Source organism: Duganella sp. Root336D2, assembly GCF_001425005.1.
GTDB lineage: Bacteria > Pseudomonadota > Gammaproteobacteria > Burkholderiales > Burkholderiaceae_D > Rugamonas.
Genome location: NZ_LMDB01000035.1, coordinates 277861 through 334222 on the forward strand (window position 1 = coordinate 277861; position 56362 = coordinate 334222).

Annotated in this window: 53 protein-coding genes, 3 tRNA genes and 1 riboswitch (2 of these 57 running past the window's edge); of the genes, 39 read left to right on the plus strand and 17 right to left on the minus strand. The window is 61.9% G+C overall.

Annotation, left to right across the window (positions count from 1 at the left end; genetic code table 11):
• Positions 1-788, minus strand: partial view of a serine hydroxymethyltransferase gene (gene glyA / locus ASD07_RS21825; RefSeq protein ID WP_055935124.1) — the 5' portion only. 457 nt of this gene lie to the left of the window's left edge; 788 of the gene's 1245 nt are visible here — the first part of the coding sequence; its start codon is at positions 786-788; the stop codon falls past the left edge of the window.
• 81 nt (positions 789-869) lie between these two features.
• Positions 870-982, minus strand: a riboswitch (ZMP/ZTP riboswitch).
• A gap of 269 nt (positions 983-1251) precedes the next feature.
• Between glyA and ASD07_RS21830 the strand changes: the two genes are divergently transcribed.
• From ASD07_RS21830 to ASD07_RS21885, 12 genes are all read left to right on the plus strand, one after another.
• A complete protein-coding gene (locus tag ASD07_RS21830) occupies positions 1252-1995 on the plus strand; it encodes an SDR family NAD(P)-dependent oxidoreductase (protein WP_055935126.1) in 744 nt (247 codons plus the stop codon).
• 119 nt (positions 1996-2114) lie between these two features.
• On the plus strand, positions 2115-2513 hold the full coding sequence (gene ybgC, locus ASD07_RS21835; RefSeq protein WP_055935129.1) for a tol-pal system-associated acyl-CoA thioesterase: 399 nt from the start codon (positions 2115-2117) through the stop codon (positions 2511-2513).
• 18 nt (positions 2514-2531) lie between these two features.
• Positions 2532-3221, plus strand: coding sequence for a protein TolQ (gene tolQ / locus ASD07_RS21840; RefSeq protein WP_055935132.1), 690 nt, complete (start codon positions 2532-2534; stop codon positions 3219-3221).
• Positions 3222-3236: 15 nt separating this feature from the next.
• Positions 3237-3677 (plus strand): ExbD/TolR family protein, encoded by a 441-nt coding sequence (locus ASD07_RS21845; protein ID WP_055935135.1) that lies wholly within the window; start codon positions 3237-3239, stop codon positions 3675-3677.
• Positions 3678-3686: 9 nt separating this feature from the next.
• A complete protein-coding gene (locus ASD07_RS21850; RefSeq protein WP_082507511.1) occupies positions 3687-4538 on the plus strand; it encodes a cell envelope integrity protein TolA in 852 nt (283 codons plus the stop codon).
• On the plus strand, positions 4538-5803 hold the full coding sequence (gene tolB / locus ASD07_RS21855; protein WP_055935140.1) for a Tol-Pal system beta propeller repeat protein TolB: 1266 nt from the start codon (positions 4538-4540) through the stop codon (positions 5801-5803). Before ASD07_RS21850 ends, tolB begins: the two co-directional genes overlap by 1 nt.
• A gap of 55 nt (positions 5804-5858) precedes the next feature.
• The gene (pal, locus tag ASD07_RS21860; protein WP_055935143.1) at positions 5859-6383 is read left to right on the plus strand and encodes a peptidoglycan-associated lipoprotein Pal; all 525 of its coding nucleotides are present in this window, start codon (positions 5859-5861) and stop codon (positions 6381-6383) included.
• An 88-nt stretch (positions 6384-6471) separates the two neighbouring features.
• Positions 6472-7224 carry a tol-pal system protein YbgF gene (ybgF, locus tag ASD07_RS21865; protein ID WP_055935145.1) on the plus strand — a complete coding sequence of 251 codons (753 nt, stop codon included), beginning with the start codon at positions 6472-6474 and terminating at the stop codon, positions 7222-7224.
• Positions 7225-7288: 64 nt separating this feature from the next.
• Positions 7289-7364, plus strand: a tRNA-Lys gene (locus ASD07_RS21870).
• 17 nt (positions 7365-7381) lie between these two features.
• Positions 7382-7457 (plus strand) — tRNA-Lys (locus tag ASD07_RS21875).
• Between the two features lie 391 nt (positions 7458-7848).
• Positions 7849-8970, plus strand: coding sequence for a hypothetical protein (locus ASD07_RS21880; protein WP_055935148.1), 1122 nt, complete (start codon positions 7849-7851; stop codon positions 8968-8970).
• A gap of 14 nt (positions 8971-8984) precedes the next feature.
• Positions 8985-9767, plus strand: coding sequence for an N-acetylmuramidase domain-containing protein (locus ASD07_RS21885; protein ID WP_082507499.1), 783 nt, complete (start codon positions 8985-8987; stop codon positions 9765-9767).
• Here the strand turns inward: ASD07_RS21885 and ASD07_RS21890 are convergent.
• Positions 9764-10162 carry a RidA family protein gene (locus ASD07_RS21890; protein ID WP_055935153.1) on the minus strand — a complete coding sequence of 133 codons (399 nt, stop codon included), beginning with the start codon at positions 10160-10162 and terminating at the stop codon, positions 9764-9766. The two genes, ASD07_RS21885 and ASD07_RS21890, sit on opposite strands and share 4 nt — an antisense overlap.
• Before the next feature lie 119 nt (positions 10163-10281).
• Here ASD07_RS21890 and ASD07_RS21895 point away from each other — a divergent pair, with 119 nt between their 5' ends.
• A complete protein-coding gene (locus ASD07_RS21895; protein ID WP_055935156.1) occupies positions 10282-11187 on the plus strand; it encodes a LysR family transcriptional regulator in 906 nt (301 codons plus the stop codon).
• Here the strand turns inward: ASD07_RS21895 and ASD07_RS21900 are convergent.
• The gene (locus ASD07_RS21900; protein WP_156398132.1) at positions 11173-12228 is read right to left on the minus strand and encodes a hypothetical protein; all 1056 of its coding nucleotides are present in this window, start codon (positions 12226-12228) and stop codon (positions 11173-11175) included. The two genes, ASD07_RS21895 and ASD07_RS21900, sit on opposite strands and share 15 nt — an antisense overlap.
• Before the next feature lie 93 nt (positions 12229-12321).
• Here ASD07_RS21900 and ASD07_RS21905 point away from each other — a divergent pair, with 93 nt between their 5' ends.
• From ASD07_RS21905 to ASD07_RS21920, 3 genes are read left to right on the plus strand one after another with little or no spacing between them, the layout of a single operon-like run.
• Positions 12322-14274, plus strand: a complete 1953-nt coding sequence (locus tag ASD07_RS21905; RefSeq protein ID WP_055935404.1) for a phosphatase PAP2 family protein — start codon at positions 12322-12324, stop codon at positions 14272-14274.
• A gap of 32 nt (positions 14275-14306) precedes the next feature.
• On the plus strand, positions 14307-15116 hold the full coding sequence (locus ASD07_RS21915; RefSeq protein ID WP_082507500.1) for a helix-turn-helix domain-containing protein: 810 nt from the start codon (positions 14307-14309) through the stop codon (positions 15114-15116).
• 31 nt (positions 15117-15147) lie between these two features.
• Entirely contained in the window at positions 15148-15462 is a 315-nt protein-coding gene (locus ASD07_RS21920) for a putative quinol monooxygenase (RefSeq protein WP_055935168.1), read from the plus strand.
• A gap of 61 nt (positions 15463-15523) precedes the next feature.
• On the opposite strand, the gene ASD07_RS21925 is transcribed toward ASD07_RS21920, so the two are convergent.
• Positions 15524-16294 (minus strand): ABC transporter substrate-binding protein, encoded by a 771-nt coding sequence (locus ASD07_RS21925; protein WP_055935171.1) that lies wholly within the window; start codon positions 16292-16294, stop codon positions 15524-15526.
• A gap of 255 nt (positions 16295-16549) precedes the next feature.
• On the opposite strand from ASD07_RS21925, the gene ASD07_RS31865 reads away from it, so the two are divergent.
• Positions 16550-17347 carry an energy transducer TonB gene (locus ASD07_RS31865; RefSeq protein WP_229207247.1) on the plus strand — a complete coding sequence of 266 codons (798 nt, stop codon included), beginning with the start codon at positions 16550-16552 and terminating at the stop codon, positions 17345-17347.
• 6 nt (positions 17348-17353) lie between these two features.
• Here ASD07_RS31865 and ASD07_RS21935 read toward each other — a convergent pair whose 3' ends face one another.
• Together ASD07_RS21935 and ASD07_RS21940 are read right to left on the minus strand one after the other, a co-directional pair.
• Positions 17354-18430, minus strand: coding sequence for an acyltransferase (locus ASD07_RS21935; protein WP_055935173.1), 1077 nt, complete (start codon positions 18428-18430; stop codon positions 17354-17356).
• A gap of 92 nt (positions 18431-18522) precedes the next feature.
• Entirely contained in the window at positions 18523-19749 is a 1227-nt protein-coding gene (locus ASD07_RS21940) for a GNAT family N-acetyltransferase (protein WP_055935177.1), read from the minus strand.
• 154 nt (positions 19750-19903) lie between these two features.
• Between ASD07_RS21940 and ASD07_RS21945 the strand changes: the two genes are divergently transcribed.
• The 4 genes from ASD07_RS21945 (at position 19904) to ASD07_RS21960 (ending at position 28068) form a co-directional block, all read left to right on the plus strand.
• A complete protein-coding gene (locus ASD07_RS21945; protein WP_082507513.1) occupies positions 19904-20911 on the plus strand; it encodes a LysR family transcriptional regulator in 1008 nt (335 codons plus the stop codon).
• A 69-nt stretch (positions 20912-20980) separates the two neighbouring features.
• On the plus strand, positions 20981-22939 hold the full coding sequence (locus ASD07_RS21950; RefSeq protein WP_055935180.1) for a glycoside hydrolase family 97 protein: 1959 nt from the start codon (positions 20981-20983) through the stop codon (positions 22937-22939).
• A 10-nt stretch (positions 22940-22949) separates the two neighbouring features.
• Positions 22950-24965, plus strand: coding sequence for a hypothetical protein (locus tag ASD07_RS21955; RefSeq protein ID WP_055935183.1), 2016 nt, complete (start codon positions 22950-22952; stop codon positions 24963-24965).
• Positions 24966-25080: 115 nt separating this feature from the next.
• The gene (locus ASD07_RS21960; protein ID WP_055935187.1) at positions 25081-28068 is read left to right on the plus strand and encodes a TonB-dependent receptor; all 2988 of its coding nucleotides are present in this window, start codon (positions 25081-25083) and stop codon (positions 28066-28068) included.
• A gap of 1 nt (position 28069) precedes the next feature.
• Here ASD07_RS21960 and ASD07_RS21965 read toward each other — a convergent pair whose 3' ends face one another.
• The gene (locus ASD07_RS21965; protein WP_055935190.1) at positions 28070-29218 is read right to left on the minus strand and encodes a glycerophosphodiester phosphodiesterase; all 1149 of its coding nucleotides are present in this window, start codon (positions 29216-29218) and stop codon (positions 28070-28072) included.
• A 122-nt stretch (positions 29219-29340) separates the two neighbouring features.
• On the opposite strand from ASD07_RS21965, the gene ASD07_RS21970 reads away from it, so the two are divergent.
• From ASD07_RS21970 to ASD07_RS21985, 4 genes are read left to right on the plus strand one after another with little or no spacing between them, the layout of a single operon-like run.
• Positions 29341-29766, plus strand: a complete 426-nt coding sequence (locus ASD07_RS21970) for a MarR family winged helix-turn-helix transcriptional regulator (protein ID WP_055935193.1) — start codon at positions 29341-29343, stop codon at positions 29764-29766.
• Between the two features lie 56 nt (positions 29767-29822).
• Positions 29823-30032, plus strand: a complete 210-nt coding sequence (locus ASD07_RS21975) for a YtcA family lipoprotein (protein WP_229207249.1) — start codon at positions 29823-29825, stop codon at positions 30030-30032.
• A gap of 8 nt (positions 30033-30040) precedes the next feature.
• Positions 30041-31066 (plus strand): multidrug transporter subunit MdtN, encoded by a 1026-nt coding sequence (mdtN, locus tag ASD07_RS21980; protein ID WP_055935200.1) that lies wholly within the window; start codon positions 30041-30043, stop codon positions 31064-31066.
• A gap of 5 nt (positions 31067-31071) precedes the next feature.
• On the plus strand, positions 31072-32790 hold the full coding sequence (locus ASD07_RS21985) for an FUSC family protein (RefSeq protein WP_156398133.1): 1719 nt from the start codon (positions 31072-31074) through the stop codon (positions 32788-32790).
• A 5-nt stretch (positions 32791-32795) separates the two neighbouring features.
• Here the strand turns inward: ASD07_RS21985 and ASD07_RS21990 are convergent, their stop codons facing one another.
• Positions 32796-33443 (minus strand): pentapeptide repeat-containing protein, encoded by a 648-nt coding sequence (locus ASD07_RS21990; protein WP_229207250.1) that lies wholly within the window; start codon positions 33441-33443, stop codon positions 32796-32798.
• Positions 33444-33450: 7 nt separating this feature from the next.
• Positions 33451-33666, minus strand: a complete 216-nt coding sequence (locus ASD07_RS21995; protein WP_055935207.1) for a hypothetical protein — start codon at positions 33664-33666, stop codon at positions 33451-33453.
• Between the two features lie 105 nt (positions 33667-33771).
• Here ASD07_RS21995 and ASD07_RS22000 point away from each other — a divergent pair.
• Both ASD07_RS22000 and ASD07_RS22005 read left to right on the plus strand, forming a co-directional pair.
• Positions 33772-33847 (plus strand) — tRNA-Lys (locus ASD07_RS22000).
• Between the two features lie 51 nt (positions 33848-33898).
• The gene (locus ASD07_RS22005) at positions 33899-34585 is read left to right on the plus strand and encodes a YjjG family noncanonical pyrimidine nucleotidase (RefSeq protein ID WP_055935209.1); all 687 of its coding nucleotides are present in this window, start codon (positions 33899-33901) and stop codon (positions 34583-34585) included.
• Here ASD07_RS22005 and ASD07_RS22010 read toward each other — a convergent pair.
• A complete protein-coding gene (locus tag ASD07_RS22010) occupies positions 34582-37320 on the minus strand; it encodes a TonB-dependent receptor (protein ID WP_055935211.1) in 2739 nt (912 codons plus the stop codon). The two genes, ASD07_RS22005 and ASD07_RS22010, sit on opposite strands and share 4 nt — an antisense overlap.
• Before the next feature lie 138 nt (positions 37321-37458).
• Here ASD07_RS22010 and ASD07_RS22015 point away from each other — a divergent pair, with 138 nt between their 5' ends.
• Entirely contained in the window at positions 37459-37761 is a 303-nt protein-coding gene (locus ASD07_RS22015) for a YciI-like protein (protein WP_055935213.1), read from the plus strand.
• Positions 37762-37843: 82 nt separating this feature from the next.
• On the opposite strand, the gene ASD07_RS22020 is transcribed toward ASD07_RS22015, so the two are convergent.
• From ASD07_RS22020 to ASD07_RS22030, 3 genes are read right to left on the minus strand one after another with little or no spacing between them, the layout of a single operon-like run.
• Positions 37844-39298, minus strand: a complete 1455-nt coding sequence (locus tag ASD07_RS22020) for an MDR family MFS transporter (protein ID WP_229207252.1) — start codon at positions 39296-39298, stop codon at positions 37844-37846.
• Positions 39295-39753, minus strand: a complete 459-nt coding sequence (locus tag ASD07_RS22025) for a MarR family winged helix-turn-helix transcriptional regulator (RefSeq protein WP_055935215.1) — start codon at positions 39751-39753, stop codon at positions 39295-39297. Before ASD07_RS22025 ends, ASD07_RS22020 begins: the two co-directional genes overlap by 4 nt.
• A gap of 20 nt (positions 39754-39773) precedes the next feature.
• Complete coding sequence (locus ASD07_RS22030; protein WP_055935217.1) at positions 39774-40166, minus strand: hypothetical protein; 393 nt, start codon at positions 40164-40166, stop codon at positions 39774-39776.
• A gap of 68 nt (positions 40167-40234) precedes the next feature.
• Here ASD07_RS22030 and ASD07_RS22035 point away from each other — a divergent pair, with 68 nt between their 5' ends.
• Together ASD07_RS22035 and ASD07_RS22040 are read left to right on the plus strand one after the other, a co-directional pair.
• On the plus strand, positions 40235-41302 hold the full coding sequence (locus ASD07_RS22035; RefSeq protein WP_055935219.1) for an aromatic ring-hydroxylating dioxygenase subunit alpha: 1068 nt from the start codon (positions 40235-40237) through the stop codon (positions 41300-41302).
• Entirely contained in the window at positions 41286-42620 is a 1335-nt protein-coding gene (locus tag ASD07_RS22040) for an APC family permease (RefSeq protein ID WP_055935221.1), read from the plus strand. The genes ASD07_RS22035 and ASD07_RS22040 overlap by 17 nt, the downstream gene beginning before the upstream one ends.
• On the opposite strand, the gene ASD07_RS22045 is transcribed toward ASD07_RS22040, so the two are convergent.
• Positions 42532-43647 carry a sterol desaturase family protein gene (locus ASD07_RS22045; protein ID WP_055935223.1) on the minus strand — a complete coding sequence of 372 codons (1116 nt, stop codon included), beginning with the start codon at positions 43645-43647 and terminating at the stop codon, positions 42532-42534. The genes ASD07_RS22040 and ASD07_RS22045 overlap by 89 nt on opposite strands.
• Positions 43637-45250 carry a hypothetical protein gene (locus tag ASD07_RS22050; RefSeq protein ID WP_156398134.1) on the minus strand — a complete coding sequence of 538 codons (1614 nt, stop codon included), beginning with the start codon at positions 45248-45250 and terminating at the stop codon, positions 43637-43639. Before ASD07_RS22050 ends, ASD07_RS22045 begins: the two co-directional genes overlap by 11 nt.
• Positions 45251-45346: 96 nt before the next feature.
• Here ASD07_RS22050 and ASD07_RS22055 point away from each other — a divergent pair, with 96 nt between their 5' ends.
• The 4 genes from ASD07_RS22055 (at position 45347) to ASD07_RS30385 (ending at position 48015) form a co-directional block, all read left to right on the plus strand.
• Positions 45347-45952, plus strand: a complete 606-nt coding sequence (locus tag ASD07_RS22055) for a YigZ family protein (RefSeq protein ID WP_055935227.1) — start codon at positions 45347-45349, stop codon at positions 45950-45952.
• A 66-nt stretch (positions 45953-46018) separates the two neighbouring features.
• The gene (locus ASD07_RS22060; RefSeq protein WP_055935229.1) at positions 46019-46939 is read left to right on the plus strand and encodes a sensor domain-containing diguanylate cyclase; all 921 of its coding nucleotides are present in this window, start codon (positions 46019-46021) and stop codon (positions 46937-46939) included.
• A 58-nt stretch (positions 46940-46997) separates the two neighbouring features.
• On the plus strand, positions 46998-47735 hold the full coding sequence (locus ASD07_RS22065; protein ID WP_055935231.1) for a hypothetical protein: 738 nt from the start codon (positions 46998-47000) through the stop codon (positions 47733-47735).
• An 82-nt stretch (positions 47736-47817) separates the two neighbouring features.
• Positions 47818-48015 carry a DUF2970 domain-containing protein gene (locus tag ASD07_RS30385; protein WP_057246021.1) on the plus strand — a complete coding sequence of 66 codons (198 nt, stop codon included), beginning with the start codon at positions 47818-47820 and terminating at the stop codon, positions 48013-48015.
• Here the strand turns inward: ASD07_RS30385 and ASD07_RS32240 are convergent.
• Entirely contained in the window at positions 47934-49133 is a 1200-nt protein-coding gene (locus ASD07_RS32240) for a methyl-accepting chemotaxis protein (protein ID WP_307145104.1), read from the minus strand. The two genes, ASD07_RS30385 and ASD07_RS32240, sit on opposite strands and share 82 nt — an antisense overlap.
• 13 nt (positions 49134-49146) lie before the next feature.
• Positions 49147-49563, minus strand: a complete 417-nt coding sequence (locus ASD07_RS31875; RefSeq protein WP_162246594.1) for an MCP four helix bundle domain-containing protein — start codon at positions 49561-49563, stop codon at positions 49147-49149.
• Between the two features lie 107 nt (positions 49564-49670).
• Between ASD07_RS31875 and ASD07_RS22080 the strand changes: the two genes are divergently transcribed.
• From ASD07_RS22080 to ASD07_RS22100, 5 genes are all read left to right on the plus strand, one after another.
• Entirely contained in the window at positions 49671-51068 is a 1398-nt protein-coding gene (locus tag ASD07_RS22080; protein WP_055935237.1) for an L-cystine transporter, read from the plus strand.
• Positions 51069-51941: 873 nt separating this feature from the next.
• Positions 51942-52478, plus strand: a complete 537-nt coding sequence (locus tag ASD07_RS22085) for a GNAT family N-acetyltransferase (protein ID WP_055935410.1) — start codon at positions 51942-51944, stop codon at positions 52476-52478.
• 127 nt (positions 52479-52605) lie between these two features.
• Positions 52606-53058 (plus strand): hypothetical protein, encoded by a 453-nt coding sequence (locus tag ASD07_RS22090; protein ID WP_055935238.1) that lies wholly within the window; start codon positions 52606-52608, stop codon positions 53056-53058.
• A gap of 295 nt (positions 53059-53353) precedes the next feature.
• Entirely contained in the window at positions 53354-53923 is a 570-nt protein-coding gene (locus ASD07_RS22095; protein ID WP_162246595.1) for a PEP-CTERM sorting domain-containing protein, read from the plus strand.
• Positions 53924-53953: 30 nt separating this feature from the next.
• On the plus strand, positions 53954-56362 hold the 5' portion of the coding sequence (locus ASD07_RS22100; RefSeq protein ID WP_055935242.1) for a pectinesterase family protein. The gene runs 1128 nt beyond the window's last position; 2409 of the gene's 3537 nt are visible here — the first part of the coding sequence; the start codon lies at positions 53954-53956; its stop codon lies off the right edge, out of view.

Here is a 56362-nt window from a genome sequence, read left to right on the forward strand (position 1 = left end):
ATCAGCGGACCGCCCTGGATGCCAGGGAAGATCGCGGAGTTGATGATCTTTTCGTGTTCGGCTTTCATCAGGATGATGCCGCCACGTGGGCCGCGCAGGGACTTGTGGGTAGTCGAAGTCACGAAGTCAGCGTGCGGCACCGGGTTCGGGTACAGGCCAGCGGCGATCAGCCCGGCGTAGTGAGCCATGTCGACCATGAAGTAGGCGCCAACGGCCTTGGCTACTTTAGCGAAACGCTCGAAGTCGATCTTCTTGGAGAAGGCCGAAGCGCCGGCGATGATCAGCTTAGGCTTGTGTTCTTTCGCCAGGGCTTCCATTGCGTCGTAGTCGATATCTTCTTCAGCGGTCAGGCCGTAGGAAACAACGTTGAACCATTTGCCGGACATGTTCAGCGCCATGCCGTGGGTCAGGTGGCCGCCTTCTGCCAGCGACATGCCCATGATGGTGTCGCCTGGTTTCAGGACAGCGAAGAACACGCCCTGGTTAGCCTGGGAACCGGAGTTAGGCTGCACGTTGGCCGCTTCAGCGCCGAACAGCTGCTTCACGCGGTCGATGGCCAGTTGCTCGACGACGTCCACGTACTCGCAGCCACCGTAGTAGCGCTTGCCTGGGTAGCCTTCGGCATATTTGTTGGTGAGCTGGGAGCCCTGGGCTTCCATTACGGCTGGCGAAGTGTAGTTCTCGGAGGCGATCAGCTCGATGTGGTCGTGCTGGCGCTTGTTCTCGTTCTGGATAGCGGCAAACAGCTCCGCGTCAACGTTGGCGAGGGTGTGATCTTTTGCGAACATGAAATTACTCCAGTTTTTAAGGCAGATTGGATCGAATCGGGAGCCAAAAAATGACAGGGCAGCCGAAACGCACGTTTCCATCGTGGCTGCCCAGGCGAACGGCTGATTGATGTATCTCACGTTCCCCGGTGGTTGCCCACCTCTCACCAGCAGCGCAAGCGCCAGCTAGTTTTTCGCCAGTTACGTGAGACCGTAATGGAGTCAGGATTGTATGTTAAGTGGCAAATAACGGCAACGGTTGTGCCGGTTTCGCCGAAATCCGGCGAAATCCGGTGCCAGGTCTGTCATTTGGACATGGACGCACGACCTTTGACTTTGCGCAATTCGCGAATTTGCTCGTTTTCCCGTATTGAGAAAGCTCAGACGTTAGCGCTAGCTGTCCGAATGACAGACCTGGCACCGAATTTCGCTGGTTTACCGGTTTGGCGTTAGAATCCCCAAAGTTAATAATGGGAGTTCGACCATGATCGTGTTAGTTACCGGTTCAACCGCTGGTTTTGGCGCCGCGATGGCGCGTGTTTTCGTCAAGAACGGCCACAAGGTGATCGCCGCTGGCCGCCGTGCCGAGCGCCTGGAAGCCCTGGCCAGCGAATTGGGTCCGAACTTATTGCCAGTTAAGCTGGACGTGACCGATAAGGCTGCGATCCATGCCGCAATGGCCTCCCTGCCCGCTGATTGGAAGGAAATCGACGTCCTTATTAATAATGCGGGCCTGGCCCTCGGCATCAAAGGTGCCCACGAAGCGGATCTGGAAGACTGGGAAACCATGATCGCCACCAACTGCACCGGCTTGGTCACCATCACCCGCGCCTTGCTCCCTGGCATGGTCGAGCGTGGCCGCGGCACCATCATCAACCTGGGCTCGGTGGCCGGCGCCTATCCTTACCCGGGCGGCAATGTCTACGGCGCCACCAAGGCGTTCGTCGAACAGTTCACGCTTAACCTGCGTGCCGACCTGATCGGTACCGGTGTGCGCGCTACCAATATCGCGCCTGGCCTGTGCGGTGGCACCGAATTCTCCAACGTGCGCCTGAAAGACGATGCGGCAGCGGCCAAAGTCTACGAGGGCACCGCCCCGCTGACCGCGGAAGATATCGCCGACACGGCTTTCTGGATTGCAACATTGCCGCAACACATTAATGTAAATTCCATCGAACTGATGCCAACCTGTCAAGGATTCTCTCCATTCGCGATCAAACGCGGCTAAAATGCCGCCGCATATAAGGGAAAACCGTAAGCAATTGTTACCAGATTGTGCAAAATACGATACCGCTGATTCATTTGGCGTAAAATGTTGCCGATTCTCACTTAGTAGCTCTTCTATCTATGTCGTCTGAGTTCACCTGGGAGGTCCGCGTCTATTACGAAGACACGGATGCCGGCGGAATTGTCTATTACGCGAACTATTTGAAGTTCTTCGAGCGCGCGCGCACCGAGTGGTTGCGCTCCCTCGGAGTTAACCAGGACAGCCTCCTGCGCGAACACGACGCCATGTTTGTTGTCAAAAATGTCAGTGCGGACTACCACGCGCCGGCACGACTGGACGATGTAATAAAATTGACGCTTCGTATTGATAAACTGGGCCGCGCTTCGATCCAGTTTGTACAGGAGGCGTGGTGCGGCGACCGCCTTTTAAATACTGCCCACGTTAAAGTTGGCTGTGTCGACTCGGCCCTGCGCCCTCGCGCCGTGCCGGATGCCGTTGCGGCCCGCATGCGCGCATAATAATTAGATTGAGAAACAATGAACGTCACCCAAGACCTTTCCTTCATCGCCCTCATCACCAACGCACACCTGATCGTTCAGTTGATCATGGCGCTGCTGCTTGCGGTTTCCGTTATCAGCTGGACCTACATTTTCAAGAAGCTGTTTGATGTGCGCAGTGCGCGCAATCAGACCGTCGAATTCGAAAAGACTTTCTGGGCAGGAGGCAACCTGCACGCCCTGCACGCCAGCGCTGGCAGCAACCGCGCCAGCAGCGGCGCCCTGGCCCGCATTTTCGAAGCCGGCATGGGTGAGTACATCAAGGGCAAGCAAGCTGCTGCCAGCAGCCGCGACATGAATATGGGCGACGTGCTGGATGGCGCCCGCCGCGCCATGCGCGCTGCTTTCCAGCGCGAGATGGATGCGCTGGAAGCGCACCTGGCCTTCCTGGCTTCGGTCGGTTCCGTCTCCCCTTACATCGGCCTGCTCGGTACCGTGTGGGGCATCATGAACGCCTTCCGCGGCCTGGCCAATGTGCAGCAGGCGACGCTGTCGGCTGTGGCGCCCGGTATTGCCGAAGCGCTGATCGCGACAGCTATCGGCCTGTTCGCTGCAATTCCGGCCGTGGTGGCGTACAACCGCTTCTCGCACGACATTGACCGTCTGGCGATCCGCTTCGAGAGCTTCGTTGAAGAGTTCTCGAACATCCTGCAGCGCCAGTCCCGTTAAAAGGCAAAACAGAAGATGGCATCCTCCTTCTCAAGTGGCCTGCGCGGCAGCCGCGGCGGCCGCAAACTGAAGTCCGAGATCAACGTCGTGCCTTACATCGACGTGATGCTCTGCCTGCTGATCATCTTCATGGTGATGCCGACTTCGAACAACCCGCAGTCGATCGACCTGCCGCACGCTGAAAAAGCGTCGCGTCCGCCGGATGCCTACATCCAGGTGCAGGTGAAGCCGAACGGCTCGCTGATGATCGGCATCGCCGGCAAATCTGCCGATGCGCCGGAAACCGAACCGAACCGCGAAGCCCTGGTGCGCAAGCTGCGCGCCTTGCACGAACAATATCCTGAGTACCCGGTGCTGATCGCCGGCGACAAGGAAAGCAAGTATGACGACGTGATCACACTGATTTCCGAAGCGAAGAAGTTGGGGATTAACCGCGTTGGCTTGGCAACGAAGTAAGGCATGGCAATGACGATGGCAGATGCAGGCGGACCGTACCGTGTGCCGAAGCGGCACGGCGGCACGCGCGCGTTTGCGCTCGCCGCGGTGATGCACGGCGTACTGTTTGCGTTCCTATGGGTTGGCATTCGATGGAACAATGACCCGGTCGGCGTTGATGCCGAGATCTGGGACATGACCACGCAGATGGCCGCACCGCAGGCGCCGCAACCGGAGCCGCAGCCAGAGCCTGAACCGGAACCGCCTGCGCGCACGCCGGAGCCACCTCCTCCTCCACCGGAAGTGGTGAAGCCAGTGCAACCGGATCCGGAAATCGCGCTGCAGAAGAAGAAAGAAAAAGAAAAGAAAGAAGCGGAAGAGAGGAAGCTGGTTGAGGCGAGGAAAAAACTCGAAGAAGAGAAAAAGCGCCTGGCCGACCTCGAGAAACAGGACAAGCTGAAGAAGCAGGAAGATGATAAAGCCAAAAAACTGGCGGAACTGAAAGAGAAGGAAAAGCTCGCCAAAGCCCGTGCCGCGGAAATGCAGCGCATCATGGGTTCGGCAGCTGCAGGCTCCACCGGAACTGCTGCACGTTCGACCGCGCCTAACCTGGACAAGGGCTACGTCTCGAAGCTGCGCACCAAGATCATGGGCCGCATCGATTATCCTGGCGCCAAGCAGGATATCGAAGCAAGGTTCATGGTCAGCCAGCTTCCTAGCGGCGAAGTCATGTCTGTTAAGAAAACAAAGAGCAGCGGCGTAGCTGCGTATGACACTGCGGTGGAGAATGCGATTTATAAGGCCTCGCCCCTGCCCAAGCGTGACGACGGCACGGTGGCGCGCGAGCTTGAACTCGTGTTCAATTTGAAGGACGTACCTTGATGAACAAAGCTAAATTGATGTTCGTAGTTGCCGGCACAGCGTTTGCGCTGTCGGCACAAGCGCAGTTGCGCGTCGAAATTTCCGGCGTTGGCAGCAACCAGATCCCGGTCGCCATCGGCCCATGCGCCGGCGAAGCCTCAGCCCCGGCCCAGATCTCGGAAATCGTCAAAGCCGACCTGACCCGCAGCGGCATGTTCAAGATCATTGACGCCACGCCGACCACCAACCTGATGCAGACTGAAGCGACCAGCTGGAAGGCGCGCGGCGCCGACGCGCTGGTAGCCTGCTCCGTGCAGCAGCTCGGCAACGGCCAGTTCGAAGTGCAGTACCGACTGATGTCGACGGTGCAGGGCAATGACCTGTCCGGCTTCCGCGCCCCGATGCCGAACCAGTACGGCCGCCTGGCAGCGCACAAGATCTCCGACGACGTGTATGAAAAGCTGACCGGCATCAAAGGCGTGTTCTCGACCCGCATCGCCTACGTGGTGCAGCAAGGCCGCCAGTACCGCCTCGAAGTGGCCGATGCCGACGGCGAAAACGTGATCCCTGCCCTGACTTCGACCGAGCCAATCATTTCGCCATCCTGGTCGCCGGACGGCACCAAGGTCGCCTACGTCTCGTTCGAGCAGCGCAAGCCGGTGGTCTATGTGCAGAACCTGGTGACCCGCCAGCGCACCGTCGTGGCCAATGAAAAGGGCAACAACTCCGCACCGGCCTGGTCGCCGGACGGCAAGCGCCTGGCCGTGGCCCTGTCCAAGACCGGCAACACGCAGATCTTTATTGTCAACGCCGACGGCAGCGGTATCCGCCGCCTGACCAATGGCAGCACCATCGACACCGAACCGCAATTCAGCGCCGACGGCCAGTCCGTCTTCTTTACCAGCGACCGCAGCGGCGGCCCGCAGATTTATCGCATGAGCGTCAACGGCGGCGAAGCCCAGCGCGTGACGTTCGGCAGCTCGTACAATATCAGCCCGCGCATTTCCGCTGACGGCAAGACGCTGGCTTATATTTCGCGGCGCGATGGCGGCGCCTTCCAGTTGTTCGTACTGGACCTGGAATCCCGCCAAGAGCAACGCCTGTCCGATACCACCAGCGACGATTCGCCAAGCTTCGCTCCGAATGGCAAGTACATCCTGTACGCCACTCAGAACGGCGGCCGCCGCTCGCTGGCGGTGGCATCGACAGACGGCCGGGTTAAGCAGCGCCTGAGTATTCAGGCGGGCAATATCAAGGAACCCACTTGGGGCCCTTTCATGAAGTGAAGAAGTAAAAGAAGTAAACGAGAAGTAGCACCTTTAACGACCAGGAGAAATAAAAATGCGTAACGTAAAACACGTAGCCTTCATCATCGGTACCGCCGCCCTGCTGGCAGCTTGCTCCACCCCACCAGCTCCACAGAAGCCAGTTGAAGTGGTTGAGAAGCCAGCCGAGCCAGTCAAGCAAGCTGACACCCGCGCAGTTGAGCCAGTCAAAGCAGAAGTTGACGAACTGGACATCCCAGGCGGCAAGCTGGCCAACCGTTCCGTGTACTTCGACTTCGACAGCTACGTTGTTAAAGCAGAAGGCCAGGACGTGGTGCAGAACCACGCTGCCTACCTGGGCAAAAACCAGCGCGCTATCCTGATCCAGGGTAACACCGACGAACGCGGCGGCTCCGAGTACAACCTGGCCCTGGGCCAGAAGCGTGCTGAAGCTGTGCGCAAGTCGATGGCAGCCCTGGGCGTGCCAGAAGGCCGCATGGAAGCCGTGTCCCTGGGCGAAGAAAAGCCTAAGGCTGAAGGCCACAACGAAGAAGCATGGTCGCAGAACCGCCGTGCTGACATCGTTTACAAAGCTAAGTAATTCGCTAGCTTAACAATGCCGCACAAGGGGCAGCGCGCAGTTTATACTGCGCCCTGCCCCGTTTCTTTTTTTGTGCAAGGAAGAAAAAATGAATTTCACTAAGTCTGCCCTGATGGCAGCCCTGTTCGCTGCCACCCTGCCCCTGACCGCATCCGCCGGCATCTTCGACGATGACGAAGCGCGCAAGGCCATCATGGACCTGAAGTCCAAGGTCGCCAAGCTGGAGGCGGACCTGAAAAACCTGATCGACACCAAGACCGACAAGAGCACCACGCTGGACATGATCTCGCAGCAGGACCAGTTGCGCGAAGAAGTTGCACGCCTGCGCGGCCAGACCGAAATCCTGCTGAACGAAATCCAGATCGCGCAAAAGCGCCAGAAGGACTTCTACACCGACCTCGACGCCCGCATGAAGAAGCTGGAGCCGCGCCAGGTGACCATCGACGGCCAGACCTCCTCGGTCAATATGGACGAACAGAACGCCTACGACAGCGCGATGGCGCAGTTCAAGAGCGGCGACTACAAAGGCGCAGCCAGCGCACTGGGCGACTTCGTGAAGCGCTTCGGCGCATCGGCCTATGCTCCGAACGCCCAATACTGGCTGGGTAATGCCCACTACGCCCAGGGCGACTGCAAGAACGCCATCAGCGCGCAGCAAGTCGTGGTGAAGACCTGGCCGGACAATGCCAAGGCCGCCGACGCCATGCTGAACATCGCCAGCTGCCAAACCGAGCTGAAGGCTGTCAATAATGCTAAAAAGACATTACAGGACCTGATCAAGAATTACCCGGGCACCCCTGCGGCAGCTACTGCCAAGGACCGCCTGAAATCCATCAAGTAAAAAGTGCAGGCGAGCATTTGACAGCTGGACCGCCCCAGCCTATAATCTCGCTTCTTCTTTCGACGGGTCGTTAGCTCAGTTGGTAGAGCAGCGGACTTTTAATCCGTTGGTCGCAGGTTCGAGCCCCGCACGGCCTACCATTCGAAATTAGAACCTTGGGTCGTTAGCTCAGTTGGTAGAGCAGCGGACTTTTAATCCGTTGGTCGCAGGTTCGAGCCCCGCACGGCCTACCAAGATACGCAATGAAGCCCACGAATTTCGATTCGTGGGCTTTTTTGTTTCTGGTCGCCCTCTGGTCTCGCTCAATTTGATCTCTGAGCCTTCCCAACCGCCAAACAATGAAGCGCTAACCTAGGCGTGGCAGCGATTTCCTTGATCCGCATGAGCAGTGCCGTGACATCGCGGGCTGTTTATCGGGGTAGTGTCAGCCTTAAATCAAGGGAAACCACTTCTCCCCGACGCTAGGGTTTGAGAAGCATCAACAAAGGCTGAATGAGTACATAAAAGCTGTCGCATTTCTGCGAAACCCTTCAATTTCCTTAACCACGTCAAGTCATCGGGAGTATTTTGAAAATATAAGCATCGGAATATTTCTGGAATTCTGCCGCCAGGGAGGGCTCTCAAATGAAAGCCGGTATTCTTCAGTGGTTCAAGGAATGGGAATGGTCGTTTCCGGCAGCCGCAATCTTTCTATGCGGCGCGACGACTCTGCTGGCCCAAACCAGCGATCTGGCGTTTGCCCAAAATTCAGCGGCAGTTCTGTTTGCCTACCTCACCGGAATGGCGATCATTGTCTGGGGCATTCATGCGTTCACCGGCAACCCCGAAGAACGCTCGGCATATGGCGTTAACTTTGCCTACTTCGTGATGGCGGTGTCACTGGCAGTGCTGATCTTGCCGCCAGTCATGCGAGCGGACGCCTTCGGCGGCGAGCCATTGGGCCTTGTGTCCGGATGCGTTGCAACGGAAGGTGCACACGCCACTCTTGCCTGCCCTCCTGAACAGGACGGCAAATCCAGAGCTTCAAATAATCAATGGCTGCTGAATATAGGTGGCACCTTATCCGGGCAGGCCGCAGGCTCCACGGCGGACATCGGAACCAGGGCAAACCGCGCCACGATAGCGGGCGGTATTGTCGTCCCATTGCCCTTCGTCGTTATCGCTTTGTTCGGCGGCGCCATCAGCCTTTCGCGCCGCATACCCGAACTGCAAAAGCGCGCCGAGGAATCCTACATAGCAACCCAGGATGCGCCGAAACTGACGCACGCCGAACTGCGCGAAAAGCTGCTATTCCAGATCGTTCAATATGTATCGGCACCGATGATAGCCATCGTCGCTTACCAGGCCATCAAGCCGGACAGCCAGTCATCGGCGGCTGCGCTTGCCTTCATATGCGGCTTTGGGTCGGAAACGGTGTTGCTGATGATCCGCGGCTTGGCCGACGGCTTGCGCCCGAAAGGAGCGACGCTTAGCTCGGCGCAGGACGTCGTTGCGGCCCCAGGCGAAATGGTGCTGCTGCGGATCACGGTGAATACCGAAGGACTGGATCCCGGCAGCCTGGCCATCACCGTTGACGGCAAGGCGGCGCAGGCGAATGAAGACGGGTTCCTTGAAGTTGAACTGGAAGCCGGCAAAGAGCACCTCATTATCGCCAACGCAAAACGCATGGGCCAGCTGGTTACCGATGAATTGCGCATGACGCCGCTCGTGACAGACGATGCGCGTCCATTTGCCCTTAACCCCTGAAGCGCGAGGCTGCGATGACTATTCCATTTAGCGGTGCGGGTGCACCTCTTACCCAGGCAGGCCTGGACTCTGTAGTCAAAACTGTCGGCTGCGATTTGCCATCCCTGTGGGCCGTTATGGCAGTGGAAACCAGGGGCTTTGGTTTTCTGCCGCTCACTCGCCAACCGAAGATTCTATTCGAACGCCATGTGTTTTATCGACTGACAAGCGGCGCCCACGGCAACAACGGCGACATCAGTTCTTCGAAATCCGGTGGTTACCTTGGCGGAGCGGCCGAATACGGACGTCTGGAGGCCGCTGCCAAGTTGAACCAGGAAGCGGCAATCGGAAGCGCATCATGGGGCTTAGGCCAGATCATGGGCTATCACGCGAAACGCCTCAAATACGCCAGCGCGATGGATATGGCGCAAGCATTCGGCAAGAGCGAAGACGAGCAAATTTTCGCGATGGGGAATTTCATTGCCTCCGAAAGTGCGCTGACGAAAGCACTGGTCACTGGGAATTGGCGCAAGGTAGCCTTCTACTACAACGGCTCAAACTACGCCAAGAATGAATATGATGCGAAGCTGGAATTCCATTATGAGAAGTTCAAGCAGCAAGGCTGCCCTGATGTAGAGGTGCGTGAAGCCCAAGCCCTGCTGACCTACCTGAAATACAATCCCAAGGGTATTGATGGCTTTTGGGGCGACAATTCAAAAAAAGCCCTTGCCAGCTTCCTGGTCAATGAGGGCATGCCTGCCGCAGCTGCCCCCGATGCGATTATCCTCGCGGCACTTCGTAAGAAGGCCGGCTTTTAATTCAGCCGGGGAATGCGGGCAATGACTTTGATCTCGAAGTCGAACCCCGCCAACCAGTTCACGCCGACAGCAGTCCAGTTCGGATACGGCGCAGCCGGGAAGATTTCGTCCTTGATCTTCAGGACCGTATCGAACTGCCTTGCCGGGTCCGTGTGAAAAGTCGTTACGTCAACGATGTCTTCCATCGCGCACCCGCCTGCCTCCAACGTCGCCTTCAGGTTTTCAAACGCCAGGTGTACCTGAGCCTCGAATTCAAGTTCCGGCGCGCCGTCCGGGCGGCTGCCGACCTGGCCCGACACGAACAGCAGATCCCCCGATCGGATCGCTGCCGAGTATTTATGGACAGCATAGAGTTCGTGCCGCCCGGCTGGGAAAATGGTTTCGCGCGTATTCATGGTGCATGCTCCTTTGCGTTGGTCAATGCGAGCACTATAGCCACGCCAATCATTCGGATAAACCGCAAAACGCCTGCTACACTGTTTGATAAAACCAAATTATTAGTGGGGGGGTTGCGATGGACAAGCTGGAAGGCATGCGGGCCTTCGTTCGCGTTGTTGAGGCCGGCAGCTTCACCAAGGCTGCCGAAACACTGGGCGTAAGCAAAACCACGGTCACCCAACTGGTGCAGCAGCTGGAAGCCGGCCTGCGCATCAAGCTGCTCAATAGGACGACCCGCAAAGTGAACGTGACGACGGCCGGCTCCGACTATTACGAGCGCGTCATTCGCCTGCTGGCCGAGCTGGAAGACATCGAAAACAATATACTCGGGGAATCCGCCGTGCCGCGCGGCCTGTTGCGGGTGGATGTTCCGAGCCCGTTTGCGAACATCATCTTGGTGCCGGCGCTGCCAGAATTCCACGCCCGATACCCGGAGGTCCAGCTTGATATCGGCGCCAGCGACCGCAAGGTCGACCTCATTGGCGACAATGTCGACTGCGTGGTGCGCGGTGGCGACATTGATGATGTATCGCTTGTTGCACGACGCGTCGCAGGCCTGCAGTTGGGCGTCTATGCTGCACCGTCATACCTGGCCCAGGCGGGAACTCCAACCTCCCCTGGCGACTTGCACGGAGCTGGCCACCGCATCGTCCACTACCGTTGGGCCAACGGTTTGCCGTACGCAATGGAAAAGTCCGGGGAGCGGGTCAAGATCGGTGGCCGCTATTTCCTGGCGATCGACGATGGCAATGCCTACCTCACAGCCGGGCTGGCCGGGCTTGGCGTGCTATGGCTGCCGCAGTACATGGCCAGGGAACACGTTGCCAGCGGCGCGCTGGTGCAGCTCTTCACGGACTGGCGTATCGAACCGATGCCGCTCCACATCGCCTATCCGCCGAATCGTTATGTTCGCAAACAGCTTCGCGTGTTCATTGACTGGATCATTGAACTGATGGCGCGGCACGAATTACAACGGCGTTAACCATCCGCTGTCTTTCAAAATCGCCGCAGGATTTTCAAGTTCAAGCAATTTCCGGATTGCCGCCCGCTTGTCCCGGGAGCGGTTCACATACGCTTCGGCGATCCGCATGCCGATCCAGTAGCCCGCTTCGCACGGCCAGCCTTCAGGAGCACTGCCGCAATTGACAAACCATCGCTTGAAACGCGGGCTGGCCACAGGGTTGCGCAAACTTTCGCTGTCGGCCTGAAGGAACTGGCGATCACGCTGGAACTCTTCCCATAACCACGATTCACGCTGGCGCGCCCACGCATCGCGGGCGGGCGTCGGAATTTCGCCAGTCACCAAGGTCGCCAGATAGTCTGCGACACCTTCCCTCAAAGCCTGGCTCAATAAAGGATCGGCGAGTGCCTGCGGCGTTTCGTCGCCCTGCCAGGTGTGCACCGTTTCGTGCGCAAAAAAACCACGCATCGTCGTACGGAATTGTTCGGGCGTCGTGCCCGGTGGGCAGGTCACCTCCAAGCCGATTACCTGCATGTCCGAACTGGCCGTACCTCCGGAATTCAATGCGCCGAACACGATTTCGATTGCGGGAAGTGACCGCTCGGGCAACAAGCCTGAAAAGGCCAGGTAGATCGCTTTGAGGTCGCTTCGAAGAGCCGGCAGGCGTGGCAAGCATTCCCGGATCGCATAGCGATAGGCCTCTGGGTTGGCTGCAACCTTGCGCGCCAGGCGCCCGGCGTCGACGATACGCATTGGGGTGAAGACCTTCACGCCGGGACCCGCGCGATCCAGGTATTCGCGCTGCAGGATTTCGGCCGCCGGGACGGCGTTTTCCTTCATCAGGTTCGCAAAGCGGCGGGCGTCATCGGCGCCAATATCGACCGTGAGCGGATCGACGGCGGCGGCAAATACAGCGCTGCTACACAGCGCGGCAACAGGGAAAAGTAAATGTCGGATCATCTTTTGAAGCAGGTACAAGCTGAAATATGGCGCGCAGGATAACACTTTGTCGAATTGAAAAGAAGTTTTACCAATACTGCTTTCGATATCGTGCGATGACATTTTCATTATCCGGCTTTCCAGCGGCCTGGCGTAACAGGTATGTCACAAGCGCTCTTTACCTTTGTGCGTTTCAACTATCGCACGGTAAACAACATGCAAATGCTTTCATCGCGTCGCAAGCTCCTGGCCTTGGGTATTGCACTGGCCTTGAGCGCCTGCGGCGGCGGCTCCTCCGAAGCGCCGCTGGAGATTCCTGCAGCACCAGCAGACCAGGGCGCGGCAGAAGTGGTGCCCCAGCCCACCGTCACTGCCTTTGTCGATACCATCGCCACCAACCAGCGCGGCGACGCCCGCTACGCCACGCTGTCCACCAATGCCGGCGTGCGCGTCCTCGGAGGCTTCCTCGAGATCTGGAGGCCGCTGACCGAAACAGTTGACGCCGGCGTCAGCGCGCCTGCTGCCGATGGCTTCCCGGCCGTAGTCCCCTCAACCTGGAGCGGTATACCGAACGACGGTACGCCCGACGGAAAAATAGTCAATGCCACCGTACACCTAGCGAACGTCGAATACGTCATCAAAGCCACTGCGAATCGCACACCGGAGCAAGCGCTGCTGGCCTATCTGGATGACCGGCGCGGCAAGGGCTACAGCGTGACCGACGGCATGGGCCCGCTAACCGATGCCTGGCGCAGCGCCGCCCAGCAAGTCACCAGCATTACTGGCGTTGCCAGCGATGCCACCAGCAAGCTGTATAACGACACCGGCAATAATACCGGCGTTGGCGGTAGCGCCAATGCTGACTTCGGCAGCGTGGTCGATCTGGTCAACCTGGTTGGCAATAACGCTTCGACCGAGCCGTCCAAGCGCTTCTACAAATACGCCCGTCCCTACCGCTGGAGCAGCGGGGTGCAGGTGCTGCCAACGCTGGTGCCGGCCAAGAGCAGCACCCCAGGCACCGATGGCGGATTCACCAGCGGCCACTCGGCCGAAGGCGTACGCGACGCAGTCGCCATGGCCTACGCAGTGCCGGAGCGCTTCCAGGAAATGCTAAGCCGTGGACTCGAACTGGGCGAATCGCGCATCCTGGCCGGCATGCATTCGCCACTGGACGTATTGAGCGGCCGTATCCTGGGCCAGGCCAGCGCCGTAGCAAACCTGGTGGCCCCCGTGAACGCGGCAAAAAAAACTGCTGCCCTCATCCAGGCACACGCCGCCTTGATGGCGGCCACCGGGACCAACGCCGACAACTTTGCCGCTTTCGCGCAATCCGGCAGCCTCGCCAACGACCGGTTCGCCGACTACGCGACCAACAAGGCCAATTACCTGCGTCGCCTTACTTATGGCTTCGCACCGATCGCTGCCACCAGGGCCGTTGCCGCGGTACCTAAAGGCGCCGAAGTGCTGCTGGAAACCCGCCAGCCCTACCTGAGCGACGCCCAGCGCCGGGTGGTACTGAAGACCACTGCACTGCCTTCGGGCTACCCGGTAATGGATGATGCGGAAGGCTGGGGCCGTTTGAACCTGTTTGCAGCGGCCGACGGCTATGGTGCCTTCAGCGGCAACGTGACCGTCGTCATGGATGCCGGCAAAGGCGGCTTCAACGCAGCAGACCGCTGGCGCAATGACATCAGTGGCAACGGAAAACTGGTCAAACAGGGCTCGGGCACATTGAAACTGGCCGGAGCAAATACCTGGAGCGGCGGCACCGAACTGAGCGCGGGAACACTGCAAGGCGATTCCACTGCCGCGTTCGGCACGGGCGACATGTACGTTCGTGGCGGCACGCTGGTGGTCAACGCTCCGGCTGCGCTGAAGCTGGCTGGCAAATATACCCAGCTAAGCGGTACCACCACGCTGGAACTGGACCTCGGCGGCGCGGCGCCGGGCAGCCAGGGCAGCCTGATCGTGGCATCCACCGCCACCATTGCCGGCGGCACGCTACGCGTGAAGTTCGCCAACGGCTACAAGCCCAAAGCCGGCGACGTACTGACCGTCATCACGGCAGCTAGCCTGAAGGGCAAGTTCTCCGCTATCGAGGTCGACGGCTTTGCGAACGTCACGCCAAACTACAGCGCCACAACTTTGACTCTGGCCATTGGAAGCTAAGCCGTCGGCCGGAATCGGGTAACATCGCCAGCATGCACCAACAATGCTGGCATCTTCGCCCGACCGCGCAACTGCGCCCCTTTATCGATCGCTACTGGGGTTGGGAGGGTAACCATCCCCTCCCTCCGCTGCTTCCACCCGGAACCGGTTCCGAGTGCATCTTCCATTACGGCACACCGTATCTCCTCGATGGCAGGCAGTCGCCGCGCGCAGTCATCCTCTCCCTGCGCACGCGCGCCATCGCCATCGAAGGAAATGGACCACTTGGTTTCGTCGCCGTGCGCTTTCGTGGCGGAAGCCTGCGCCATTTCTGCGGCCAATCGCTGGCGCAATTGCACGACCAGTATTGGCCGGCCCCGGCAATCTGGGGCGAAAGCACCGAGCATTTGTCCGACCGGCTAGCGCAAGCCATCGGTCCGGCCATGCGCGCTTCTGCGCTCGACCAGTTCTTCCTGGCGAGATTGGGTCAACATGAAGACCGCAGTGGACGTGGACTCGATGTCCTGCTCGACAAGCTGTATTACGCCCCCGGCACCGCCATTGAAACTTTGGCCGAGGAATCGGGCTGGACGCGCCGCCACTTCCAGCGCAAGTTCACCGACACCTACGGACTCGGTCCCAAACAGTTTGCGCGGATCGCCCGCCTTGGCCATACACTGCGCATGCTGGCGCTCTCCCCCGGCATGCCCGCACTCGATGCCGCCATGCGCATGGGCTACTTCGACCAGCCGCACTTTATCCACGAAACGCGCGCCCTGACTGGCCACACGCCGCAGGCGATCATCGCGGGCATGCGCGGAAAGTCCCATTTCTACAATCCGCCATCGAGGCCGATTGCGTAAGCTGGGGCACCATACTTTTTACGGAGCCGTCATGTATCTGCTTGCCACGCTGGAAGCCAACCCTCAGTCCCGCGCCGACCTGCTTGCCGCATTGGATCAGCTCGTGGCATATTCACGTACCGAGCCCGGAACACTGCAGTACGAAGTGCTGACGGACTTTCAAAACGAAAACCGGATCATCGTATTCGAACGCTACGCCGATGCAGCCGCCATGCAGGCGCACCTGGAAAGCGCGCCCTTGCAGGCCCTGGTCGCCAACTTCGGGCACTATCTAAGCGTGCCGCCCTCGCTGGTGCGCATGGCCCGGTTCAATGGTTTCCTGCGCGAGGGCGGCAACGACCATTAATACCTGCAAGAACCGTCCCCGCAAGCATAGCATCGCAAAAAATCCCGTGGCCCGCCGGGCACTAAGGCTGCGGGCCAAGGTACTGTTTCACGAGCGTGTCGTATGTACCGTTGGCACGGAGGTTTTTCAAGCCGGCGTTGAATGCATCGCGCACACGGACATCGCGAAACACTGCCCTGCGCGGGCTTTCGGGGAAAATCCTGTGGAAGGACACCGCCTGCCCTGCATTGATTTGCGGTTCGAGCTTTTCGGAAAAATAGCGGAAGATCATGCGGTCGCCAATCACAACGTCTACCCTGCCGGTGAAAAGAAGCTTGTTCTGTGTGATCTGGGCCGGCACCTCCCTGTAGTCCGAATGGCCGCTGGCAACCAGGCCAAAGCGGTCCCCCAGCACCATACTGGCATTTTGGAATGCCGCCACCGAATAATTGGCCAAATCCTCAATCTGCTGGATCTTCAGATTGCGGCGGGTGAGTGTGGTCGCGACGTTCTGGTAGACGATGTAATTGTCTGTGAAGTAGTCCTGGCCGCCAATTCCCTCGCTGATAGACAGCAACCCATCAAGTTGGCCTGCGCGCAGCATCGCCAGCGCCCGGGTTTGTGGAAGCATATGTCCAACCAGCCTGTAGCCGCCGGCAGCCAACGATTGCCTGGCGATGTCATAGTCGAGCCCCGCCTTGCCCGACTCCATGACATAAGGCGGCTTTGGCAAACCCATACCGACGTGGACCTCCGGCATGGCCGCTTCCTGCGCCCTGGCGGCACAGCTTATGGCCAGGGCCAGCCAAAGCCAGGTTTGCGCCCGGACTTCCAATGCATACCTGAGCCACATACTGTCCTCCGGCTACTACCATGCTTCTTACACGATATACCAAGCATGATGCAATTCCCAGCAATCTATAATTGCGCCTTTCTCAATAAACCAGGAAAGATGTCAAGAATGCGAATCCGCCACTTCTGGATCGTTTGTGTGGCAATGGTGCCAAGCCTTGTTATGGCCAACCCAGCCTGTCCGGACCAAAACTCCTGCATCGCAGCCGTGCTGGCAAGTGCCAGGTCGGGCGAGCACGCAAATGAGCTTGCGCAAATGGCCCGCCTGGCCGCCCTGGCCCCGAACTGGCAGGAGGATCAGAAAAAGAAGAAGGTCCGGCCGGGCATCGGCTCCGAAGCGGCAGGCATTGGCGCGCCCGCTGCCGCCATGACCTCGGTGCTGCAATTCGCAAAACAGGACTTCTTCCAGCTGCCGGCGCTCCGCCGCGCCCTTACCCTGCGCTACCTGGAGCAAAAGCAGTACCTGGCCGCCGAGGACGAGGCTAAGGACGCTATACGCCTGCAGCCCTCGTACGCACCGTTCTGGTCCGACCTGGCGGCCGTATTCATGGCCAAGGGGCAGAAGGATGATGCCATCGCAGCCCTGCTCGTCGCATATAACTGGGCGGGCAACCCTGCCGCCATGCGCGAGGCATACGTGCAGGCAGCACAGTCAAGTGATTCCGCAGCAGTATTCGGCGAAGCCGTTACGCTGGTCGACTTGAATGCTGCCAAACTGGCCCAGGCTGAAGCAGCGTTTCCTGCGCTGATCATCGGTGCCAAGGACCCGGCAACGGGTAAGAAGGTAGCGCGCCCGGGAGTCGCCAGCTTTAACAAGCCAAACTGGCCGCGCGCCTCACTGCGCTACGAAGAGACGGGCGCCGTCAGGCTTGCATTCCTGGTCGACGCAGATGGCATCGTAAAACGCGCAAGGAAGCTCAAATCGAGCGGATACAGCGAGCTTGATAATGCAGCGCTGCTCGCGGTGGCGTCTTGCGAATTCACACCAGCCGAGCAGGACGGCAAACCCGTCGCTTCATGGCTGGTGATGGAATACGTCTGGTCGCTTGAGTAAGTATGGTTAGGCGCGCTGGGCGGCGCCGGCTGGGGCGGAAGACGGTTGCAGCAGGCGTCCCAGCGGCATTTCGATCCAGCGATGGAATGCGGCACCGGCGGCCAGGCTGGCGCCCCAGGCGGTCAGCATGCCAACGCCTTGCAGCACCGGATCGGCAGGCACGAAGCGGGTGAAGGCGGCGTTCACCAGCAGGCAGACCGGGAAGTGGATCAGGAACACCGAGTACGAAGTGCGCGCCAGCGCATTGACGACTGCCTGCAGGCGGCCTTCGCCACTGAATTGGGTGCGGCCGAAGATCACCAGCGCGCAAGCCACCATTATGGCCAGCGCCAGGCGGCTGCGGAAGTTCACGGCCAGCGCCAGCAAGGCGGGCAGGAAAATTGCCGCCTGTACCAGCACGGCACCGCGCGTCTTGCGGCGCGGATCGCCGGCCCACCATGCGGCCAGGCCCAGGCTGTAGCTGCCGAAGAAGTATGGCCCCCAGTTATCCCAATCCGAGTCCAGGTTGAAGTGCAACAGCGACAGCACGCTGCCGATGGCGACCAGGCTTGGCACCAGCCATGTGCGGCGCGCCGGGCCGGTGATGCGGGCGGCCAGCCAAAGGATGGCGACAACCATGGCATATAGCTGGAAATCGATGGCAACGTACCAGGCCCCCGCCGACAGCGAAGGGAAACCGAGCACGCCATGTGCCAGCACCGCGTGCGCCGCGAGCTGGCCGGCGGTCGCCGGTGCGGAAATCGAGTGATGGTCCATCCACTGGCTGGCCAGCATGGATGCCGCCGCAGCGATCAGGGTCGCTGCGATGAAAGGCGGCGCCAGTTTGGCGTAGCGGCGCCAGACAGCGCCCAGCGGGTCGACCATGACCGGCTGCGCGCTCGGCGCCAGCGATTTGGCGGCAAGGAAGCCTCCCACCACCAGGAATACCTGCACGGCAATGCGTGCGCTACCCGCCAGCCAGTCGATCAGGTCTGGCAGGATAAGGCGCACGTGGTCCGCCATGGGGCCATAAAATGCCAAGTGGTGCAACACAATTAGCTGCGCTGCAACAGCCTTTAATAAATTGATCACGCCATACTTCATTACATCTGCTGCCGACTATGCGAAAGGTCAACATGATAACCGAGCTCAGCAGATTAGAGGCGCGCGCCTAGCGCCTCGTAAGTAACCAGATGTTACGCAGCCTTACCCTCAGCCTTTTTGAACGGGCTGCGGTCAGGAGCTTCGTCGTGGTCAATATTCAGCAACAGGTGCTTGATCACCTTGTTCATGAATGGCTGACGGTGACGGATCAAGACGCCGTATGTTTCCGGCCTCGCCCCCAGAGCGGCCTTCGGCTCCAGCGCGGTACGGCCGAAGGAGACGCGCTTGCAGCCCAGTCCAATGGCGTCGGCGATACCGGCATGCAGCAGGCGCAGGTAAATCGGCAGGTCGGCTGCGGCGGCGCGATCAAAGCCGATGTGGAAAGCAATGGCAGTCTCGCCGTCGGCGATGGTGACCAGGAAGCCCAGCATCTTGCCTTCCCGTTTCAGGACGCTGCAGCGGAAGCGCTCTCCTGCCGCTTCCTGCAGCGCCGGGAAGTACTCCGGCAGCAGCTCGAACGGACGGAAGCCGGCATTGACCTGCACGGCTTTATACAGGGCGTGGATTTCGTCCTGCATGGCGGCCATGTCGCTGAAATGCTCCACCGTGCATTGCGCCGCTTCGATCGGCTTCAAAATGCCGTTGCGGACGTTGGCGCGGTACTTTGAAGCCAGGCTGGCCAGGTAGTCGTCGTAGCTTTTCCAGTCTTCGCCGAGGGCCAGCACCATGTTCGGCTCCGTTTCGACGAACCGGTAGCTGAGGTTCTTGAGGAAGGCTGCATCCTCCACCTGGGGACCGTGCAAGTCCTTGATCATGACGAAGTTGGCGGAACCGGCCAGCTTTTCCGCCTGGCGCACGCGGTACAGCACTTCCGCTACGCCGTGCCAGGCGAGTTCCGGATCGACGCCGGGCGCGATGGCGATGCCGTGCTGGCCGAAGGTCAGCAGGTTGCCGCAAGTGAGCACGCGCTGGCCCAGGCTCTCGCCCAGCGAACCGAACGAGGTTTTGCTGGCCTGGGCCAGCCTGATATCGGCCAGCTGCATATACAGCGCGGCAACCGGCTGCTCATCTTCGTACACCAGCGCGTAGCGCGGGTCGAGATTGGCCGGCAGCACGCTCTCCAGCGAGCGCAGGTAATCGTAGGACAGGAAAAAGCCTGCCTGGGCCGTAAGCCCTTTCCATGCCTGCGCATCGAGCATGCCGATGGAGTCGGCAATGGCGTAGCGCAGTTGGGCGGGGCCGCGCAGGCGCTTGCGCACTTCGCGGCGTTCGGACAGGGCGGTTTTGACTGAGCGCAGTTTTTGCTGGATCTTCATCATTACAAAATTGGCAATTGGATGGCGCAGTCTAACACGAGCGGCATTGTGCTGAATAAGTTAAGGGAAGCCTCGATATACAACCAATCACCAAATAGGCAACACCGATACCATTTTGAACATGTTAAAAATGCCAATCGACCCGAAAGGCAATGCAATGACTGCTCCAAATCCGAACTGGTACCTGCGCGCGCGGCTCAAGACCCGCCAGCTCCTGCTGTTGATCGCCATCGACGACGCCGGCAATATCCTGCGCGCAGCCGAGGCGCTGTGCATGACGCAGCCGGCGGCTTCCAAGCAGCTCAAGGAACTGGAGGACATGCTCGGCATCGCCCTGTTCGAGCGCCATCCACGCGGCATGGCGCCGACGATCTATGGCGAGAGCATGATCCGCCATGCGCGCATGGCCCTGAGCAGCCTGGCGCGCGCGCATGAAGATATCGTTGCGCTCAAGGCCGGCCTGGCGGGCCAGGTCGACGTCGGCAGCATCATGACGCCGGCATTGAGCCTGCTGCCGCGCGCCATCACGCGCGTCAAACAGCAGGTGCCGCAGCTGCGTATCGGCGTGCAGATCGAGGCCAGCAACGAATTGCTGGAGCGGCTGCAGCGCGGCACGCTCGACTTCCTGCTGGCGCGCCTTACCGGCTTCCACGATTGCACGGAACTTGTGTACGAGGAGCTGGCGCCGGAGCCGGTAGTGGTGGTGGCGCGGACCGGCCATCCGCTGGCCGGTCGCAGCGGGCTTGCTTTGCATGACCTGGTGCAGGCGCCCTGGATCACCCCGCCGCCCGGCAGCGTCCTGCGCCAGCGCTTCGACCAGTTGTTCCATAACGCCGGCCTGGAGCCGCCGGGCGATATCGTCGACACCAGCGAGATTGTGCTGATCACCAGCATGCTGCAAATGAGCGATGCGCTGAATGTCATGTCGCAAGACGTGGCGCGGCGCTACCAGGAACTGAGGCTGCTGGACATCCTGCCGCTGGAGCTGGACTGCCGCATGGACCCTTTCGGCATCATCCGCAGGCGCGACAGTGTGATGTCGCCTGGCGCCGAGCTGCTGTTGCAGGCGATTCGGCGCGAAGCCTCGGCGCCCGCCTTGCAGCAGGAGACAGAAGCGGAACAGATGCCCGCGACATATAACCTCTACGACATAGCTCTCGCGTAAAAACTCATTGGATCGGTCTTCGAGCGTGCGCATAGCATGGAGCGGCACACCTAAATCCGGAGACCTGCCTTGAACCAAATATCCCTTGCGCGCCGCCTGGCCGGCGCGCTGCTGCTGATCGCGCCGCTGGCTGGCCATGCCGCGCGCCAGATCGAACTCGACTCCCCCGACCGCCAGTTGCGCGTAACGATCGGCACCGGCGACCACCTGTCCTTTGCCGTCAGCCACCGCGGCACCGACCTGGTGCTGCCCACCCCAATCGGCATCACCCTGGCCGGCATCGGCTCCCTGGGCGACAAGCCGCGCCTGGCCGGCCAGCAGCGCCGCAGCGTCGACACCGTTTTGCGGCCGGTGGTGGCGCAGAAGTCGCGCGAAGTGCGCGACCATTACAACGCCCTGCAGCTCGATTTCGCGGGCGGCTACGCCTTGGAAGTACGCGCCTACGACGAGGGTATCGCCTACCGCTTCCGCACTTCCCTCCCCGGCCAGGTCACGGTGGAGGACGAGCTCGCCGGCGTCAACTTGCGGCCGCAGGACACCCTGTACTGGCCGCAGGAAAAATCCATGCAATCGCATAACGAGCATTATTACCAGGCGCTGACGGTGGGCGACGCGGCCGGCAAACTGGTTGGCGTACCGGCCCTGGTGCAGAACGGCGGCGTGCACCTGGTGTTCACCGAATCGGGCCTGCGCGACTATCCGGGACTGTACCTGCACGGCGAGCCGGCCGGCCTGCGCGCCATCTTCCCCAAAGTGGCATTGGCAGAAACCGCGCGCGACGACCGCAATGTACCGGTCACGCAGGAGGCGGCCTATATCGCCCGCACCGATGGCAACCGCACCTTCCCCTGGCGCATCCTGGGCATTGCCGCCGATGCCGGCGGCCTGCTGCTGAACCAGATGCCCTACCTGCTTGCCGAGCCGCAGGAACTGAAGGAAACCGGCTGGATCAAACCCGGCAAGGTGGCCTGGGACTGGTACAACGGCAACAAGCTGTATGGCGTGCCGTTCAAGTCGGGCCTCGACACCCGCACCTACCGCCACTACATCGACTTCGCCGCCGACAACGGCCTCGAATACATCATCATGGATGAAGGCTGGTACAAGCTGGGCGACCTGCTGGCCGTCAAGCCGGAGATCGACATGCCCGGGCTGATGGCGTACGCCAGGCAGCGTGGCGTCGGCATCATCCTGTGGGTGTCGTGGAAGACGCTGGACACCCAGATGACCGCCGCGCTCGACCAGTTCGCACGCTGGGGCGCGGCCGGCATCAAGGTCGACTTCATGCAGCGCTCCGACCAGTGGATGGTGAACTATTACGAACGCGTTGCGCGCGAAGCGGCCCAACGCCGCCTGCTGGTGGACTTCCACGGCAGCTTCAAGCCCAGCGGGCTGCAGCGCACCTGGCCCAACGTCCTGACCTTCGAAGGCGTGAAAGGCCTGGAAAACAACAAGTGGAGCGACAAGCAGACCCCGGAGCACGACGTCACCCTGCCCTTCATCCGCATGTTCGCCGGCCCGCTCGATTACACGCCGGGCGCCATGAGCAATGCACACCGCAAGGACTTCGCCGCCAGTTTCGACCGGCCCATGAGCCAGGGCACGCGCGCGCACCAGCTGGCGATGTACATGATCTATGAAAGCCCGCTGCAGATGCTGGCCGACAGCCCTTCGCAATACCGCGCCAATCCATCCTCGCTGGAGTTCATCCGCCAGGTACCGGTGGAGTGGGACGAAAGCCGCGTACTGCACGCCCAGCTTGGCCGCTACGTGGCCATGGCGCGGCGCCGCGGCGATACCTGGTATGTCGGCGCCATGACCGGCGCCGATGGCCGCGACCTGGAACTGGACCTGTCTTTCCTGGGCGATGGCAACTACCAGGTGGACAGCATGGAAGACGGCCCGAATGCCGGGGTCTTCGCTACCGACGTACAGAAAGGCAGCGCCAGCGTCACCCGCAGCAGCCGCCTGGCGATGCAGCTGGCGCCCGGCGGCGGCTGGGCGGCGATCATCCGCAAGACGAAATAAGGAGATACAGATGCAACGCTTGTTCCGTCCCCGTGCCGTCATCCCCGCTGCGGCACTGCTGGCCGCCAGCCTGGCGCAGGCTGCGCCGCCAGCCTTCACCCCGCGCTGGCAGCTCGACGGCGATGCCATTCGCTGGCAGGTGAAAGACGTCCACCGCGACCAGCTTGAAATGAGCGGCCGCCAGGTCTCCGCCGTGATCGACTACGGCAGCCAGGACGACGGCTCGCTGCTGCTGGCGCGCACCGTGGTGTGGCCGATGCTGCGCACCATTCCCGACGATACGCACGCCAGCCTGATTCGCAAATTCGGCGCGGAAGCCTCGCCCGCCGTCACAGTCGACGGCCAGCCCGCCGCCGAACGGCTGCAGCAAGTACGCTTCGACGGCCGCCTCGCGCTGCGTTCGCAACTGGCCCCTGGCCTGGCGCTGACGCGCACCCTGACGCCGTCTCCCGGCGAACCGGCCCTGGTGGAGCGGCTGGAGCTGGCCAACACCGGCGCGGCCACGCGGCGCTACAGCTTCAGTGCGCTGGAGCGCAGCGAAACCACGCCGGCCGAGCGCGGCACCCACGGCGCCTACGTGATCGAGGTACGCTCGCCTGCCCGCGAAGGCGAGCTGGCGCCCGGTGCGCGCGTGCATGTCGACGTGATCATCAGCGGCCGCCTACAGAACGAGATGGTGTATGTGGACGGTAGCGAAGCCTTGCAGGAACGCGCGCGCAAGGTGGCGCAATGGCGTTCCAACCTGGTACTGGAAACGCCGGAACCTGTACTCGACGCGATGTTCGCCTTCGCCAAAGTGCGCGCCGCCGAAAGCATCTTCGCCACGCGCGGCGGCCTGCTGCACGGGCCAGGCGGCACGCGCTATTATGCCGCCGTCTGGGCCAACGACCAGGCGGAGTACATCAATCCCTTCTTCCCCTACCTGGGCGACAGCGCCGGCGTGCAAAGCGCGCTCACCAGTTTCGGCATGTTCGCGCGCTACATGAACGCGGACTACAAACCAATCCCCTCCTCCATCATCGCCGAAGGACGCGGCTACTGGAACGGCGCCGGCGACCGCGGCGACTGCGCCATGATCTCCTACGGCGCCAGCCAGTTCGCGCTGGCGCAGGGCGACAGCGGCACCGCCCGCCAGTTGCTGCCCCTGATCGACTGGTGCCTGGAGTTCACGCGCCGCAAGCGCGACGCGCAAGGCATCGTGCAGTCGGACAGCGACGAACTGGAAGGCCGCTTCCCGGCCGGCAAAGCCAACCTGTCGACCAATGTGCTGGCCTATGGCGGCCTGCAAGGAGCAGCACGGCTGGCGGCTTCGCTGGGCGACGCGCAGCGCGCCACGGCGCTGCGGCAGGAAGCGGAGTCGCAGCGCGGCGCCATCGAACGCTACTTCGGCGCGCGCATGGATGGTTTCGAAACCTACCGCTACTACGACGGCAACGAAAAACTGCGCGCCTGGATCGCGCTGCCGCTCGCGCTGGGCATCAATGAACGCCAGCGCGGCACGGTCGATGCACTGCTGTCGCCGCAGCTCTGGAGCGAAAACGGCGTGCTGACCGAAGCCGGCGACAAGACCTTCTGGGACCGGGCCACGCTGTATGCGCTGCGCGGCCTGTTGAAAGCGGGCGAACTGGAACGCACCATGCCTTACCTGCGCTACTACTCGAGCCGCCGCCTGCTGGGAGAGCACGTGCCGTATGCCGTGGAAGCGTGGCCTGAAGGGCAGCAGCGCCACCTGTCCGCCGAAAGCGGGCTGTATGCGCGCGTGGTAACGGAAGGCCTGTTCGGCATTGAAGCAACCAGCCTGCGCAGCTTCACCGTGGCACCGCGCCTGCCGCAGGGCTGGCCGCGCATGGCATTGCGGCATATGCGCGCCTTCGGTGCAGGCGAAGACGGCGACGGCATCGACATCGTCGCCACACGCACGCCACGCGGCCAGCGCGTGCTGGTGCGCCTGGATGGCCAGCCCTTGCTCGACCAGGCCTGGGACGGCAAGGCGCCGCTGCTCGTCACGCTTCCCGACCAGCTATAACCTTTTAGGCATAGATGGCGCGTAAACATTCAATTGTTCGCCATCGCCATCCTACCTAGCATGTCTCCATCGGCCGCCATAGTGCGGCCGAATCATAACCACAACAGGAGACGCAATGAAGAACCATTCCCAAGGTGTGCGGATGACGCTGCTCGCACACGCCCTTGCATTGGCTTTCGCTGGGCCAGTCCATGCACAATCGAATGCCACCGGCAGCATTTTCGGCCAGGTCGCCAACGCAGGCGGCAGCGTCGTGGTGCTGGAGAATATCGCCACCGGCGCGCGCCGCACCATCAGCGTGGATGCCAGCGGGCGCTATAACGCCAGCTCCATGCCGCCGGGCCTTTACAAAGTGATGCTGGTGCGTAATGGCGTCGTCGAACGCGTGCTGGAAGTGGAAGCGCTGATCGGCCAGGGGGTGGAAGCGTCCTTCGAAGTCATCCAGGCGGTGACGGTCAGCAGCCGCCGCCCGACGATCGACGTCAGCAACACCAACAACGGCGCGGTATTCACCGCGCGCCAGCTGGATGCGCTGCCGATCTCACAAAGCCTGTCGGGCATCATCCAGCTTGCCCCCGGCACGGCGCGCGGCAATACGCGCGTCGGCGGCGACAGCTTCGGCGGCGCCGGCGTGACCGAGAACGCCTACTTCATCAACGGCTTCCCGGTCACCAATGTCTACCGCCAGATCGGTTCGACCACCCTGCCCTTCTTCGCCATCGCACAGGCGCAGATCCTGCAAGGCGGCTATAGCGCGGAGTTCGGCCGCTCCACCGGCGGCGTGGTGAACATCACCACCAAGAGCGGCACCAACAACTGGGAAGCCGGCGCCGTGCTGCAATACACCCCGGACTGGCTGCGCGCCAAGCCGGACAACACCGACTACCCGGACACCGGCCATAACCCGAAGACCGACGGCAAGCTGCTCACCTACCGCCACGGCAATAATGCCACCGACGTCTTCGGCAGCGCCTACGTCGGCGGCCCGCTGATCAAGGACAAGCTGTTCATGTTCGCCAACATCGAACAGGACCGCTTCAGCACCGGCTACATCAGCAAAGACTCCGATTCGCTCAACAAGACCAACGGCTGGACCGAGCGCGAAGCCCGAACCCCGCGCTACCTGCTCAAACTCGACTACAACATCAGCGACAACCATCGCCTCGAGTTCACCCAGATCCACGACGAAAACAAGAAGACGCAGCAGAACTACGGCTTCGACTACGCCACGTTGCAGCGCAACGAGGTGCGCGCCGGCGGTACCACAGGCGATGGCGCGAAGACCAACGATTCGATCCTGAAGTACACCGGCTTCCTGACCGACAACCTGACTGTTACTGCGCTGGCGGGCCGCTTCAAGTCGACCTATCCGCAATCGCGTGAAGGCTATGTGCCTGGCGTATACCAGATCATCGCGCCGATGAATGCGCAGGTGCCGGGCCTGTCGTATACCAACCCGCAGACCATTGGCGGAACCATCCAGGTGCCAAATGCGGAAGACAAGCAATCCACGCTGCGACTGGATGTCGAGTACAAGCTGGGAGACCATGCGCTGCGCGCGGGCATCGACCGTAACAACGTTTCTTCGATCAATGGATCGGAGCTGGCCGGCGGCGGCAGCTGGACCTACTTCCACGGCGATCCGAGCAAGACGGTCCCTGGCGGCAACACGCCTGCTTCGGGCGGCGGCTACGGCCTGCAGGGCTACTACGTCAACGAGTACCACCAGAGCGATTCTGCGTCGCCAAAGACCGACCAGTCGGCGCAATACATCCAGGACCGCTGGCAGGTCACCGATACCGTATTGCTCGACCTGGGCCTGCGCAACGAACAGTTCACCAACAAGAACAGCTTCGGCCAGGCCTACGCGGCGCAGCGCCACATGCTGGCCCCGCGCATCGGCGCATCCTGGGACGTGCGCGGCGACAGCACGTTGAAGGCCTTCGCCAACCTGGGCCGCTACCACCTGCAGATCCCGACCAGCGTGGCGCTGCGCCTCGCCGGCAATCCGGTCCACATCGACCACTACTTCACCTACACCGGCGTCGATCCGAAAACCGGCGTACCGACCGGGCTGACCGAAATCTCCCCGCGGGTTTCCGGCGGCAACGAATGGGGCAATGCCAAGGACCCGCGCCAGGTCGCGTCGAGCAACCTGGGCGCCACCTACCAGGACGAAATCGCGCTGGGCTTCGAAGCGGCCTTGACGCCGGAGTACACGGTTGGCAGCAAGGTCACCTACCGTACGCTGCGCAATACCATCGAGGACTGGTGCGATTCGCGTCCATTGCGCGCCTGGGGCAAACGCAATAACGTCGATACCAGCAAATACGATATGCCATGCCTGCTGATCAACCCGGGCCGCGACAATACCTTGACGCTCGACCTGGCGGGCGACGGCAAGCTGGTCTCCATCCCGCTGACTGCTGAAGAAATCGGCCTGCCGAAAGTAAGCCGCGTGTACACCGCGCTGGACTTCTTCATCGAACATCCGATGCGCAACGGCTGGTACGGCAAGTTGTACTACACGCTGTCGCGCACCAGGGGCAACATGGAGGGCCAGGTGATGTCCGACATCGGCCAGGCCGACATTGCCGCCACCACCTCGTTCGACTTCCCGGAGTTGATGGATCACGCCAGCGGCCCCCTGCCAAACAACCATACCCACGTGCTGAAAGCCTTTGGCTACTACCAGCTCGGCCAGGAGTGGACCGTAGGCGGCAATATCAACATCGTCACCGGCGCGCCGAAGTCCTGCATCGGCAACCTGCCGACCGCGCTCAACCAGGACGGCAAGAACCCGGCCGCGAATTACGGCGCCGCAGTGTTCTACTGCGACGACAAGCCTGCGCCACGTGGCTCCGCCGGCCGCATGCCGACCGATTTCCGCATTGCTCTGAACGCGACTTATATGCCGCGCATGTTCAAAGGCCTGGCATTGAAAGCGGACGTGTTCAACCTGCTGAACCGCCAGACGACGCTGGCAACCCAGCCGGTCTACAACGCGGGCGCCAACACCGTCAGCCCTTACTACGGGCAGGTGCTGGGGCGCGCACCCGAACGCCAGGTGCGCTTCGCCGCGCAGTACAACCACAAGTTCTGAGTCAGCGCCTGGCTTCCTTCAGGTATTGCTCACGCGCCGCCAGCGCCGTGTCGGCGAAGTCGGTGAACAGGCCGTCGACGCCGAGGGCGAAGAACTGCTTGTACTCCAGCGCAGGATCGCCCTTGTAGTTGCTGGCCAGGCGGCGCTTCTCGTTGCGGAAGGTGTACGGGTGCACAAACAGGCCGGCCTTGTGTGCATCCGCCACCAGCAAGGTCGGCTCCATGGTAGTGGCGTCGGCATCGTTCACCTTGCCGTCGCCGTTGATGTCCACCGCGCCCTTGACGCTGACGATATAGCGCTTCCATGGGCCGATGCCGTCGGCATAGGTCTTGATCTCGGCCAGTCCGGCCGGGGTCACCATTTCGCCGAACAGGCGTTTATCGCCTGCCTGTGCCCAGTCGAACGGCTTGTCGTACGGCGCGGCGTAGGTCAGCGCTCCGGTTTTCAGGTCCACGTCATCGGCGTCGATCAATTGCACCATCTTCAGCCTGGAGCCCTTGCTGCGCATGTATTTCAGGCTGCCCGGCTCAAAAGACTGGATGAAAACCGGCGCCTCGCGTTCGGTCCAGCCGGCGGCGCTCAGCATGGCCAGCAGCTTGTCTTCCAGCGGCAGGCCTTGCTGGCGGTGGAACGTCGGGTTCTTGGTTTCCGGGTAGATGGCAATATTGCGGCCGCTATTCTTGATCATGTCGATCACTTCCTGGATGGTCGCGATCCTGTATCTGCCGTTAAATTGCTGCGGGCGTTCGGCATCGGTCGAAATGCCGCCCAGGGTCTTGATCTCGGCCAGCGTGAAGTCGCTGGCGAACCAGCCGTCCTGCACTTCGCCGTCGACGCTCAGTTTGCGCTTGCGGCCAGCAAACTCGGGGTGCTGCGCCACGTCGGTGCTGAAGGCCAGGTTCGGATCGTGGCGGGCAATCAGCACGCCGTCCTTGGTGGAGATCACGTCCGGCTCAATCGCGTCGGCGCCCATTTCGATCGCTTTGGCATAGGCTTCCACTGTTTCTTCCGGCAGGTAGCCGCTGGCGCCGCGATGCGCCGCCACCATGGTTGGGTTGCCGTCCAGGGTAGGCAGCGGATCCTGCAAATGTCCGCCGCATGCCGCCAAAATCGCCGCCGCTACCGCGCCCCCTACTGCTTTTTTCATCATTGCCCCGCTGTCTGAGTTGAAAACGTGGCGGATTGTAGGTAGCGAAAATGACAGGCTTGTGAATTGCGCAAGCGCGCGCATGGTGCTTGACAATCATTGCCTAGGCAACGTATAGTTCATTTATGAACGAAAACAAGGACCCGCGCCGCGTTGCCCGGCTTATCAGCCGCGCCCAAAAAACGCTGGAAGAAGAACTGGACACCAAGCTCGCGCCGTTCGATATCACGGCGGCGCAGTACGTGGTGCTGTCTACCCTGCACAGCGGGCGGGCCAATATCGCCGCCCAGATCTGCAAGGAACTCTCATACAGCGCCGGCGCGATGACCCGCATGCTGAACCGCCTGGAGCAGAAAGGCATGATCCAGAAGGCGCCGAGCGTGGCCAACCGCCGCACCGTGCAACTGGAACTGACCGAAGAAGGCCGGCGTCTTTTCCCGAGCCTGCTGGAAGCTTCGGGCACCGTGATCGGGCAGTACTTCGGCACCTTCAGTGCGCAGGAACTCCAGGCTTTCGAGTCGCTCCTGCTGAAAATGTTCGCTGGAAGGTAGGCGCTCTTTTTTTTGCCCAAACAGTTGCCTAGGCAATCATACATTCAGGAATGAATATGGAACCTTCAATCAATGTGCTGGGAGCCTATTTCCCCGACTGGCTTTTCTGCATTGCCGGCGCCACGGTGCTGTGCTTCCTGCTCCACGCATTACTGGCTGCGCGCGGCTGGCTGGCAGGCGCCCCTTCGCACCTGCTCGCGCTGGGCTACCCCGCCCTCGCCACCGTGCTGTCGCTGTCGGCCTGGCTCGTATTTTTCCAACATTAAGGTGACGCATGAAGAAGACCGTGAACTCCCGCCGCTGGACCGCGATCGTCCTGGCCCTGACCCTGGCCGCGATCGGGCTCGCCATTTACGTTGTGCGTTCGATCGACCAGGCGCCGCGCACCGATGACGCTTACGTCTATGCCGACACCATCAATGTCGCACCGGAAGTGAACGGCCGGATAGTGGAGTTGCCGGTGGCAGACAACCAGCGCGTCAGGAAAGGCGAGCTGTTGTTCCGCATTGATCCGAAGCCGTTCGAGGAAACCCTGGCCAAGGCCGAGGCCAGCCTGAAAGCGCTCGACAGCGAAATCAAACTGGCCCAGCGCACGGTCGATGCCCAGAAATTTGCCGCCGCTGCGGCGCAGGCGAACGTCGAACATGCCAAGGCCGCCTCGGAACAGGCGGCAGACTCGCTGGCGCGACTGGAGCCGCTGCTCACCAAAGGCTTTGTATCGGCCGAGCGGATCGACCAGGCGCGTACAGCCAAGCGCAGCGCGCAGTCCCAGCTCAGCGCAGCCTTGCTCGATGCGCGCCGCGCCGAAGCTTCCGTCAGCGGCGTCGATGCGCTGGTCGCCAGGCGCGAGGTGGCGAAGTCGGAGATCGCACTGGCGCGCCTGAACCTGTCCTATACCGAAGTGCGCGCGCCGGGCGATGGCATTGTGCTGAACCTGAAAACCTCGGCCGGCCAGTTTGCCGCCGCAGGCCACGCGGTCTTCACGCTGGCCAGTTCCAGCCGCTGGTACGTGGTGGCCAATTTCCGCGAGACCGACCTTGCCGGCATCAAGGCCGGCCGCCGCGCCCAGGTCTACCTGCTTGGCGACACCTCCAGGCGCTACAGCGGCACCGTCGAATCCATCGGCTACGGCGTGTTCCCCGATGACGGCGGCAGCGAAGTGGCGGGCCTGCCGCGCGTGCCGCGTTCCATCAACTGGGTGCGGGTGGCGCAGCGCTTCCCGGTGCGCATCCTGATCGAACAGCCTGACGCAGCCTTCCGCATCGGTGCTTCCGCCGTGGCCATGCTGAGCGCGAAGTGAACGTCATGCAAGCCCTGATAGCGCGCATCCGCAACGAGCTGGCGCCCTTTCCTGGCCGCATGGATGCGGTGTGGCGCCTGCTCGCGAGCTGCACGGTGGTCATCGTCTGCTCGATGGCCCTGCAGGTTCCTTCGCTCTCGCTGTCGCTGATCATGGTGTTCTTCACGGCGCAGGAGAATACGGTGCTGACCCGCATGAGCGGCATCGTGCTGATTATCGGCAGCATCCTGTCCGTGGCAGCCTCCATCCTGCTGCTCAAGTTCTTCATTGACGCGCCGATGCTGCGCATTCTCGGCGCGGCCCTGGTGGCGTTCTGCGGCATGTACTTCATGAGGAGCAACAAGCTTGGCGCCATCGGATTCCTGGTGGCGCTGATCGTGGTGTACGGGCAAAGCATGGCCGACATCTACGAAGACCCGGAGGTCATGACGCGCGCCCTGCTGTGGGTAGGCGTGGCTACGGTCTATCCAGTCGTGGTGACGATGATCATCCAGCGCCTGTTCCGGCCTGCGCTGCCGGTCAAGCTGCTGGTGGACGAGTACAGCCGCCAGCTGGACGAGGTTGAACACCAGCTCGATGCGCGCATTGCGGGGGTTGCTGCGCCTGCCTTTCACAGCGGCCGCGTTGGCCGCGGCGCATTGGCCTTGCAGCGGCAACTGGCCTTTGCGAGCTTGGGCAATAAGGAGCGCACCGCGGCGCGGACCGCTGCTGTGAGCCGCCTGCATGCGGCGGCCGCGCAACTGGCCAGGCTGGCGCCGTTTGAGCCTTCGCCGCAGGAGCGCGAGCAGATGGCTGCAATCCGCGAAGCCTGCGCTTCGCTGCGTACGTGCCTTGGACACGATGCGGAGTTCAGGCATGAGGAGGCTGCCGAAGCCGCGCCGCACGCCATGCTCGCCCACAGCGCGATCTTGCGGGAGATGGCGCGGGCATTGCGTGCAGCGGCCAGCGCGGGACAGGCAAGCGCCGCGCCGCCCATACAGCCGGCTGCGGCCGCTGCCGGCAATCCGATGCGCATCACCTGCCTGAAGTTCGCCTTCAAGGCAGTGCTGGCGGCGATGGCCACCTATGTCATTTACACCGGCCTGCAATGGCCAGGCATCCATACGGCAATGCAGACCTGCATCATCCTCGCCCTGCCCAGCCTCGGGGCAACCACGCACAAGGGCATTGCCCGCTTGCTGGGCTGCTGCCTGGGCAGCCTGGCGGCGCTGGCGGCAACCGTATTCGTGGTGCCGCACCTGGACAGCATTGTCGGCCTGCTGGCCATGACCCTGCCCATCATCGCCGTTGGCGCGTGGATTGCCGTTGGATCGCCGCGCACGAACTACATCGGGGTGCAGATGATGTTTGCATTCGCCCTGGCGCAGCTGGGCAGCTTCGGGCCGGTCACCGACGTCACGGAAATCCGCGACCGCCTGGTGGGCATCCTGCTTGGCCTGGCCGTCTCGATCACGGTGTACACACTGCTGTGGCCGGAACGCGAAGGCCAGGCGCTCAAGACGGCGCTGTCACGCCTGCGCAAAGCTGTCAGCGCCTGTGCGCAGGCAGATCACGCAAGCATTGCTGCGGCGCGCCTGCAGGCTTGGGCCTTGCTGAACCAGTGCCGGGAATTGCATGGCCGCGTATCGCAGGAACCGGGCTGGCGTGACCGCAACTCGCGCCGCATTGCGAATGCCCTGGCACAGGCGGAAGAAAGGCTCGCCATGCAGCAGGCCAGGCATTAAGGCGTTCAGGCGACGACAAGTCCCATTTCACCCAGGATTGCTGCAGCCTGGGTATGGGAGATCACAGCACCTTTGAAGGCGCGCACGTCGGTCAGTTTCAGGCCGCCAAGGTCTGCTCCGCGCAGGTCTGCGCCTTCAAAGCGGGCCAGCTTGAGTACCGCTTCGCGCAGGCTGCAGCCTTCCAGCACCGCCTCGCGGAAGTCGCAGCCGGACAGGTCGGCGTCCGAGAAATCAAGCTGGCTCACGGTCGCCTTGCGGAACGAGAAGCTGCGCATGTCAGCACCAACCAGCAGGCATTCTTCGAAACTGGCGCCCAGGTGCGATACCTCTTCGAACGCGGCGCCGGTCAGTTTGCAACTGCGGAAGCTGGCCGAAGCGAGCTTGGTGCGCCGCCATTTGCTGTTATTCAGGTCGCAGCCCTGGAACTGGGCGTCGACCAGGTCGGCCGATTCGAAATCCGCCGCCGTGCCGCGGCAACGCTGCCAGCTGCTGCGGGCCAGCTTGCCGGCATACAAAATCGTTCCGTTGAAGGTGCAGCGATCAAACACGCAGTCCTGCAGGTCGAGGCGGGACAAGTCGGCTTCGTCAAAGCTGCATTGTACGAACTGCCGAACCCCGGCCGCCAGCTGCTGCGCCAGCGAGGCGCGATCCATTTCCATCTTAACGGCGCTGGTTCTTGGCGGCGTAGGCTTCGAAGATCGTCTTGGCGTCCTTGTGGGCCTGGTCGACGTTGCGAAGCTTCTTGTCGTCGTCATGACGGACGAAGAACCCCGCGTCCTGCGCATCCATCACCAGCTTCACCGCGAGCGCGTCTTTCAGGTTGTATTTCTCGAAGATGAGCGTGGTCACTTCGTCAAGATATTCTTCGTAGGTCATGATTAATTCCGGGCGTAGCAGGTTGAATCCACTGATTATAATCGCCGATGATCTCCTGTTGCCACTTGCTGAATCGATTCGGGATCTATATAATTCGGGCCCTTCGGGTCGTTAGCTCAGTTGGTAGAGCAGCGGACTTTTAATCCGTTGGTCGCAGGTTCGAGCCCCGCACGGCCTACCAGAAAAAGATAGAATAGCCAGCCTTCGGGCTGGCTATTTTATTATCTGCACTATGAAGCACTCCCTCTTCCTGTTTGACCTCGACGACACCCTGCTGGATTTCCGCGCATCCGAGAAACTTTCCTTCGAGCGCGTGCTGCGTGAACTGGGTTTCAACGACAGCTTTGACGAACTGTTCCAGCAATATCAAGGCATTAACATCGAGTTGTGGCGTGCATTCGAGGCCGGCACGGTTTCGAAGGAATTCCTGAAGGTCGAACGATTCCGCAAGACCTTCGCCGCGAACGGGCTGGAAATCGATGCACGGCAAGCCAGCGACCGCTACCTGGAATCGCTGTCCGAAACCGTGGTGCTGGTCGATGGCGCCAGGCGCCTGTGCGAAACGCTGGCAGCGGCCGGCGAGGTAGGCATCATCACCAACGGCGTCGCACACATCCAGGACCGCCGCATCGCCAGCTCCGGCCTGGGCGACTTTATCTCGTTTACCGCCACCTCCGAAGCATGCGGCTTCGCCAAGCCGGACAGCCGCTTCTTCGAATACGCCACCAGGATGGCACGCACCTTCAGCAAGGATGAAACCATCATCGTGGGCGACCGGCTGGACGCCGACATCCTCGGCGCCAACCGCTTCGGCATCGAAAGCTGCTGGTACAACCCGGGCCGTTCTGCCAACGGCACGCAAGCACTGCCCACGTTCGAAGCCGCCCACCTTGACGATATCGCGCCTTTACTGGCTTAGAAGGCGAAGCGCAGGCCGGCGTTGACGCGGCGCCCCACATCTTCCAACGTCAGGAACTGGTTCTCATTGTTGGCATATTCGTGCATGCGCGAATTGTTCAAGTTGATGCCGTCCAGGTACAGCGCGATCTTCGGCGTGATGTTGTAGCGCAGGCTCAGGTCATACTGGCCGTAGGCCGCGCGGGTGCGGGGCTGGGTGCTGCCGCCGCCGCAATCGACGGCAAACTTGTTGCGCCAGTTGTAGCTCACGCGTGCCGAGAAGGTTTCGTTCTCGTAGAACAGCGAGGCGTTGTAAGACTGCTTGGACAAGCCAGGGTAACCGCAATCCAGCGCCGCTGCATCTTCCCTGCTGGCGGTAGCGTCGACGAAGGTGTAGTTGGCGGCGACGCCAAAGCCGCGCAGCCAGGCGATGCCGTTGTCGAAAGCGTACTGGCCGGCCAATTCGATGCCTTTGATCTTGCCCTTCTGCCCGTTGCGGATGCGGGTGTCATGCGCCACTTCCGAATACTGGGGAATGGTGATGTCTTCGAGGCGCTTTTCCAGGAAGTTCGACACGTTCTTCTGGAACATCGCCGCGCCCAGGAAGTTGGTCTTGGACAGGTACCATTCATACGACAGGTCCAGGTTCTTCGACTCCATCGGCTTCAGGTAAGGGTTGCCGCCGCCGGTCTGCACGTCGCCGAAGCGGCCGCCATACCAGTTGTCCACGCCCATCTGGTTCAGCGTCGGCCGCGTCTCGGTCTTGGAAGCCGCCAGGCGCAGCACCATATCGTCGGTCAGGTCGAACTTCAGGTTCCCCGAAGGCAGCACGCTGTTATAGCTGTTCGCGACCGCCGTCTCGACCGCCGGGCCGTAATTCAGGATGTAGGTGGTGTCGTTCGGGCTCTTGGTTGCCGACAGCAGCACGCGGCTGATGCCGGTGGACGTCGAATTGACATGCACCACGCGCACGCCGGCATTGGCCGACCAGCGCTCGCCTTCCCACTTGGAGTCGAGGAAGATGCTCGATACCTTTTCCTTGACGCTCCAGAAATTGGGCTTGGTGTAATCGATCGCCATCGGGCCATTCGGGAATTTGCTCTTATCCTGGTACAGCGCGGGATCGTTCGACAACGCCAGCGTGGCAGGCTGGTTCAGGTAGTTCATGTACGCGTAGGGATCGAAGCTCAGGTAGCTTGCCGGCGCACCTGGGAAGGCGTTATCCAGCGACTTTACCGTGAACAGCGACGATGGCAGCGCGACATGGTAGCCGCTGAACGCGTTCCACGAATCGCTCTCCCATTGGTTGCGCCCCACCTTGCGCTGGGAATACGAGATGCCGGTATCAAGGCCTTTGAAGGCGCCCATGTCGTGCGCCCACGATGCACTCATGCGGCCTTCGCTCAATTCGTCGGCAAAGCGCACGTCCTTATTCGATACGGCGTGCGCCCGCACCGCATTCGGGTCGGTAATGCCGTCGCCGAAGGCCAGGCTCGGTATGCTGCCGAAGGCCAGCGTGTCGCCATTATTGGGCACCATGCCGGCCACGATCCACTGGTCCGGGGTCTTGGTGGTCGTGCGTGAATTCGAGATATCGCCTTCCAGTTTCCATTCCGGCGATACGTTCCATTTCGAATTCAGGCCGAAAGCCTTGGTGATCGACAAGCGGTCGCCGCCCTTGACGATCATGTCATTCGAATTGGCATCGGTCAGGACGCCGGTACCGTCGCCTACCAGGGCCGGGTTATTGGCGAAGAAATTCGCCCCGGGGCGCATGAAGCTGGTGACCTGGTTGTTGGCGTCGTACTTCACGCCCAGTTGAACAGGGTTGTTCCAGTCGCTGATGGCGATCACGTCGTTGCGCTGGTTCAGGCGCGAATACAGCGCGTCGGCCGTCAGCTTCCAGTCCGGCGAAGGGTTGTACTGCACAGTGACGTTGCTGACCAGGCGCTTGCGGGTTTCATTTTCCTGCTGGTAGCCGAAGCTTTGCGGCATCAGCAGCTTCCTGCTGCTGACGTTGGCCATGGTCAGGCCCTTGGAATTGAGGTCGCCGTCGATCATGTAGACGTCGCGCAGGTTCCAGGCGTCGTTGATGGCCTTGTTCTGCTTCGACGCGCGGTCGGTGTAAGACAGCGAAGCGGTCACGCCAAAGGTCTTGTTCTCGTTGGCGAAGGAATACATGCCGCTGACGTTGGGGGTGTTCTTCTTCGAGTTCGAATCGTAGGAGTCGAACACATTGACCACCCCCGAGTGGCCCGCCTTGCCGGACAGCGGGCGGGCGGTCTGGATGTCGACCGTCGAACCGATGCCGCCTTCCGGCAGGAATGGCATGGAAGTCTTGTAGACAATGGCTTTCGAAATCAGGTCGGACGACAGCAGGTCGAACGAGAAATCGCGGCCGCCGGTGTCGCTGGTCATGGTGCGGCCGTTGACCAGCACATTATTGAACTCGGGACCCAGGCCGCGCACGGAGATGTAGCGCCCTTCCCCGTTGTTGCGCTGGATTTGCACGCCGGTGACGCGCTGCAGCGATTCCGCGATATTCGTATCCGGGAATTTGCCGGCATCTTCAGCCGATACCGCATCTACCACCCCCTCCTGCAAGCGCTTGGTCGCGAGCGAGGACGCAAGGGAAGCGCGCACGCCGCTCACCACCACCTTGGCCGAAGGATCGATTGCCTCATCGGCCGTTTGAGCATAGGCACCCAGCGGCAGCAGCATTTCTGCGATCAGCGCCGCCAATACAGTCTTACGCATGTTGTCTCCATTATTTTGATTTTGGTGAGCCAATGTTACGCAGGGCCTGCAATAGCAAAGTATTGCGTCTTTCAGTATTGATATTCCGAAAACGTATGAGTCATACTGGGCTCCCCTTTTCAACCGCGCGAGAACAGCATGCACTACGTCCTGACTTATGAGTACGCCCCCGACTACCTCGAACGCCGCGCCGAGTTCCGCGACGCGCACCTGAAGCTGGCCTGGGCCTCGCATGAGCGCGGGGAGTTCCAGCTGGGCGGCGTGCTGGGCGACCCGGTCGACAGCGCGCTACTGTGGTTCAAGGCGGATTCGCCGGCGCTGATCGAGGAGTTCGTCCATGCCGACCCCTATGTAAAAGGTGGCCTGGTACTCAAATGGCGCATCCGGCCATGGATGACGGTGGCGGGCAAGCTGGCCGACGCGCCGATTTACCCCGGCTGATGTCGGATTTATGCAACTCGTGACTTTTGATACTTTGTCTGCAGAAACGATAGTTGCAATTTGCCGTCCCAGGATTGCGAGATCAATCGGCCTTGTGCCCAGCCAGCGGAAGCTCCGGCAGGAACAGCAGCACGACCAGGCCTAGCAGAACCAGCGCGGCGCCCGCGCCGAAGATGCCGGCAATCGCGTGGCGGTACACCGCCACCGTCGAAGGCAGCGCACTGGCGCCGGGCCCCACTGCCGCCACGGCTTTCACACCGTGGATGTGCAGCGAACGCGCCAGCATGGCGCCCGAGCCGGTGACACCGAGCAAGCCGCCCAGCGAGCGGAAGAAAGTCAGCATCGCAGTGCCAACGCCGCGCCGCGGCAGCGGTAAGGCGTTCTGCACCGCGATCGTCATGTTCGGCATCACCAGCCCAAGGCCGGCGCCAAGCAGGAAGATCGCCGGTTCGATGACCCAATAGCCCCACCCGGCTTCCATCCCCAGCGCCAGCGTGGTGAATGCCACGAATGCCGCGGCCAGCCCGCCCAGCTGCACGCCCTTGTACCTGCCGGTGCGCGCCAGCCTGCGGCCGCTCAGCATCGACGAACCGACCAGGCCCAGCATCATGGCCACGGTCAGCAGGCCGGAACTGGCGGGGCTGCTGCCCATCACCACCTGGAAGAACAGCGGGAAGAAGACGGTGGCGCCCATCAGGCCAATGAAGGTCAGCGCCATCACCACGCTGGCGATATTGAAAACCCGGTTGCCGAACAAATCCGGCGGCAGCACCGGCTCCGGCACCTTGCGCACATGTACGGCCAGCCAGGCGCCCAGCACCACGGCCAGCACGCTGCACACCTGCACCTGCGGCGCATCCCAGGCCCACTCGGTGCCGCCCAGCGCCAGCACCAGCAGCGCCGACGTGATCGCGCCGGTCATCAGCACGGAGCCCAGGTAATCGACGCGGTGGGCATGGTGCACTTGTTCCTTGTGCAGCGCCTTTGCAATGGCGTAGAAGGCCACTGCCCCGACCGGCAGGTTGACGTAGAAAGTCCAGTGCCAGGACAGCGCATCGGTAATCAGGCCGCCCAGCACCGGGCCAAGCAGGCTGGTGGCGGCATACACCACCGGCACCATGCCCATGCGCTTGCCGCGCTCCGCGGGCGGAATGATGTCGGCAATGATGATCTGCGCCAGCGGCAGGAAGCCGCCCGCGCCTACGCCCTGCAGCGCGCGGAAAACGATCAGCTGCGTCATGTTCTGCGCCAGGCCGCACAGCGCGGAGCCAAGCAGGAAGGCGGCCATGGCGGCAAAGATCATCGGCCTGCGGCCGTACTGGTCGGCCAGCTTGCCATACAGCGGCATGGTGGCAGTGGAGGCCAGCACATAAGCCGTGACCACCCACGACAGGTGCGCCATGCCGCCCAGGTCGGCCACGATGCGCGGCAAGGCGGTGGCGACGATGCTCTGGTCCAGCGCGCTCAGGCCCAGCACGGCCATCATCGCAAGATAGACGGCGCGGATCTCGCGCTCGGTGACGGGAGTGTCCCTCATGGCGTTCCGATGATGTTCAGGGGTTCAATCGCTGCTTCCAGCGCAGCCAGCTGGTCGGGCGTCAGGCGGGCGATGCGCTGCGCCATCCAGTCGCGGCGCTTGTCGCGCAAAGCTTCGATGCGCTCGGTGCCGAGCGCCGTGGCCTGCAGCCCGGAACGCCGCCGGTCTTGCGGGTCGGGCGCGCTGCGTTCAACCAGCCCCGCCTCTTCCATCGACTTGATGTGGCCACTCATGGTGGCGGCGCGTACGTTTTCCATGCGCGCCAGTTCGGCCACGCCGATGCCCGGCTGATCCTGGATGATGGACAGCAGCATGTACTGCACCAGCGGGACATCGCCGCCGTTTTCGCTGGCGTCGCGGCGCATCTCGCGCACCAGGCGTTTCAGCGTCAGGCGCAACGCCTCGCCGGCAGCGAGCACGCGCGGTGCCAGGCTTGCTTCATGTTTTTTCGGCATTGCTCAGATAATTAGGTAGGCTACCTACCTATACTACCGGATTTCTCCTGGCCGCGCAAAAGCGCCAGCAGGTGCTCGCGCGCCGCAGCCATCGTCATGCCCTTCTCCTGCAGGTGCGGCAACAGCTTCTCAAAGAGCTCGCGGCGCCTTGCCCCGGCATCCGTAACGTCGCGCCGATCGGTGAAGAAATCCATCAGCGTGGAGCCGCACAGGCAATTGCGGTAAGCCTCGACAATCGCAACGCTGTCGTCGTCGAAGCTTTGTTTGAGGCCGGTGATGTCCTGGCGAACGGACTGGGTTTGCCGCATGAAGTCCTGGGACGTGGCGAACACCCGTCCGCAATAACTGCAATGTTTGGGGAAGGCCGACGCGGCCAGGGCTTGCAAGCCCTCAAAGAAAAGACGTTCCTCCATTTTTGCAACCTCTTTCTTCCAGTACGCTGCAATTTATGAGACAGTAAATCTTTCGCGCCGCGGAGCACATGATGACCCTGCAGGAGCATTGCCGAATCGATCCGCTGGAACGCGCACACGCGCTGCATGCCAGCTTCTACACCGACCAGCGCTGGCTGGAGTTCGAACAGCGCGAAATCTTCGGCTCGACCTGGCAGCTGGCTGCACACGCGGGAGAATTGCGTGCGGCGGGCGACCACGTAGTCGGGGACATTGCCGGCAAGCCGATCCTCATCATACGCCAGCCCGACGGCAGCCTGCAGGCTTTCTTCAATGTCTGCCGCCACCGCGCCGGGCCGCTTGCGACCTGCAACGGCAAGGGTGCGCGGGCGCTGCACTGCAAATATCACGGCTGGACTTACGAACTCGATGGCACGCTGCGGGCCGCCACCGAAATGCAAGGCGCGGCCGGTTTCGACAAGTCGGCAATCCGCCTGCCCCGCATCCAGGTGCGCGAGTGGCAGGGCCTGGTGTTCGTGGCGCTGGAGGCCGCCACGCCGCCGTTCGAGCAGGTCTTTGCCGGCATCGCCGAACGTATCGCGCCAACCGATCTGTCGCATATGCGCTTCGCCAAGCGCGATACCTACAAGCTCGAATGCAACTGGAAGGTCTATATCGACAACTTCCTCGAAGGCTATCACCTGCCCTTCGTCCATCCCGGCCTGTCGAAGGTGCTCGACTACCGAGTCTACGACACTGAACTGGCGCAATGGCATTCGCTGCAGCATTCCCCGCTGCGCAATAACGACGGCATCTATGGCGACGGCAACGCCTGGTATTACTTCATCTACCCGAACATCATGCTGAACATCACGCCGGGCCGGCTGCAGACCAACCGCATCCTGCCGGCCGGCCAGCGGCAATGCGTCGTGGAGTTCGACTATTACTACACCGACGATCCGGACGTGCAGGCGCGCGTGCAGGCCGAGCAGGCTTTCAGCGACGAAATCCAGGCGGAGGACATCAGCATCTGCGAGCACGTGCAGCAAGGCCTGGCATCGGGCTCGTACAGCGCCGGGCGCCTGAACCCGAGGCGCGAAAGCGGCGTGTGGCATTTCCAGAACCTGCTGCGCACCGCCTATGCACGCCACGGATAAGGGCAAGCCGCTCGGCTTCTGGATGTGCACCTCCCTGATCGTGGGGAACATGATCGGCATGGGCATCTTCATGCTGCCCGCCTCCCTGGCGCCCTTCGGCAAGAACGCTTTTGCGGGATGGGCCATCACCGTGATCGGCTGCCTTTTCATCGCCCACGTCTTTGCCCGCCTGGCGCGCGCCATGCCGGACGAGGACGGGCCATACGGCTATTGCCGCCGCGCCTTCGGCAATGGCGTCGCCTTCTTTACCATGTGGTGCTACTGGGTGTCGATCTGGGTTACCAATGCGGCACTGGCGATCGGCGTCGTGGGCTACCTGGCGACGCTGGTGCCGGCACTGTCCTCGCATCCCGCCCTGCCGCCGCTGGCCGCCATGGGCATCGTCTGGTTCTTCGTGCTGGTCAGCCTGCGCGGCGCGCTGGCTTCCGGCCGGGTGCAGCTGGTGTCGGCGGCGCTCAAGCTGCTGCCGATGGGAGCCATCGTGCTGCTCGGCGCCTGGATCTTCGGCACCGACAGCGCGGCTTACATGGCACACCTGCCGCCCACGCCGTTCACGCTGGACGGCACAGCCGCTGCCGGCAGCATCGCGCTGTTCGCGATGCTGGGCGTGGAATGCGCCTCGCTGCCCGCCACCAAGGTGCACGAGCCGCAGCGCACCATCCCGCGCGCCACGATTGCAGGCACGCTAATCGCGGCGGTGGTGTATGTGCTGGTCTGCACCATCCCGATGCTGCTGTTGCCGCAGTCGGAGCTGGCCGCGTCCAACGCTCCCTTCGTCGACCTGTTCCGCCGCTACTGGGATGCCGGCACCGGCCATTGGCTGGCCCTGGCAGTCATCTTCAGCGGCCTCGGTGCGTTGAATGGCTGGACCATGCTGGCGGGCGAAGTGACGGCGTCAATGGCCAATCACGGCATTTTCCCCGCTGCGCTGAAAGCGTCCAACCGCCACGGTGCGCCAGCCTGGTCGCTGCTGCTGGTGGGAGTGCTGGCCAGCGTGATGATTGCGATGAACTACAGCCGCTCGATGGCGGAGGCGTTTACCTTCCTGACGCTGGTGGTGACGGCTGCCAGCATGCCGCTTTACCTGGTCGGCGGCGCGGCCGTATTCAAGCTGCGCCAGCGCGGCGCCGTGCTGGCGTTCAGTGCGGTAATGAGCTGCGTCTTCTCGCTCTGGGCCTTTTACGGCATGGGCAAGGAGGCCTTCTGGTGGGGCATCGCGCTGGGCGCGGTCAGCCTGCCGGTGTTCTGGCTGGTGCGCTGGCGGCAGAAGGTGCAGCAGGCTGCAGGCAGTGCGCCACCAGCAGCAGCGCCGCAGTAACGGCGCCGACCAGCGCCAGCCGGGCTGGCAGCGACAGCGTGGCGGCATGCGTAATCAACTGGTTCTGCAAGACCACGGCAGCGGCGAAGGCCAGCAGCGCGGCGATGGTCCAGCGCACACCGCCGCTTGTGGCGCGCGTTGCGGTATAAAGACGCCCCGCCGGCAGCGTAAAGGCCGGCCACGGATCGGCGGCGGCCATATCGGCGGGTCGCCAGCCGGTATGGCGGAACCACAGCGACAGCTTGTCGCGCCAGCGTGCAGTACGCACAGCGTCGTGCCACATCACGGCCGGCCAGGCGAATTGCGCCCACACGGCATTCCAGCCCGGTCCGCCCTTGCGCACGCCGTACACGCATTCCTCGCCCTCTTCGATATAGGTACCGAACAGGCGGTCCCAGATCATCAGCGTGGCGGCATAGTTGCGGTCCAGGTAGACATCGTTCACCGCATGGTGCACCCGGTGTGCGCTGGGCGTGTTGAGGAGACCTTCGATCAGCGGCACCCGCCTGACCAGGCGGGTATGGATCCAGAACTGGTAGAACTTGCTCAAGGTGAGCTGGATGATGAACACGCCCGGCGGGCAGCCAAGCAGCGCCAGGAGCATGAACAGCGGCGCATGGAACAGGTCCTGGAAAGCCCCCTGCCGCAGCGCGGTGGTGAGGTTGAATTCTTCGCTCTGGTGATGCGGCGAATGCACCGCCCACAGGAAGTTGATCTCGTGCGACCAGCGGTGAGCCCAATAATAGATAAAGTCGAAGGCCAGGAACGACCACGCCCAGGTCCACGCAGAACCTGGCGCCGACTGCCACAGCGACAAGTGGCTGAACAGCCAGCCATAGGCCAGCAGCATGGCGGACTTGGTGAATACTTCCAGCGTCACGGTCCAGATGCCGCATGCCATGCTGGTCAGGCTGTCGGCCAGCGAATAAGCGTCGAGGCGGCGGCGGTGCGCCAGCCAGGCTTCAGCCGCGATCATGACCAGGAAAACGGGAGTGGCCGCAGCCACCAGGGCATTGTTATCGAGCATGCGCGGGCTTGACGCCTGCCTTGCGGCCAAGGGCGCTGCGCAGCACGTCGCCGACAGGACGGTTCAGCACCGCCGCGACGTTTTGCATGCGCTTCGAATCCAGCACTGGACGGCTGTTCTGCGCGGCCAGCGCGGCTTGCGCAGCCTGGGCCGCGGCCAGGGCTTGAGCCTTGGCCTCGCGCCGCGCGGCGGCAGCGATATCGGCCAGCTGCGCCAATTGCACTTCGTTCGGGAAACCGGCGACAAAATAGCGCGGCGGATAGTCGTCGGTGCGCTCCATCAGCGCGCCCACCACCGGCATGGCGTCTTCCCAGGTCACGGTAATTGGCGGCTCCAGGCTGGCGGGATCGGCAAAGTACAGCAGGTCGGTTTTCGGCAGCAGGCTTGGCATGTCGCGCGTCCAGGTGCAGGCGCTGGTGCGCACCTGCTCCGGACCGAGCTTGCCGACCAGGTAGGTCACCACGCAGCGATTGCGCCCACTGGCCCATTCGTGCGCTTTCAGCAGCTCTTTCTGCAGGCGGTAATCATTGCCTTCCACGTACTTGGCGAGGCTGTTCAGGCGCCGCGTCAGGCTTGGCGGCACGAAGATCTGCCAACGGCCGTCGACCAGGCGCAGCAAGCGAGGCATGACCATTTTTTCTTCGCGCATGGCGGAGATGGCCGCCTTCAGCATCGCATCCATCGCCACTTCGTTCTTGTCGCTGCACACCATCAGCATGCCGCGCGTCGGCACCATGACGACCGGACGGCCATCAGGGACCGCAGCCTGGATCAACTCCGGCAGCAGCATGCGCGACGCATCGTAGCCATCGTCCCAGCCGCCGCCGAACACGCCCTGGGGCGAAGGCAGCAGCGGCGCTGTGGAGCGTGCGCGCAGGTTGGCAAAGGCGGCTTCGAAGGCCGCATCCTCCGTCATGTCCCAGGCTTCGAGGTGGGCGCGCGCCACGCGGTGCACAACGGTGCCGCGATGGAAGGCCAGCCCCATTTCAAGCCCTTCGCAGATAGGCCGGAACAGCAGCGGCGAATAGCCGCGGGCGGCGGCCAGCATGGCCTGCCCGCGTTCGGCGCTGTTGCGCACGATCGGCAGCAGGTGGCGCACGGCCTCCTCCACCATGCCCGGCGTATTGCCCATCAGGACCATGCCGGCAGTGTGGCGCAGCAAATCTTCGCTGGCGGCCAGCGAAACAGCCAGCCATTCCCGGTACATGTTCTCCAGCGGCACCAGCAGTTCGAGCGGATATGGCGACTCCGGGCCGGGTACGCCAAACAGTTCGCCTTGGTCCGCCATGAAAGTCCAGCGCCGTCCCGGGTCCAGCAGTTCCAGGTGCGCCTGCAACTGCGCCGCATATTCAGCCAGGGTGGCGCGCGCCGGCGGCGGTTTCTCCTCTTCGACTTCGCAGCGGATGCCGCAGGTCATCAAGGCGTCGCGGAAGCGCTCGGCCATGGCCCAGTCGACGCCTTTCTTCACGATCGAGCCATTGCCGGCGGCGATCGGGCGCACCGCCTCAAGCGGGCGGCGGAACAAAAGCATCAGGCGTGCCTCGACCCGCTCCTGCTGGAAGCCGCTCTGTACGCCAAGGGTTTTGATCCGATAAGTTGCCACGAACGTCGCCACGTCGACCAAGTTGAACAAATTGCAACAGCATTGTAAGGGATGCCGGAGGTTAACAGTTCAGCAAAGCTGTATCATGTTGGCCCCATGCCACAAACCATTATATCTCTCGCGACTAGCGATTTAATTGTAAAGAAAAGCCGATTTCTCGGTTTTGTGCTGCCGGTGGCCGACCGCGCCGCAGCCCAGGCCGTCGTGGCCCGCCTGCGCGCCGAGCATCCCGACGCCGCCCACGTGTGCTGGGCCCTGCTGGCGGGCGGCCAATCGGCAGCGGTCGACGACGGAGAACCGGGCGGTACCGCCGGCCGCCCCATGCTGGACGTGCTGCGCCACCAGGACCTGGAGGGCGTGCTGGCAGCCGTGGTGCGCTATTACGGCGGCATCAAGCTGGGCGCAGGCGGCCTGGTGCGGGCTTACACCGATGCCGTAGCCCAGGCCCTGCTGAAGGTGGAAAAGGTCGCCATCGTGCGCTATGCCGAGATGCGATGCACCCTGCCTTATTCGCTGGAAGGCTTGCTGCGGCGCGAGCTGGCCGCCGCCGGCGCCGAGTTGCTGGAAGTGGCCCACGACCAGCGCGTCACGCTGGCTTTCCGTATTGCGCAGGCCGCCGCGCCGGCCCTGGTAGACCAGCTGAACGAGGCCGCCAGCGGCCAGCTTGAGTGGCCAAAGCGGCAAGACGCGTTATTCAAATAGTTACAATTAAGTAATTTCCTATTAACAATTTTTGCCTTATTGGCCGACTCTGGCTACTGTCGTAGAATGCGCGATGAAACACTATTTTCTGGCAATCAACTCTCGTCGCTGTTGAATGCCCTGCCCGACCCTGCGTTCGTCCTGACGCGCAGCGGCCGATACATGGCCATTTACGGCGGCATCGACGCGCGCTATTACCACGACGGCACACACCTGATCGGCAAGACCGTGCATGACGTCCTGACGCCGGACAAGGCCAGCTGGTTCCTGAAGGAACTCGAAACCGCGCTGGCCTGGCGCGCCCTGCACATCGTCGAATACAGCCTGGTGGCCGGCGATATCAAGGGACTGCCGAGCAGCGGCCCCAGCTGCCGGCTATGGTTCGAGGGCCGCATCCAGGCGCTGGACTTCCTGGTGGACGGCGAAGACGCGGTACTGTGGGTTGCCAGCAACATCACGGCGCGCAAGGAGATGGAAGACCAGCTGCGCATGCTGAGCGAAGTGGACTCCCTGTCCGGCCTGCTGAACCGCCGCAAACTCATGAGCGTGCTGGCCGAGCATTTCGATACGTTCGAGCGCTACGGCACCCCGATGTCCATGCTGATTTTCGATATCGACCACTTCAAGCGCGTCAACGACGAATATGGCCACCTGGCCGGCGACACGGTCATCAGGACCACCGCCGACGTCTGCCAGCGCGAACTGCGCAGCACCGATGCACCGGCCCGCCTGGGCGGCGACGAATTCGTGGTCCTGATGCCGCACACCACCTGCGAGCAAGCCTTGCCGATCGCCGAACGACTGCGCCAGCGCATCGCCGAAACCCTGCAAGCCTTGGGCAAAATTGGCGATTCCGTCACCATCAGCGGCGGCCTGGCCGGTTTCCGCGCCGGCGACTGCTCCTGCGAAGAGGTACTGAAACGCGGCGACGACGCCCTGTACCAGGCCAAGCGCGCCGGCCGCAACCGTATCGTCGGCGCCGACTGATGCTTGCTAGGGCTTGATAAAAGGTTCAGAATTCCCTCAAAGCCCTAGGGAGGTTGTGATGGACTCTTTATTACAGTTCAAGCCTGGCGACGCCTGGCTGCTGCGCAGCCGCGGCGCGCGCGCCATGAACCACCTGCTGGCACCGGCCCCTGCGCCGCGCGCCGCCACCCTGCCCGTTTTTGGCCGATGGCGCGGCCGCGAATCCCTCCCCACCCACCTGCTGGACAAGCTGCGCGAGTCGCGCGCCAACAGCGCCTTTGCGTGCCGCCTGGAGGACCTGCAGGTCTGCGTGGCGCGCGCCGAAGTGCAGCTGCGCCAACTGGCAGTCCCCCAAGCCTGGCAAGTGCCAGGCGCCGGCCCGGTGCTGGGCGGCGACGCCATGCTGGCAAGCTGGCACAAGATGGCCGAAGGCGGCCCGCTGGCACGCGAATTCGCCACTTACGCCTGCCATGTCTCGGCCTGCAGTCGCCAATTGCAGCAAGCCCTGGCCAGCTTCGACCTGCTGCAGCAGCAGGCCAGGTCGGCCGAACGCCTTGCCCCGCTATGTGAACTGGCCGAGCGCCTGCTCGCCTGGGGCGACATCATGGTGGAAGATGAAGTGGCCGACGAAGTCATGCTGCGCATCCAGGCCTACCCCGAGCTGTACGAGGAAATGCTGGACGAGGGGGACGGCGGCAGCGACGAGGCGGCAGCCAGCCTGGAGTCGCTGGGCGACGCCGACCTGCTGCGGCTGGACTGGGCCGGCGGCCAGCGCGCCAAACTCCTGAAGACCCTGGCCGGGCTAAGGGCCAACTGATACGGTCGTTTCCAGGCGCTTCTGCGCCTGTTTTTCGGGGCCGGGCCGGCGCACAATAGGTCCAACCTCGAAAGGAAACGACATGGACGACAGCAAACCCCGCAGCTTCGGCGAAACCATGCTGGCCGTTGCCTGGTCCTTCATCGGACTGCGCCGGCGCAGCGACTTTGAACGCGACGTCGGCGCCCTGCGCCCCGGCTACGTCATCGCAGGCGGACTGATTGCGGCAAGCTGCTTCGTCGCTATCCTGCTGTTCGCAGTGCGCATGGCCACGTCGTGATGCAGCTTGAACACGCCCACCAGGGTATCGAGGTGGGCGGCCTGCTGTTTCAGCGCATCCGCCGCTGATGCTGCCTCTTCCACCAACGCAGCGTTCTGCTGCGTCACCGTATCCATCTCCGTCACGGCCCGGTTGATCTGCTCGATGCCTGCGCTTTGCTCGTCGCCGGCAGCCGTGATTTCGCGCATGATTTGCGATACCCGCTGCACCGAGGACACCACTTCCTCCATGGTGCTGCCGGCGCGCGCCACCAGGGCGCTGCCCTGGTCCACCTGCTCCACAGAATTGACGATCAGGTCCTTGATTTCCTTGGCGGCGGCCGCCGAACGCTGGGCAAGCTGGCGCACTTCGGTAGCGACGACTGCAAAGCCGCGCCCCTGCTCGCCGGCGCGCGCCGCCTCCACTGCCGCATTCAGCGCCAGGATATTGGTCTGGAAAGCGATGCCGTCGATCACACCGATAATGTCCGAAATCTTGCGCGACGAATCGCTGATCGAGCCCATGGTCTGCACCACCTGGCCCACTACGGCGCCGCCCTGCTGCGCCACCGCGGTCGCTGCCGCGGCCAGTTCGTTGGCCTGGCGTGCATTGCTGCCGTTTTCGCGCACGGCGCTGGTCAGCTGCTCCATTGAAGAAGCGGTTTCCTCCAGCGCGCTGGCTTGTTGCTCGGTGCGCGACGACAGGTCCAGGTTACCGGCCGCGATCTGGGTGGCGGCGGTATTGATGGTCTCCGTTCCCTGCCGCACTTCGGACACGATGCGCAGCAAGCTGTCGCGCATCATGCTCATGGCCTTCATCATGCTGGCTTCATCGTCCTGGCGCGTTTCCACGTGCACGGTCAGGTCGCCGGCGGCGATACGGCCGGCAATTTCGGCCGCCACATCGGGCTCGCCACCCAATTGGCCGAGCAGGCGGCGCGCGATCACGGTGGCGGCAACCAAGCCCGCCACCAGCGCCAGGCCGCTCATGGCCAGCATCATCATGCGGGCCGAGGCATAGGCTTCGCTCGCTGCAGCTGCATCCTTGGCATTATGTTGACGCTGCAGTTGCACGTCTTCGTCCATCACATCCTGCCAGCGCTGTGTGACAGGGCCGGCCTTCTGCATCAGCAGCGCCATCGCCTCCTCGTCCTTATGCCGCAAGGCCAGTTGCAGCAACTGGTCGGTCAGCGGGCGGGCTTCCTGCTGCAAGGCGCGGATGCGGGAGCGAATCGCCTTGCCCTCGTCCGAACCCGGCAAGGCTTCCAGCTGCCTGCGCCTTGTCATACTGGGCCCTGGCTGCCCGGATCTTGGGCAGTTCACGCTGCATGGCCGCTTCATCGGACAACAGCACCATGGTGCGCGTCACGCGTGCAACGATGTGCACCGCTTCCGACATATCCTGCACATAGGTCAGCTTCGCCACATTAAGCTGCACGACTTTCTCGAGCTGGGCGTGGATGCGGTGCATATTGTAGATACCGAGCCCCGACACGCCAGCCATCAGCGCCAGCACCAGGCCAAACCCCAGCGCCAACCGGGTCCCCACCTTCATCGATTGCTTAGACATAGCTATCCCTTTCGTAGCGACTCTGCAACCTCGGTCCTGCAAATAGGCAAGACTACACCAATTCATTTAGAATCTGTCGATTCCAAAATATAAGCCGCCGCCCCCACATGAACCTGCAAGTGATCCTCAACCTGGCCGTCGCGGCCATCGTGCTGGCCTTCCTCGTCGTGCAGCAGAAACGCCATGCCAGCTTTACCGTTCGGGTGTTCAGCGCGCTGGGTGTGGGCGTGGTGATGGGCGCCGGGCTGCAGGCGCTGTATGGCGCCGGCAGCGACGTGGTCAAGGTGACCGGCCAGTACCTCGATATCGTCGGCAGCGGCTACGTCAAGCTGCTGCAGATGATCGTGATGCCGCTGATTATGGTGTCCATCGTTTCGGCCATCCTCAAGCTGCGCAACGCCAGCTCGCTGGGCAAGATCAGCGCCCTCACCATCGGCACCCTGATGCTGACGACCACCGTGGCGGCGGCGATCGGCATCCTGATGGCCAAGCTGTTCGGCCTCAGCGCAGCCGGCCTGGCATCCAACGCGGCGGAACTGGCGCGCGGCGCCTACCTGGAAGGCAAGCTGGCCGACGCGCAATCGATCTCGCTGCCGAACATGCTGCTTTCCTTCATCCCGAGCAATCCCTTCCTCGACATGACGGGCGCCCGCAAGACATCGACCATTGCAGTGGTGGTGTTCGCGGTGTTTATCGGCATTGCCGCCATCGGCATCGCGGAAAAGAAACCGGAACACTTCACCTCCTTCGACCATGCCGTGCATGTCGCGCACAGCATCGTGATGCGCATGGTGACGCTGGTGCTGCGCCTGACGCCTTACGGCGTATTCGCACTGATGGCACAGGTGGTATCCAGCTCAAGCTATGCCGACATCCTGAACCTGATCGGCTTTGTGGTGGCCTCTTACTGCGCCCTGCTGCTGATGTTCTGCGTGCACCTGGCAATGGTCAGCGCCAGCGGCCTTAATCCGCTGCGCTACACCAGGAAGATCCTGCCGGTGCTGACCTTCGCCTTCACCTCCCGCACCAGCGCGGGCTCCATTCCGATGAGCGTGCAGACCCAGACCCAGCGCCTGGGCACGCCGGAAGGCATCGCCAACTTTGCCGCCTCGTTTGGCGCCACTATCGGCCAGAACGGCTGCGCAGGCATTTACCCGGCCATGCTGGCGGTGATGATTGCCCCAACGGTTGGCATTGATCCGTTTACCGCATCGTTCCTGGTGCCGCTGCTGGCGATCATCACCATCGGCTCCGTCGGCGTGGCCGGCGTCGGCGGCGGCGCGACCTTCGCCGCGCTGATCGTACTGTCTTCCATGAACCTGCCGGTAGCATTGGCCGGCCTGCTGATTTCGATCGAACCCCTGATCGACATGGGCCGTACGGCGCTGAACGTCAGCGGCTCGATCGCTGCCGGCACCGTCACCAGCCGCGTGATGGGCGAGACCAACATGGCGGCATTTGCCAGCGACCAGGAACTGCAAGTGGACTCCCAATCCGCCGCATGACATATGCTGATCCGCTACGAATTCGAACGCAGCCAACGGCCCAAGCACGATAACTATCGGGGCATTTGAAGTCAGCTTCGAGCCTGCGCGCGTATCCGTTCCTCGCGACGGTTCCGACTACGACTGGCTGTGCGATGACTGGGTCACAGTGCCCCATCTGATCGAAATCGAACAAGCGGACGGCTGGGCCACAGTCTCGGCCTGAATGGGAGTCCCAGGAAAAAAAGGCGTCACGTTGTCCGCCCCCTCCAGCCCTTCGCATCCACGGAGCAAGAGATAGTCGACTACTTCATCAAGTCGGCCTTGAACGCGTACACCAGCGTAGAAGAAATCAGAAGCCTAATATCCACTGCGCCCTACCCTTGGGGAAAATTGGTCTCGCTGAACTGGACTGCCCTTGGTTCCGTGATATGCAATCTCACTTGGACTCCTGGCCCTTGAATGGGCGACGGTAAAGGTCTCTCCTGCCAATTGTTCATGATGGGTTTAGCCGTCATAATGAAGGATTGATGAATTGCGTTGGGAGCAGCATTGAATTACCTGGTTCTTACAGTCTCCGTGGCAGTAGTCGCGGTGTTTGCAGTGCGAGACTTTCGCCGCATGAAACTTCATGACACAAGAAATAACGCGGGGCTGTGCGCGCATTGTGGTTGCAAGCTCACTTCTGGGGAAAGACGCCAGGTCGCCTACAAATACTCGAGAGTTCGCAAAGCGACAAAAGTTGATGTGTGCATGGATTGTTATTCGAAGTCGCTCAGGGCTGGACGCCTTCGATGGATCGTGCTGTTGGTTTTGGCTCTCGTCGTCATTGTCATAGCATTACTCGCGGCGATGCGCTAAGCGGAGACTGGTATGAGCTGCGTGGATCCATCTATGATTATCAAAAGTAGCCAGTTTCTTCTGCGACCCTTTGCTGAAAGTGACGCGTCGTCGTTTGCTGCAGCCATTCGTGAATCTGGTGCTACGGTCGGAAGATGGATGTCTTGGGCCCATGCGGAGTACTCTGAAGCCGAAGCGATGTCGTGGTTTGCAACTTGCGCTACCGAACGCGCAAAAGGCGTCAGCTATGAATTCGGCATCTTCGACGCTGAATCTCAAAGCCTTGTCGGTGGTTGTGGCCTGAACCAGTTCAACGTAGTCAACGGCTTTTGCAACCTCGGATATTGGGTTCGCGAATCCTGGCAACGCAGGGGTGCGGGCATGTTCGCCATCCAATCACTCAAGAGCTTTGCCTTCAGGGATCTCGCACAGGGACGGGTGGAAATCGTTGTAGCCGCAGGAAATTTTGCTAGTCAGGCCCTTGCGGAAAGAGCCGGCGCAACACGAGAATGTTTGTCACGCAATCGATTGAAGTTGCACGGCACATTCACCGGTGCCTACGTCTTTTCGCTTGTACCGGAGCAGTCTTGAATGTCTGCAGAAATTCGTCAATTTGATGTGGTTCGGGTGAAAACCATTCGTCCCAACCGCTTTGCTGGCGCCACGGCCGCAATGCATCCGGATGAAGTAGAAGTACTTTCACTTGAGAGGAAACAGAATGAACCAAACCGTGGGAAGCCAATATTTAGGCCCGTGGTACGACATTGTCGGCTTCGTCCTGTTTGCCGGCATATTCTTCTATTTCGCGTTTGCCTCATTGCCCCTTCAGCAGGAGCAGCGCCTTCCGGCATTTTTGAAAAACAAGAAGCTGTGTGTGATCGTCGGCCTGTGCGCCGTCGGCCTTGCGATCTATAAGGTTGCAAACGTGGAAGATACGGGGGCACCAGTAGCTGCCTCCACCAAGTCGGCATTTATCGGTGAGCCCGAATGGGTCCCGATTTCCGTTGGAAACGATGGAGAAACGCTGTCGATTGATCGCAAGACCCTGGTGAGGAACGGAGATGAAGTCGAGTACTCCGAACAATTGACTTTCAAGAATGGATTATCCACCACCTATCGGACCGGTGACTTCCCTGAGATCCCGCTTGCACGTCAACTGCATCGAGCGTAGCAGATTCTCCTCGACCTTCAGCTGACAAAATCCAATGGCACCATTGTCGCCGACGACAAGTCGGCCACGCATCCGAAGGTGCCGTTGTCCACTGACCCGAGCCGGCCGGAATACGTCTCGTCAAGCTACCTCTGCGACAAAAAGAACGTTCTTTAAACCGCTACCCGCGAATTCCCGCAAGGCAATGCGGTCTGACCGCACGAACTTTGGCCTGATTGATTGTAATATTGGTCAGGCCAATATAAGATTAGTGGTGCCGATCAGGCACGCCTATTCAGCCCCACCGGAGCGCACGATGAAAAGAACCATAATGGAGACATTGGCGGCTGCCGTACTCGCCACCGGAATTGCACACGCAGCAGCATTACCTTTGCATGACGCCGTCATCACAGCCACGTACAACGGCTCGCCCGACACCATCGTCGGCCTGGACCACCTGTTCCAGCTTGAACCAGGATCCAACACCACCGCGCTTGATCCATCCGGCACCGGCGTCGAGTTCCTCAGCGCCGACGCAATGTTCGGCTTCGATTTCGACGCCAGCGGCCTGTTGACCGTGATCGCGAACGCCGCCGTTACGCCCGGCAATTACCGGTTCCACTTCGATTTCGGCGATACCCTCGCCGCACCGCTTACCGCCTTCGAACTGCTCGATGGCAGCGGCATCGGCGGCCTGCCCGTCCTGACGCTGGGCGCGAACGGCAAGTCGATCGATATCGACCTGACCGGCACCACCTGGGCGGAATTTGCCAGCATTACTGCGCAACTGGATGCTGCCGCCGTGCCGGAACCTGGCAGCGCCGCACTGATGCTTGGTGGATTTGCCGCGTTTGCGGCAAGCCGCCGCCGTACACGCCGCAGCTAAAGCAGCGCTCTTCCCCTCAAGGAGAATCATATGGAACTCAAAGGTTTCAGGACCGCGCTCGCCCTGCTTGCCGCGCTATCCCTGCCAGCCCACGCGGCCGACGATCCGGCGCGCGCTGTCGCACCGGCAGATGGCTGGGCAAGCCAGGCTGGCGGTACCGCCGCAGGTTCGGCAGCTATCACTGCACAAATCTACAGCGCTGCCAATCGCGCCCAGCTGGTGAACGCGATCAATAACGGCGGCACCAATCCCAAGATCATCAAGGTCACCGGCACCATCGACATGACCGAAGGCGTTCCGTACGCGAACACCGGCGACCAGGCCATTCGCGGTGCCATCCGCCTGAAAAGCAATACGACGCTGGTCGGCGCTGGAGCCGGGGCGGGTATCGTCAATGGCCATATCCAGCTTGTCGGCGTTTCGCAGATCATCATCCGCAACCTGAAGATCGTTGCACCCTGCGATGTCGGCCCTGTGTGGGACCCGAACGATGGCGCCAACGGCGCATGGAATTCGGCCTACGACGCAATCGGCGTCTCCGGCTCCGACCATATCTGGATCGATCACAACACCTTCACCGATGCGCCGACGACGGACAACCTGCTGCCGACCGAAAACGGCCAGCTCAAGCAGTGCCATGACGGTGCCGTCGACATCACCAACGCATCCGACTACGTTACGGTCTCGTACAACGTCTTCGGGGAGCATCACAAGAACAACCTGATCGGCTCGAGCGACGGTGCCTCGGCCGACGAAGGCAAGCTGCGCGTCACCTTCAGCAACAACGTGTTCCGCAATGTTTCGAGCCGAGCGCCGCGCGTGCGGTATGGCCAGGTCCACCTGTTCAACAACTACTTCACCGGCAGCCGCGACGCCACGGTGTACGCGAACCTCTACAGCATTGGCGCCGGCTACAACTCGAAGATCCTGTCGCATTCGAATGTATTTGAAATTGCTGGCGCCCAAGGCTGCAGCAGCGTCGTGGTCAATCCGGGCGGCACAGCCACCGGCACCTTCAAGGACGGCGGCTCGCTGCTGAATGGTACGCTGCTTGCCGGCTGCACCATCAATAATAACGTCGCGTGGACGCCGCCTTACACATATAGCGTGCGCCCGGTCTCCCTGGTGAAAGCCAACGCCCTGGCGCAAGCAGGTGCCGGTAAGCTGTCCACCAGCATCAGCGGCACAGGCGACACCAGCGGCACGCCAATCCTTACCCTGGCCTGCCCTTCGAGCGGCCTGTATTTCTGCGATGACTTCCAGTCCGGCACCTCCGCCAATTGGGACTTGCTGCCCGTGGCCGGCCCAAACGGCAGCTTCAGCGTCAAGGCGGAAGCGGTCGGCGCGACGAATATGCTGATGCAATACACCGCCGCCACGACCGGAGGCGTACTGGCCCTGTTGAAGCCAGCTGCGATGGCCAACGTGCCGAACGGCGACTACTTCGTCGAAGCCCGCATCAAGCCGCAAACCAATAGCACGACCGGCAACAAGCAGCTTTACCTGATCACCCGCTATATCAACGCCAGCAACTGGTATGGCGCCGGCCTGAACGTCCAGAACGCGAATACCAGCACCCAGGTCGAAATCGCCAAAATGCTGAACGGCGCACTGTCCCGGCCCAAGCAGGTGCGCAAGCCAATCAATATGGACTCCGTGTTCTACACCGTGCGCTTTGAAATGATCGGCAGCACGCTGACGGTCTATCTCGATGGCGAATCGCTGGGATCAGTGAGCGACACCGCTTTCAGCGCGCGCGGGCTGGTTGGACTGTACACCGCCAATAAATCCTTCCAGATCGACGACGTACGGATCGGCGATCCAAACCTGAAGCCCTCGCAACTGACGCTGAACCCCGCCATAAGCAGCTATAACGCGGAAGCGGGCGATGCGCCATTGCAGCTGGCCGTTACCGCCCTCAAACCGGACGGCACGGCCGACAGCTTTAGCGCCAGCTCCAGCAACCCGGCGGTGCTGGCAGCCGGCGTCAGCGGCAACACGCTGGTACTGACGCCGGTTGGCGCCGGCAACGCCACGGTGCGCGTGACCAGCGACAGCGATCCAACGCTGGTGCGGCTGGTCAGTGCCGCCATCGGCGCGCAGTTCGTGCAGCCGACCCAGACTTACGCGCTGGCCGACCGTGCTTCGCCTGCCGCGACCCAAGGAGCAGCCCACATTGATGCCAGCCTGCGCCTGGCATTCGACGGCACGCCGACTCTGGGCAGCAGCGGAACCATTCGCATCTTCCGCAAGATGGACGACGCGCTGGTCGACGTGATCAAACTGTCCGGCGAGAGCGATGAACTGGGCTACCCTGGCCAGGGCACCGTGCGCAAGGTGAATACCAACCCTGTCACCATCAGTGGCAACCTCGTGACGATCAAGCCGCACAGCGGCAAGCTCGCCTACGGCACCGAATACTATGTGGCGATCGCGAAT

Excerpts from the sequence above, each read along its gene's own strand:
- ASD07_RS21995 (WP_055935207.1), bottom strand. The coding sequence starts at position 33,666 with ATGACCTACGAAGAATATCTTGACGAAGTGACCACGCTCATCTTCGAG.
- ASD07_RS22025 (WP_055935215.1), bottom strand. The coding sequence starts at position 39,753 with ATGCCGAAAAAACATGAAGCAAGCCTGGCACCGCGCGTGCTCGCTGCC.
- ASD07_RS21935 (WP_055935173.1), bottom strand. The coding sequence starts at position 18,430 with ATGAAGTATGGCGTGATCAATTTATTAAAGGCTGTTGCAGCGCAGCTA.
- ASD07_RS22020 (WP_229207252.1), bottom strand. The coding sequence starts at position 39,298 with ATGAGGGACACTCCCGTCACCGAGCGCGAGATCCGCGCCGTCTATCTT.
- ASD07_RS21925 (WP_055935171.1), bottom strand. The coding sequence starts at position 16,294 with ATGTGGCTCAGGTATGCATTGGAAGTCCGGGCGCAAACCTGGCTTTGG.
- pal (WP_055935143.1), top strand. The coding sequence starts at position 5,859 with ATGCGTAACGTAAAACACGTAGCCTTCATCATCGGTACCGCCGCCCTG.
- ASD07_RS30385 (WP_057246021.1), top strand. The coding sequence starts at position 47,818 with ATGGACGACAGCAAACCCCGCAGCTTCGGCGAAACCATGCTGGCCGTT.
- tolQ (WP_055935132.1), top strand. The coding sequence starts at position 2,532 with ATGAACGTCACCCAAGACCTTTCCTTCATCGCCCTCATCACCAACGCA.
- ASD07_RS22035 (WP_055935219.1), top strand. The coding sequence starts at position 40,235 with ATGATGACCCTGCAGGAGCATTGCCGAATCGATCCGCTGGAACGCGCA.
- tolB (WP_055935140.1), top strand. The coding sequence starts at position 4,538 with ATGAACAAAGCTAAATTGATGTTCGTAGTTGCCGGCACAGCGTTTGCG.
- ASD07_RS22045 (WP_055935223.1), bottom strand. The coding sequence starts at position 43,647 with ATGCTCGATAACAATGCCCTGGTGGCTGCGGCCACTCCCGTTTTCCTG.
- ASD07_RS21915 (WP_082507500.1), top strand. The coding sequence starts at position 14,307 with ATGCACCAACAATGCTGGCATCTTCGCCCGACCGCGCAACTGCGCCCC.
- ASD07_RS31865 (WP_229207247.1), top strand. The coding sequence starts at position 16,550 with ATGGCCCGCCTGGCCGCCCTGGCCCCGAACTGGCAGGAGGATCAGAAA.
- ASD07_RS22095 (WP_162246595.1), top strand. The coding sequence starts at position 53,354 with ATGAAAAGAACCATAATGGAGACATTGGCGGCTGCCGTACTCGCCACC.
- ASD07_RS22015 (WP_055935213.1), top strand. The coding sequence starts at position 37,459 with ATGCACTACGTCCTGACTTATGAGTACGCCCCCGACTACCTCGAACGC.
- ASD07_RS22040 (WP_055935221.1), top strand. The coding sequence starts at position 41,286 with ATGCACGCCACGGATAAGGGCAAGCCGCTCGGCTTCTGGATGTGCACC.
- ASD07_RS21985 (WP_156398133.1), top strand. The coding sequence starts at position 31,072 with ATGCAAGCCCTGATAGCGCGCATCCGCAACGAGCTGGCGCCCTTTCCT.
- ybgF (WP_055935145.1), top strand. The coding sequence starts at position 6,472 with ATGAATTTCACTAAGTCTGCCCTGATGGCAGCCCTGTTCGCTGCCACC.
- ASD07_RS22090 (WP_055935238.1), top strand. The coding sequence starts at position 52,606 with ATGAACCAAACCGTGGGAAGCCAATATTTAGGCCCGTGGTACGACATT.
- ASD07_RS31875 (WP_162246594.1), bottom strand. The coding sequence starts at position 49,563 with ATGTCTAAGCAATCGATGAAGGTGGGGACCCGGTTGGCGCTGGGGTTT.
- ASD07_RS21905 (WP_055935404.1), top strand. The coding sequence starts at position 12,322 with ATGCAAATGCTTTCATCGCGTCGCAAGCTCCTGGCCTTGGGTATTGCA.
- ASD07_RS22005 (WP_055935209.1), top strand. The coding sequence starts at position 33,899 with ATGAAGCACTCCCTCTTCCTGTTTGACCTCGACGACACCCTGCTGGAT.
- ASD07_RS22010 (WP_055935211.1), bottom strand. The coding sequence starts at position 37,320 with ATGCGTAAGACTGTATTGGCGGCGCTGATCGCAGAAATGCTGCTGCCG.
- ASD07_RS21895 (WP_055935156.1), top strand. The coding sequence starts at position 10,282 with ATGGACAAGCTGGAAGGCATGCGGGCCTTCGTTCGCGTTGTTGAGGCC.
- ASD07_RS21975 (WP_229207249.1), top strand. The coding sequence starts at position 29,823 with ATGGAACCTTCAATCAATGTGCTGGGAGCCTATTTCCCCGACTGGCTT.
- ASD07_RS21830 (WP_055935126.1), top strand. The coding sequence starts at position 1,252 with ATGATCGTGTTAGTTACCGGTTCAACCGCTGGTTTTGGCGCCGCGATG.
- ASD07_RS22080 (WP_055935237.1), top strand. The coding sequence starts at position 49,671 with ATGAACCTGCAAGTGATCCTCAACCTGGCCGTCGCGGCCATCGTGCTG.
- ASD07_RS22060 (WP_055935229.1), top strand. The coding sequence starts at position 46,019 with ATGCGCGATGAAACACTATTTTCTGGCAATCAACTCTCGTCGCTGTTG.
- ASD07_RS21955 (WP_055935183.1), top strand. The coding sequence starts at position 22,950 with ATGCAACGCTTGTTCCGTCCCCGTGCCGTCATCCCCGCTGCGGCACTG.
- ASD07_RS21920 (WP_055935168.1), top strand. The coding sequence starts at position 15,148 with ATGTATCTGCTTGCCACGCTGGAAGCCAACCCTCAGTCCCGCGCCGAC.
- ASD07_RS22055 (WP_055935227.1), top strand. The coding sequence starts at position 45,347 with ATGCCACAAACCATTATATCTCTCGCGACTAGCGATTTAATTGTAAAG.
- ASD07_RS21945 (WP_082507513.1), top strand. The coding sequence starts at position 19,904 with ATGACTGCTCCAAATCCGAACTGGTACCTGCGCGCGCGGCTCAAGACC.
- ASD07_RS21990 (WP_229207250.1), bottom strand. The coding sequence starts at position 33,443 with ATGGATCGCGCCTCGCTGGCGCAGCAGCTGGCGGCCGGGGTTCGGCAG.
- ASD07_RS21885 (WP_082507499.1), top strand. The coding sequence starts at position 8,985 with ATGACTATTCCATTTAGCGGTGCGGGTGCACCTCTTACCCAGGCAGGC.
- ASD07_RS22065 (WP_055935231.1), top strand. The coding sequence starts at position 46,998 with ATGGACTCTTTATTACAGTTCAAGCCTGGCGACGCCTGGCTGCTGCGC.
- ASD07_RS21900 (WP_156398132.1), bottom strand. The coding sequence starts at position 12,228 with ATGTCATCGCACGATATCGAAAGCAGTATTGGTAAAACTTCTTTTCAA.
- ybgC (WP_055935129.1), top strand. The coding sequence starts at position 2,115 with ATGTCGTCTGAGTTCACCTGGGAGGTCCGCGTCTATTACGAAGACACG.
- ASD07_RS21965 (WP_055935190.1), bottom strand. The coding sequence starts at position 29,218 with ATGATGAAAAAAGCAGTAGGGGGCGCGGTAGCGGCGGCGATTTTGGCG.
- ASD07_RS21940 (WP_055935177.1), bottom strand. The coding sequence starts at position 19,749 with ATGATGAAGATCCAGCAAAAACTGCGCTCAGTCAAAACCGCCCTGTCC.
- ASD07_RS21960 (WP_055935187.1), top strand. The coding sequence starts at position 25,081 with ATGAAGAACCATTCCCAAGGTGTGCGGATGACGCTGCTCGCACACGCC.
- mdtN (WP_055935200.1), top strand. The coding sequence starts at position 30,041 with ATGAAGAAGACCGTGAACTCCCGCCGCTGGACCGCGATCGTCCTGGCC.
- ASD07_RS22030 (WP_055935217.1), bottom strand. The coding sequence starts at position 40,166 with ATGGAGGAACGTCTTTTCTTTGAGGGCTTGCAAGCCCTGGCCGCGTCG.
- ASD07_RS22085 (WP_055935410.1), top strand. The coding sequence starts at position 51,942 with ATGATTATCAAAAGTAGCCAGTTTCTTCTGCGACCCTTTGCTGAAAGT.
- ASD07_RS21850 (WP_082507511.1), top strand. The coding sequence starts at position 3,687 with ATGACGATGGCAGATGCAGGCGGACCGTACCGTGTGCCGAAGCGGCAC.
- ASD07_RS21890 (WP_055935153.1), bottom strand. The coding sequence starts at position 10,162 with ATGAATACGCGCGAAACCATTTTCCCAGCCGGGCGGCACGAACTCTAT.
- ASD07_RS21970 (WP_055935193.1), top strand. The coding sequence starts at position 29,341 with ATGAACGAAAACAAGGACCCGCGCCGCGTTGCCCGGCTTATCAGCCGC.
- ASD07_RS21880 (WP_055935148.1), top strand. The coding sequence starts at position 7,849 with ATGAAAGCCGGTATTCTTCAGTGGTTCAAGGAATGGGAATGGTCGTTT.
- ASD07_RS21845 (WP_055935135.1), top strand. The coding sequence starts at position 3,237 with ATGGCATCCTCCTTCTCAAGTGGCCTGCGCGGCAGCCGCGGCGGCCGC.
- ASD07_RS32240 (WP_307145104.1), bottom strand. The coding sequence starts at position 49,133 with ATGGCGCTGCTGATGCAGAAGGCCGGCCCTGTCACACAGCGCTGGCAG.